Annotated in this window: 58 protein-coding genes (1 of these 58 cut by a window edge); 18 read left to right on the top strand and 40 right to left on the bottom strand. The window is 55.9% G+C overall.

Going from position 1 to position 57,409, the window contains the following annotated elements; all coding sequences use genetic code 11:
- From CHR62_RS05295 to CHR62_RS05280, 4 genes are all read right to left on the bottom strand, one after another.
- Positions 1-215: the start of a MarR family winged helix-turn-helix transcriptional regulator gene (locus CHR62_RS05295; protein WP_123660266.1), read on the bottom strand. 328 nt of this gene lie to the left of the window's left edge; 215 of the gene's 543 nt are visible here — the first part of the coding sequence; its start codon is at positions 213-215; the stop codon falls past the left edge of the window.
- Positions 216-350: 135 nt separating this feature from the next.
- Positions 351-1,502, bottom strand: coding sequence for a DNA polymerase IV (gene dinB / locus CHR62_RS05290; RefSeq protein WP_123660265.1), 1,152 nt, complete (start codon positions 1,500-1,502; stop codon positions 351-353).
- Between the two features lie 12 nt (positions 1,503-1,514).
- The gene (locus CHR62_RS05285) at positions 1,515-3,596 is read right to left on the bottom strand and encodes a TonB-dependent receptor domain-containing protein (protein ID WP_233574884.1); all 2,082 of its coding nucleotides are present in this window, start codon (positions 3,594-3,596) and stop codon (positions 1,515-1,517) included.
- Positions 3,597-3,689: 93 nt separating this feature from the next.
- The gene (locus tag CHR62_RS05280) at positions 3,690-4,394 is read right to left on the bottom strand and encodes a GntR family transcriptional regulator (protein ID WP_093971582.1); all 705 of its coding nucleotides are present in this window, start codon (positions 4,392-4,394) and stop codon (positions 3,690-3,692) included.
- 253 nt (positions 4,395-4,647) lie between these two features.
- Here CHR62_RS05280 and CHR62_RS05275 point away from each other — a divergent pair, with 253 nt between their 5' ends.
- The 7 genes from CHR62_RS05275 (at position 4,648) to fdhA (ending at position 11,448) form a co-directional block, all read left to right on the top strand.
- Positions 4,648-5,631, top strand: coding sequence for a PDR/VanB family oxidoreductase (locus CHR62_RS05275; protein WP_123660264.1), 984 nt, complete (start codon positions 4,648-4,650; stop codon positions 5,629-5,631).
- 10 nt (positions 5,632-5,641) lie between these two features.
- A complete protein-coding gene (locus CHR62_RS05270; RefSeq protein WP_123660263.1) occupies positions 5,642-6,730 on the top strand; it encodes an aromatic ring-hydroxylating dioxygenase subunit alpha in 1,089 nt (362 codons plus the stop codon).
- 18 nt (positions 6,731-6,748) lie between these two features.
- On the top strand, positions 6,749-7,633 hold the full coding sequence (locus CHR62_RS05265) for a gallate dioxygenase (RefSeq protein ID WP_123660262.1): 885 nt from the start codon (positions 6,749-6,751) through the stop codon (positions 7,631-7,633).
- Between the two features lie 10 nt (positions 7,634-7,643).
- Positions 7,644-8,003, top strand: coding sequence for a protocatechuate 3,4-dioxygenase (locus CHR62_RS05260; RefSeq protein ID WP_093971578.1), 360 nt, complete (start codon positions 7,644-7,646; stop codon positions 8,001-8,003).
- 73 nt (positions 8,004-8,076) lie between these two features.
- Entirely contained in the window at positions 8,077-9,153 is a 1,077-nt protein-coding gene (locus tag CHR62_RS05255) for a Rieske 2Fe-2S domain-containing protein (protein WP_123660261.1), read from the top strand.
- Entirely contained in the window at positions 9,150-10,160 is a 1,011-nt protein-coding gene (locus tag CHR62_RS05250; protein WP_123660260.1) for a PDR/VanB family oxidoreductase, read from the top strand. The genes CHR62_RS05255 and CHR62_RS05250 overlap by 4 nt, the downstream gene beginning before the upstream one ends.
- A gap of 79 nt (positions 10,161-10,239) precedes the next feature.
- Complete coding sequence (gene fdhA / locus CHR62_RS05245; RefSeq protein WP_093971575.1) at positions 10,240-11,448, top strand: formaldehyde dehydrogenase, glutathione-independent; 1,209 nt, start codon at positions 10,240-10,242, stop codon at positions 11,446-11,448.
- A 122-nt stretch (positions 11,449-11,570) separates the two neighbouring features.
- On the opposite strand, the gene CHR62_RS05240 is transcribed toward fdhA, so the two are convergent.
- The 13 genes from CHR62_RS05240 to CHR62_RS05180 form a co-directional block, all read right to left on the bottom strand.
- Positions 11,571-12,479: an NAD(P)-dependent oxidoreductase gene (locus CHR62_RS05240; RefSeq protein WP_123660259.1), complete on the bottom strand. Its 909-nt coding sequence runs from the start codon at positions 12,477-12,479 to the stop codon at positions 11,571-11,573.
- A 32-nt stretch (positions 12,480-12,511) separates the two neighbouring features.
- On the bottom strand, positions 12,512-12,952 hold the full coding sequence (locus tag CHR62_RS05235) for a nuclear transport factor 2 family protein (protein WP_093971573.1): 441 nt from the start codon (positions 12,950-12,952) through the stop codon (positions 12,512-12,514).
- An 18-nt stretch (positions 12,953-12,970) separates the two neighbouring features.
- A complete protein-coding gene (locus tag CHR62_RS05230; protein WP_123660258.1) occupies positions 12,971-13,690 on the bottom strand; it encodes an alpha/beta fold hydrolase in 720 nt (239 codons plus the stop codon).
- A gap of 17 nt (positions 13,691-13,707) precedes the next feature.
- Positions 13,708-14,802: a 4-oxalomesaconate tautomerase gene (locus CHR62_RS05225; RefSeq protein WP_123660257.1), complete on the bottom strand. Its 1,095-nt coding sequence runs from the start codon at positions 14,800-14,802 to the stop codon at positions 13,708-13,710.
- Between the two features lie 17 nt (positions 14,803-14,819).
- The gene (locus CHR62_RS05220) at positions 14,820-15,515 is read right to left on the bottom strand and encodes a 4-carboxy-4-hydroxy-2-oxoadipate aldolase/oxaloacetate decarboxylase (protein WP_123660256.1); all 696 of its coding nucleotides are present in this window, start codon (positions 15,513-15,515) and stop codon (positions 14,820-14,822) included.
- Positions 15,512-16,258 carry a PIG-L deacetylase family protein gene (locus CHR62_RS05215; protein ID WP_123660255.1) on the bottom strand — a complete coding sequence of 249 codons (747 nt, stop codon included), beginning with the start codon at positions 16,256-16,258 and terminating at the stop codon, positions 15,512-15,514. Before CHR62_RS05215 ends, CHR62_RS05220 begins: the two co-directional genes overlap by 4 nt.
- 121 nt (positions 16,259-16,379) lie before the next feature.
- On the bottom strand, positions 16,380-17,093 hold the full coding sequence (locus CHR62_RS05210) for an ABC transporter ATP-binding protein (RefSeq protein WP_093971568.1): 714 nt from the start codon (positions 17,091-17,093) through the stop codon (positions 16,380-16,382).
- Entirely contained in the window at positions 17,086-17,838 is a 753-nt protein-coding gene (locus CHR62_RS05205; RefSeq protein ID WP_093971567.1) for an ABC transporter ATP-binding protein, read from the bottom strand. The genes CHR62_RS05210 and CHR62_RS05205 overlap by 8 nt, the downstream gene beginning before the upstream one ends.
- Positions 17,835-18,821 carry a branched-chain amino acid ABC transporter permease gene (locus tag CHR62_RS05200; RefSeq protein WP_093971566.1) on the bottom strand — a complete coding sequence of 329 codons (987 nt, stop codon included), beginning with the start codon at positions 18,819-18,821 and terminating at the stop codon, positions 17,835-17,837. The genes CHR62_RS05205 and CHR62_RS05200 overlap by 4 nt, the downstream gene beginning before the upstream one ends.
- A gap of 12 nt (positions 18,822-18,833) precedes the next feature.
- The gene (locus CHR62_RS05195; protein ID WP_093971565.1) at positions 18,834-19,709 is read right to left on the bottom strand and encodes a branched-chain amino acid ABC transporter permease; all 876 of its coding nucleotides are present in this window, start codon (positions 19,707-19,709) and stop codon (positions 18,834-18,836) included.
- A gap of 57 nt (positions 19,710-19,766) precedes the next feature.
- Positions 19,767-20,963 (bottom strand): ABC transporter substrate-binding protein, encoded by a 1,197-nt coding sequence (locus tag CHR62_RS05190; RefSeq protein WP_233574882.1) that lies wholly within the window; start codon positions 20,961-20,963, stop codon positions 19,767-19,769.
- Positions 20,964-21,068: 105 nt separating this feature from the next.
- The gene (locus tag CHR62_RS05185) at positions 21,069-22,268 is read right to left on the bottom strand and encodes an ABC transporter substrate-binding protein (RefSeq protein WP_123660254.1); all 1,200 of its coding nucleotides are present in this window, start codon (positions 22,266-22,268) and stop codon (positions 21,069-21,071) included.
- Between the two features lie 137 nt (positions 22,269-22,405).
- Complete coding sequence (locus tag CHR62_RS05180) at positions 22,406-23,629, bottom strand: LysR family transcriptional regulator (RefSeq protein ID WP_158609097.1); 1,224 nt, start codon at positions 23,627-23,629, stop codon at positions 22,406-22,408.
- 360 nt (positions 23,630-23,989) lie between these two features.
- Here CHR62_RS05180 and CHR62_RS05175 point away from each other — a divergent pair, with 360 nt between their 5' ends.
- Positions 23,990-24,652, top strand: coding sequence for an ATP-binding cassette domain-containing protein (locus CHR62_RS05175; RefSeq protein ID WP_123660252.1), 663 nt, complete (start codon positions 23,990-23,992; stop codon positions 24,650-24,652).
- Here CHR62_RS05175 and CHR62_RS05170 read toward each other — a convergent pair.
- From CHR62_RS05170 to CHR62_RS05150, 5 genes are all read right to left on the bottom strand, one after another.
- The gene (locus tag CHR62_RS05170; protein WP_123660251.1) at positions 24,649-26,448 is read right to left on the bottom strand and encodes a feruloyl-CoA synthase; all 1,800 of its coding nucleotides are present in this window, start codon (positions 26,446-26,448) and stop codon (positions 24,649-24,651) included. The two genes, CHR62_RS05175 and CHR62_RS05170, sit on opposite strands and share 4 nt — an antisense overlap.
- An 18-nt stretch (positions 26,449-26,466) precedes the next feature.
- Positions 26,467-27,357 (bottom strand): 3-keto-5-aminohexanoate cleavage protein, encoded by an 891-nt coding sequence (locus CHR62_RS05165; protein WP_123660250.1) that lies wholly within the window; start codon positions 27,355-27,357, stop codon positions 26,467-26,469.
- A gap of 150 nt (positions 27,358-27,507) precedes the next feature.
- Positions 27,508-28,371 (bottom strand): intradiol ring-cleavage dioxygenase, encoded by an 864-nt coding sequence (locus tag CHR62_RS05160; RefSeq protein ID WP_123660249.1) that lies wholly within the window; start codon positions 28,369-28,371, stop codon positions 27,508-27,510.
- 110 nt (positions 28,372-28,481) lie between these two features.
- Positions 28,482-29,312 (bottom strand): alpha/beta hydrolase, encoded by an 831-nt coding sequence (locus CHR62_RS05155; protein WP_123660248.1) that lies wholly within the window; start codon positions 29,310-29,312, stop codon positions 28,482-28,484.
- A gap of 2 nt (positions 29,313-29,314) precedes the next feature.
- On the bottom strand, positions 29,315-30,400 hold the full coding sequence (locus tag CHR62_RS05150; RefSeq protein ID WP_158609096.1) for a hypothetical protein: 1,086 nt from the start codon (positions 30,398-30,400) through the stop codon (positions 29,315-29,317).
- 196 nt (positions 30,401-30,596) lie between these two features.
- Here CHR62_RS05150 and CHR62_RS05145 point away from each other — a divergent pair, with 196 nt between their 5' ends.
- Positions 30,597-31,187 (top strand): TetR/AcrR family transcriptional regulator, encoded by a 591-nt coding sequence (locus CHR62_RS05145; protein WP_158609095.1) that lies wholly within the window; start codon positions 30,597-30,599, stop codon positions 31,185-31,187.
- 75 nt (positions 31,188-31,262) lie between these two features.
- Here the strand turns inward: CHR62_RS05145 and gtdA are convergent, their stop codons facing one another.
- Positions 31,263-32,309: a gentisate 1,2-dioxygenase gene (gene gtdA, locus CHR62_RS05140; RefSeq protein WP_123660245.1), complete on the bottom strand. Its 1,047-nt coding sequence runs from the start codon at positions 32,307-32,309 to the stop codon at positions 31,263-31,265.
- A 178-nt stretch (positions 32,310-32,487) separates the two neighbouring features.
- Between gtdA and CHR62_RS05135 the strand changes: the two genes are divergently transcribed.
- From CHR62_RS05135 to CHR62_RS05115, 5 genes are all read left to right on the top strand, one after another.
- Positions 32,488-33,405 (top strand): LysR family transcriptional regulator, encoded by a 918-nt coding sequence (locus CHR62_RS05135; RefSeq protein ID WP_123660244.1) that lies wholly within the window; start codon positions 32,488-32,490, stop codon positions 33,403-33,405.
- Positions 33,406-33,526: 121 nt separating this feature from the next.
- Positions 33,527-34,405: an alpha/beta fold hydrolase gene (locus CHR62_RS05130; RefSeq protein ID WP_158609094.1), complete on the top strand. Its 879-nt coding sequence runs from the start codon at positions 33,527-33,529 to the stop codon at positions 34,403-34,405.
- The gene (locus tag CHR62_RS05125) at positions 34,375-36,015 is read left to right on the top strand and encodes an FAD-dependent monooxygenase (RefSeq protein WP_123660242.1); all 1,641 of its coding nucleotides are present in this window, start codon (positions 34,375-34,377) and stop codon (positions 36,013-36,015) included. The genes CHR62_RS05130 and CHR62_RS05125 overlap by 31 nt, the downstream gene beginning before the upstream one ends.
- Complete coding sequence (locus CHR62_RS05120) at positions 36,012-36,233, top strand: hypothetical protein (protein ID WP_123660241.1); 222 nt, start codon at positions 36,012-36,014, stop codon at positions 36,231-36,233. The genes CHR62_RS05125 and CHR62_RS05120 overlap by 4 nt, the downstream gene beginning before the upstream one ends.
- Before the next feature lie 115 nt (positions 36,234-36,348).
- On the top strand, positions 36,349-38,913 hold the full coding sequence (locus CHR62_RS05115; RefSeq protein WP_123660240.1) for an EAL domain-containing protein: 2,565 nt from the start codon (positions 36,349-36,351) through the stop codon (positions 38,911-38,913).
- 37 nt (positions 38,914-38,950) lie between these two features.
- On the opposite strand, the gene CHR62_RS05110 is transcribed toward CHR62_RS05115, so the two are convergent.
- Positions 38,951-39,199, bottom strand: a complete 249-nt coding sequence (locus tag CHR62_RS05110) for a DUF4148 domain-containing protein (RefSeq protein ID WP_123660239.1) — start codon at positions 39,197-39,199, stop codon at positions 38,951-38,953.
- Positions 39,200-39,423: 224 nt separating this feature from the next.
- Here CHR62_RS05110 and CHR62_RS05105 point away from each other — a divergent pair, with 224 nt between their 5' ends.
- Positions 39,424-40,293, top strand: coding sequence for a LysR family transcriptional regulator (locus CHR62_RS05105; RefSeq protein ID WP_158609093.1), 870 nt, complete (start codon positions 39,424-39,426; stop codon positions 40,291-40,293).
- A gap of 34 nt (positions 40,294-40,327) precedes the next feature.
- Here the strand turns inward: CHR62_RS05105 and CHR62_RS05100 are convergent, their stop codons facing one another.
- On the bottom strand, positions 40,328-40,852 hold the full coding sequence (locus tag CHR62_RS05100; RefSeq protein WP_123660237.1) for a peroxiredoxin: 525 nt from the start codon (positions 40,850-40,852) through the stop codon (positions 40,328-40,330).
- 33 nt (positions 40,853-40,885) lie between these two features.
- Positions 40,886-41,821 (bottom strand): LysR family transcriptional regulator, encoded by a 936-nt coding sequence (locus CHR62_RS05095; RefSeq protein ID WP_123660236.1) that lies wholly within the window; start codon positions 41,819-41,821, stop codon positions 40,886-40,888.
- Positions 41,822-41,925: 104 nt separating this feature from the next.
- On the opposite strand from CHR62_RS05095, the gene CHR62_RS05090 reads away from it, so the two are divergent.
- Positions 41,926-42,981, top strand: coding sequence for an aromatic ring-hydroxylating dioxygenase subunit alpha (locus CHR62_RS05090; protein WP_123660235.1), 1,056 nt, complete (start codon positions 41,926-41,928; stop codon positions 42,979-42,981).
- A 134-nt stretch (positions 42,982-43,115) separates the two neighbouring features.
- The gene (locus tag CHR62_RS05085) at positions 43,116-43,442 is read left to right on the top strand and encodes an antibiotic biosynthesis monooxygenase (RefSeq protein ID WP_123660234.1); all 327 of its coding nucleotides are present in this window, start codon (positions 43,116-43,118) and stop codon (positions 43,440-43,442) included.
- Between the two features lie 202 nt (positions 43,443-43,644).
- Here CHR62_RS05085 and CHR62_RS05080 read toward each other — a convergent pair whose 3' ends face one another.
- Genes CHR62_RS05080 through CHR62_RS05015 form a run of 14 tightly spaced genes read right to left on the bottom strand, consistent with a single transcriptional unit; the run spans position 43,645 to position 55,900 of the window.
- Complete coding sequence (locus tag CHR62_RS05080; protein WP_158609092.1) at positions 43,645-44,376, bottom strand: SDR family NAD(P)-dependent oxidoreductase; 732 nt, start codon at positions 44,374-44,376, stop codon at positions 43,645-43,647.
- Positions 44,377-44,390: 14 nt separating this feature from the next.
- Positions 44,391-45,983 (bottom strand): FAD-dependent monooxygenase, encoded by a 1,593-nt coding sequence (locus CHR62_RS05075; protein WP_233574880.1) that lies wholly within the window; start codon positions 45,981-45,983, stop codon positions 44,391-44,393.
- Positions 45,984-46,017: 34 nt separating this feature from the next.
- Positions 46,018-46,695: a GntR family transcriptional regulator gene (locus tag CHR62_RS05070; protein WP_123660232.1), complete on the bottom strand. Its 678-nt coding sequence runs from the start codon at positions 46,693-46,695 to the stop codon at positions 46,018-46,020.
- Between the two features lie 27 nt (positions 46,696-46,722).
- A complete protein-coding gene (locus CHR62_RS05065) occupies positions 46,723-47,433 on the bottom strand; it encodes an ABC transporter ATP-binding protein (protein WP_158609091.1) in 711 nt (236 codons plus the stop codon).
- Positions 47,426-48,172 (bottom strand): ABC transporter ATP-binding protein, encoded by a 747-nt coding sequence (locus tag CHR62_RS05060; protein ID WP_123660230.1) that lies wholly within the window; start codon positions 48,170-48,172, stop codon positions 47,426-47,428. The genes CHR62_RS05065 and CHR62_RS05060 overlap by 8 nt, the downstream gene beginning before the upstream one ends.
- On the bottom strand, positions 48,169-49,119 hold the full coding sequence (locus tag CHR62_RS05055) for a branched-chain amino acid ABC transporter permease (protein WP_093971538.1): 951 nt from the start codon (positions 49,117-49,119) through the stop codon (positions 48,169-48,171). The genes CHR62_RS05060 and CHR62_RS05055 overlap by 4 nt, the downstream gene beginning before the upstream one ends.
- A complete protein-coding gene (locus CHR62_RS05050; RefSeq protein WP_123660229.1) occupies positions 49,116-49,973 on the bottom strand; it encodes a branched-chain amino acid ABC transporter permease in 858 nt (285 codons plus the stop codon). The genes CHR62_RS05055 and CHR62_RS05050 overlap by 4 nt, the downstream gene beginning before the upstream one ends.
- Positions 49,974-49,988: 15 nt before the next feature.
- Positions 49,989-50,876 carry an amidohydrolase family protein gene (locus CHR62_RS05045; RefSeq protein WP_123660228.1) on the bottom strand — a complete coding sequence of 296 codons (888 nt, stop codon included), beginning with the start codon at positions 50,874-50,876 and terminating at the stop codon, positions 49,989-49,991.
- A gap of 28 nt (positions 50,877-50,904) precedes the next feature.
- Positions 50,905-51,819: a VOC family protein gene (locus tag CHR62_RS05040; RefSeq protein ID WP_158609090.1), complete on the bottom strand. Its 915-nt coding sequence runs from the start codon at positions 51,817-51,819 to the stop codon at positions 50,905-50,907.
- Between the two features lie 8 nt (positions 51,820-51,827).
- Positions 51,828-52,694 carry a fumarylacetoacetate hydrolase family protein gene (locus CHR62_RS05035; RefSeq protein WP_233574877.1) on the bottom strand — a complete coding sequence of 289 codons (867 nt, stop codon included), beginning with the start codon at positions 52,692-52,694 and terminating at the stop codon, positions 51,828-51,830.
- Between the two features lie 44 nt (positions 52,695-52,738).
- Entirely contained in the window at positions 52,739-53,134 is a 396-nt protein-coding gene (locus tag CHR62_RS05030; protein ID WP_123660225.1) for a RidA family protein, read from the bottom strand.
- 57 nt (positions 53,135-53,191) lie between these two features.
- Positions 53,192-54,238, bottom strand: a complete 1,047-nt coding sequence (locus CHR62_RS05025) for an Ldh family oxidoreductase (RefSeq protein WP_123660224.1) — start codon at positions 54,236-54,238, stop codon at positions 53,192-53,194.
- Between the two features lie 7 nt (positions 54,239-54,245).
- Positions 54,246-54,656: a cupin domain-containing protein gene (locus CHR62_RS05020; protein ID WP_123660223.1), complete on the bottom strand. Its 411-nt coding sequence runs from the start codon at positions 54,654-54,656 to the stop codon at positions 54,246-54,248.
- A gap of 11 nt (positions 54,657-54,667) precedes the next feature.
- Positions 54,668-55,900, bottom strand: coding sequence for a penicillin-binding protein activator (locus tag CHR62_RS05015; protein ID WP_123660222.1), 1,233 nt, complete (start codon positions 55,898-55,900; stop codon positions 54,668-54,670).
- A gap of 212 nt (positions 55,901-56,112) precedes the next feature.
- On the opposite strand from CHR62_RS05015, the gene CHR62_RS05010 reads away from it, so the two are divergent.
- On the top strand, positions 56,113-57,018 hold the full coding sequence (locus CHR62_RS05010) for a LysR family transcriptional regulator (protein ID WP_123660221.1): 906 nt from the start codon (positions 56,113-56,115) through the stop codon (positions 57,016-57,018).
- Positions 57,019-57,409: the final 391 nt, after the last annotated feature.

Here is a 57,409-nt window from a genome sequence, read left to right as displayed (position 1 = left end):
ACCGTCAAAATGCCATATTGCACCGGCGTAATACTGCCTTCGGTGCACTCTTCGAAGAACATGGCGTAATGAATCTGGTTTAAGCGACGCACCAAAAAGCCCGGGCGCGACCACAGCCCATGGCTGCTGAAGACTTCAGGGGTAATGTCGTCAGGTAGATCTTCTTTGTGCGATAGCGGGTTTTTAGGCTGTGCGGGCTCGCGTATTTTTTTCATGATAATTGGGTGTTGATGTCTCTTTTGTCAGTATACCGAGCAATTCTAATTCCCACACCTGCCATACGGTTTTTAATGCAAAACCACCACATGCAGACAGGCATGGAACCGCTCCACATTCTGGAGCAAACGCTTTCAGTATAGCGTCAGCTGTCGCGCCGGGCCTGGGCCGGCCAACGATGCGGACGAGTCGTCGACCAGGCTGCTGATGCGCACGCCCAGCAAGCGCAAGCGTCCGTCGAACGTAACACGACGAAGGCATTGGCGCGCTGCGGCATGTATTTCTGTGGGGTCGACCGTATCGTGCGGCAGCGTGATATCGCGCGTCACGGTGCGAAAGTCATCGAACCGCAACTTGATACCCACGGTGCGCCCGCGACACTGTTTACGCATCAGATCATTGGCCACCTGTTCACACAGCCGACGAAACACGTCAGACAGTGTTGCGCGGTCGCGCACCACATGCAAATCGCGATCAAATGTTGTTTCGCGGCTGATGGATTTTGGCCGACTGAAGGTCACCACCGGACGATCATCGCGACCATGTGCAACCTCAACCAGCCATCGTGCGTAGGTCAGGCCAAAATGCGCCTGCAACAAAGCGGGGTCTGCGCCGGCGAGTTGGGCGATCGTGACGATCCCCAGCCCCGCCAGCTTTTCGTTGGCCTTAGGACCAATGCCATTAATTTTCGACACGGGCAACGGCCAGATACGCCCGTCAAGATCATCATGAGTCAAAATCGTCAGGCCGTCGGGCTTGTCCAGCTCGGAACCGATTTTCGACAACAATTTGTTCGGCGAAATGGCAATAGAACAGCTCAAGCCCGTGGCCTCGTACACCGCCGCTTTCAATTGTCGGCCCAGCTGCGCAGCCTCGCCCGGCACGTCCGTCAAATCGATATAAATTTCATCAATGCCACGGTCTTCGATACGCGGCGCAATTTCAGCGACAGCCTGCTTGAACAGACGAGAGTAATGCCGATAGGCCTGGAAATCGGCAGGCAGCAAAATAGCTTCGGGGGCCAACTGAGCCGCCTTCATCATCCCCATGGCCGAGAACACACCTAGCGCACGCGCCTCGTAGGTCGACGTTGTCACCACGCCCCGACCCGCATACTGACGCAATCTGCCGTACTCGCGGCGCCCATCGGCCAGCGTTCGAGGCGCAGGCGTACTGCGCCCCCCGATCACGACGGGCTGACCCCGCAGATCGGGGTAACGCAGCAGTTCTACAGATGCATAGAAGGCATCCATATCGAGATGAGCAATACGACGCGGCGGCGACATGGCACAGGGTGGTTAGTAATCAAGGCGCACCCCCGCCATAATGCTGCGACCCGGCAACGGGGCGGCTTGCGCCAAATACGACGCGTGGTTGAAAGCCTGCACATTCAGCAAGTTTCGTGCGCGCACATAAAGGGTCAGATCAGACTGGCCCACACGCGTATCGTACGATAAACCCAGATTGAGCATGTTATAGCCCGGCGTTTCAGACTCACCCGCGCCAATACGATGCTGGCTGAATACCCGATAGAACGTCGCATCGGCTGTAACAGGCCCCCAGTTTGCCTGGCCCCGCCAACCCAGACGCGCTCCCGGCATACGCGGCAGGTTGCCGTCGCCGCGCAGACGGCCATGCACCAGATCGCCAAACACACCCATGGTCATACGATGACTGACGCGATAATCAATACCGGCCTCAAGCCCGGTAAAACGTGCATCGCGCTGGGTATATTGAATCAAACGAAAGTCTTCGTAGCGATCGAGCGTTCGGGCGTAAATGTAGTCGCGAACTTCATTGTGAAAAACGTTGACATTGAATGTGAGGTCGCCGTCGGTTTTGCGCAAGCCAATATCAATCCCATGCGCCGTTTCTTTATCGAGGTTGGTATCGCCGCGCTCGTAAGTGTTGCTGGCCAAATGGACCCCATCGGCGTACAGTTCTTGTGCCGATGGCATACGCTGAGCGCGTGTTAGCGACACCGACAACGCGTACTGTGGTGCAAATTGCCATGTAGCTGCCGCCGAGAACGACGCGCCAGACGCGCCATAAGCTGGGGCGGTGTTGTCAGGTCGAAGCCGCTGACGATCGTATCGCGCCCCGAGTTCAAAGCGCCAGTTGCCGGTCTCATAGGCTTCAAGCAGCGCCAGCCCTTGCGTTCGGGTCAAGGCCGACGGCATGAAGCGCTCTTCGCCTGAGGTCCGAAAGTCGGACTGCCCGGCCTGGACGGCCACCACCCCTTCCCACCCACCAATCGGCGCATGTGCAACCTCAAGCCTCAGGTCGCGGCCACGATTCTTGTACGTGGCAGCAACCTCGTCGTGCTCAAGCTCGTCGTGCCGGTAATCGGCGAACCCGGCACGCCAGCTAATACGCTCAATTCCGGTGAAGGGCTGGGCGTACTCTCCTCGCAAGTCAATGCGCTGCGACTTGAGATCGACGCGGGGCGGTGCTTCTGCTTCCTCGTGGCCATGGTCATGGTCATGGTCGTCATGATCGTCATGACCGCCGCAATGCAAATGATCGCCGTGCGGATGGCAGTCGTCATAGCCATGACTGTGTCCAGGGATGCCATAACGGCTTCGCGTGCGGGTGACGGCAATCCCGGTGTAACCGCGATCGTGAATCCACGACAGGCCGACGCTGCCGGCCGACGTATCCTGATCCGAGCCCGCCAGACGGTTGGTCTTCCAGTCCGGCACACGATAATCACCGGTACGACGCTTCATGCCCTCGACGTGCACCGCGATTGGGCCATCCCCGCCGGTGACAGAAAATGCGCCTGCCCGTTCGTTCAGCCCTGTCGCACCACGCACATCAACATGCCCTTCCACGCCATTTTCCGGGACGGCTGTCGGTACTTTACCGTCAATCACGTTGACGACCCCGCCAATGGCCCCGCCGCTGTACAGCAACGCACCGGGCCCGCGTATGACTTCGATACGCTCGGAAAGCATGGGGTCGGCCATGACGGCGTGGTCCGGCGACACACCGGATGCATCAAAAACGGCACCCCCATCGGTCAATACCTGCACACGCGGCAGGGTTTGCCCACGTATAACCGGCCGACTGGCACCTGAACCAAACGTATCAGCATGTACCCCGGGCAAGCTTTCCAGTGCTACACCCAAACTGGTCTGATCTGCCATCAGTAGCTGGCGACCCTCAATGACCTCGACTGGCACGGTCGCTGTGTCAGCATCCGGGCGCAGTGGGTTGGCGGTGATCACAACTGGCGCCAACGTGCGAGCGGGCGCCGGGTCGGCCGTCACCGGCGCGGTTTGCAGCGCTTGCGCACAAGCCAGTCCGGGCGGAATGAACATGCCGGCCAACAAAATGGTCCTCAGCCTGGTCGGCACAGGTTTGATGATTTTTCTCATAAGCTCCCCTTTAAAATTGCAATGTTATAACATAACAATTCTAGCAGAGAGTTCGGCCGCAGCTTGCCCACTACAGCGACGGTTGCGGCTTACTTAGACGGCGTCGGAGCGAACCGACATCACGGCACCAAGCTCAGGGTTCAGGGTCTGGCTTTGCTCTTGCGTGTATGCGTGCTCGCGAAAGAGGAACTCGGCACGGTCACCCTGACGGGCTTCGATGGCTTGCACAATTGAATGATGCTGCCGGTGTGCGTAAAACAAAAAGTCGAACATCCGCTCTTTGCTGGTGCTGGAAAACGCGATACTTAGCGGCGCAGTAAACGGCACCACATTGCACCGCTCCGTCAGACTTTCAAGCAACGGCATTTGGGCCGCCTGCATGATCAGGCCATGAAACCGCGCATTCATTTCGGCATAGCGCAATTCATCATCTTCCTGAAGCTGACGATTTGCAAAAATGGCATCGCCTTCAGCCAGACATGCCTTCAGAGCGGCCAACAAAGCCGGTGACGCCCCCCTGTCGGCCACCTGGCGAGCGGCAAACCCTTCAAGTACGGCGCGCAAGCGCAGAGCCTCGATACTGTGCTGGGCAGTAAAGGCGCGCACCGAATAGCCACGCTTGCCGGCAGGCACCAGCAAGCCTTCCTGGGCCAGTGCTGGCAACGCCTGACGCACGGGCGTGCGAGACACCCCCAGCCGCGTGGCCAGCTCGGCTTCCGGCATACGTTCGCCCGGCTTGATATCGCCGTGCAAAATCATTTCCCGAAGACGAACGATTACTGAAGTTTGCTGAGTCATAAGCAGATACACAAAGATTAATCACCGGCCGGAATGAGTGCGATGATAAACGCTCGGTACGGGGATGCACACCTCATTGATGCGTCAAACCGCACATGAATCTCGTTTTATCGACCAAATTGAATCCAATTTGGGATCCAAAAAACATTATTTTTCATTAAAAATAAAATTATTTGCTTTTTTTGGATCCCAAATAGTAAAATTTGAATCCAATATTCGTGAACGACGTTTATACGTTCCCCGGAGACAAGCCGTGCCCCAAAGCAATATCCCCGTCGTGGTCGCAGGCATACGCCAGCTCACCCCTCGCATCCGCGAATACCTGCTGCGTGCGCCCTCGGGTGCGCCGCTGCCCCGCTTCGAACCAGGCGCCCACATCGAGCTGCACACCCAATCGCCCATCAGCGGCCCCATCGTTCGGCACTATTCGCTTATTGGCGGTACGGGCACCTGGGACGACACCCCCGACATCTACCGCATTGCCATACAGCGCGAAGACCGGCAACGCGGGTCGGCCTATATCCACGACCACTTTGTTGTCGGCACCACTCTTCACATTTCGCCTCCAAAAAATCATTTCCCGCTCGATCGGCGCGACGGCAAAACCCTGCTTATTGCGGGCGGCATCGGCATCACGCCCATTCTGTCCATGCTGCGCAGCGTAGTACGTCGCAACAAGCCTTTCGAAATGATTTATGCCGGGCGCAACGCCGCCGACATGGCTTATCGGCAAGATGTCCAGCGTTTGGGCGGGGCCCAGGCCCGAATTCATATCAGTGGCGAATCCAACCAAAATCCGCTCGATTTTCGTAGCGTGCTAGCCGCGCAGCCGGCCCACACCAACGTTTACGTATGCGGCCCCGCACCCATGGTGCACGCGGTTCAGGCCGCGGCCGACGCACTGGGCTGGCCCACCGGTCGGGTGCGCAGTGAACTGTTCTCATCCGGCCCTACGGTTAACGACGTCGCCTTCGATGTCGAATTACGCGCGTCGGGCCGGGTCGTTCACGTCGGTCGCGACGTCAGCATCCTTGATGCGCTTACGCAAGCCGGCGTCAGCGTACTGTCCGACTGCCGACGCGGCGAATGCGGCCTGTGCCCCTTGCCCGTCCTCGACACCGATGGCGAACTGGTCCACCGCGACCGCTATCTCGATCAAGACGAAAAACAATCCGGCGAGACGCTTTGTATTTGCGTTTCCCGCACAACCGGCGCGCGCCTTGTCCTCGACGCCTAGGAGACACTTCATGACTTACACCGACGATATTGCCTTTACATTCGAACGCGGCGCCTATGCCGACCACAACACACCCCTGGTACGCAACGCCTGGTATGTCGCTGGGCTGGCCAAAGAAATCTCCCGCGATATCATCGCGCGCCGCTTTCTGGGTGTCGACGTCGCGTTGTATCGCACCCTGGCCGGCGAACCCATCGCCGTGCGCAACCGCTGCCCGCACCGCTCATTCCCGCTGGCCAAAGGCCGCCTCGAAGGCGACACCCTGGTCTGTGGCTACCATGGCATGGCATTCGACCCATCGGGCCGTTGCACCAACATGCCCTCCATGCCAATCGTGCCGGCCAACGCTAATGTCCGCTCGTTTCCGCTGGCCGAGCGCGGCCCCCTGGTCTGGATCTGGATGGGCAACCCCGACCTGGCCGACGAAAGCCTTATCCCTGACACCTCCTGGCTGAACGACCCGGCCTGGGCCAGCGTGGGCGGTTCGTTTGCCATGGACTGCGACTATGTATCGATGCACGAAAACCTGCTCGATCAAACCCACTTCCCGTTCTTGCACCCGGGTACCGTCGGCACCGCGGCTTACGCCCGGTCCAAACTCAAGGTGCGCCAAGACGGCAATGTCGTCATCATCGACCGATCGCTTAAGAATTCACCGCCCCCGGGCATTTACGGCATTCCGGCAAAAATCATGCACAAAGATGTCGACCGACTGTCCGAAGCACGCTTTGCTTCACCGGCCATTCATACGGCATTTGCCCAGATCATCGATCATGCACCCGACGAGGGCAAACCGTCGGTGTACCGTTTCAACATCACCCACCTGATCACGCCTGAGTCCAACGGTCGTATTCACTACTGGTGGTTCAACTCGCGCGACTTCGCCCACGATGACGCCGAAATCAACCAGTTCATGTACGACGCCTCAACAAAGGCCTACCTCGAAGATGTCGATGCCCTTGAAGCCATCCTCAAGGTAGTCCAAACTGATATCGAACCTCAATTCGACCTTAACTTTGCTCCCGACAAACCCGGCCTGATGATGCGCAGCGTGTTGTACAAGCTGGCGGCCGAAGAAGCCGGGTACGTGTCACTTTAATCGTTACCAGGAACCATCATGGCTAAAATCATTGGCTGCATCGGCACCTCCCACGTCCCCACCATCGCCCTGGCCTACGACCGCGGTCGTCAAGAAGATCCCGCATGGAAGCCGCTGTTTGACGGCTACAAACCCGTAGCCCAATGGCTCGAAGACAAAAAAGCGGATGTCCTGGTCTTCATTTATAACGACCACGCCACCACATTCTTCTTCGACATGTACCCGACATTTGCCTTGGGCGTCGGCGAACGCTTCCCCATTGCCGACGAAGGCGCTGGCCTGCGCAACCTGCCGCAAATCAAGGGCGACGTCGATCTTCAGGCGCATATTGCCGAGTCCCTCGTCAACGACGAGTTCGACCTGACCATCTTCCAGAACAAGCCCATCGACCATGGTTGCGCTTCGCCACTACCACTGCTCTGGAAACACGAGCCCGACTGGCCCGGTGCAATTGTCCCTATTGCGGTCAACGTATTGCAGTACCCCCTGCCTACACCCCGCCGTTGCTACAAACTGGGTCAAGCCATTCGTCGCGCCATCGAGTCCTACCCCAAAGACTTGAATGTCGTCATTGTGGGCACCGGCGGCCTGTCGCACCAGATTCATGGCGAACGCACCGGCTTCAACAACGAAGAATGGGATCTCGAATTCCTCGAGCTGCTGCAGCACAACCCGCAAAAACTGCTAGACATGACCCACGCCGACTATGTCCGACTGGGCGGCGCCGAAAGCGTCGAACAAATCATGTGGCTGGCCATGCGCGGTGCCATGCCCGAAAAAATCAACAAAATCCATCAAAACTACTACCTGGCCACCACCACCGCCATGACTGTCGTTTTGTTTGAAGGCGACGAAGTCAGCGCCAGTGCCGACCAGGCAACCGCTGCCGCTGCCAACGCTTAAGGGGCTCGACATGAATCCACAACTTGAAGGCATTGAAAACATCGAAGGCACCTATGCCTTCGACATCCGTACCTGCAATCGCACCCTGAACGTCAACCGGTTTTTCTGGAACATGATCAAGGCCGAGTGGCGTGAACGCTACCTGAAAGACCCCGAAGGGGTCATGACCGAAGCCGGGCTGAACGACACCGAAAAAGACCTGGTTCGCAAGCAAGACTGGCTGGGTCTGGTGCAGCACGGGGTCAACTTTTTCGTCCTCGAAAAGTTCGCCCGCGTTGCACGCAAATCCAACCTCGAGGTCTACGCGATCATGCGCGGCGAATCGTTCGAAGACTTCATGAAAACCCGCCGCGTACCCGACGCACGCTAGTCGTCGCACGCCAAAGCCCCGGCGCCCGCCGGGGCCGCCCTCTATCAAAACAATTATCTTGCCGGAGACAACCATGTCGGCACGCCCCACCTTTCCCATGAACGCCTGGTATGTGGCCGCCTGGGACGCCGAAGTCGGCCGCAAACTGCTGTCGCGCACCATCTGCAATGAGCCCATGGTGCTGTACCGCCAAACCAACGGCAAAGCCGTAGCCCTGGCCGACGCCTGCTGGCATCGCCTGGTACCGCTTTCATTGGGTACGCTGGTGGGCGACGAAGTCCGCTGCGGTTACCACGGTCTGCAATTCAATGCCGACGGCCGCTGCACACACATGCCCAGCCAGGAAACCATCAATCCGTCAGCCTGTGTACGGTCTTACCCCATCGTCGAGCGGCATCGCTTTATCTGGGTATGGCCTGGCGACCCGGCACTGGCCGACCCGGCACTCATCCCCGACCTGAAATGGATGACCGACGCGCAATGGGCGGGCGATGGCAACATGGTGGAAGTCAAGGCCGACTACCGCCTTGTGCTCGACAACCTGATGGACCTCACCCACGAAACTTACGTACACGCCTCCAGTATCGGCAACGAAGCCCTGGCCGAAGCGCCATTCGATGCCGTACACGGCGAAACCACTGCCACGGTACGTCGCTGGGTACTGAACGAAGAGGCACCGGCCTTTTGGGCGGCTCAATTGGGCAAGCCCGGCCCGGTCGACCGCTGGCAAATCATTCATTTCAAAGCCCCCAGCACCATTGCGCTTGACGTTGGTGTCGCCCCGGCGGGCAGTGGTGCGCCCGAAGGTGATCGCTCTCAAGGCGTCGGTATGTGGGTCATTCATATTCCCACCCCGTCTACCGAACAACACACCTATTACTTCTGGTGTCACATGCGTAATTACCGCATCAACGAGCAACGCGTAACACGCGAAGTTCTGCAAGCGGCCGGCGGCATATTGCACGAAGACGAAACCATTATCGAAGCCCAGCAACAAGCCATGAATCGCCTGCCTGACCGCGAGTTCTACAACCTCAGCATCGACGCCGGTTCGCTGTGGGCGCGCCGCCTGATTGACCAGATGATCGACAAAGAAACCAACGTCGCACCTGCTGGCAAAGTCATTGCACTAAAAGAGGTGCGGGCGTGAACGGTTTGACATGGTTCGACACGCAGGTTGTGCAGGTACGCGACCTGACGCCCACCGTCCGCGAATTTACGCTGCAATTCCCCCAAGCGGTAACCGCAGCCGCAGGCGCGCATATCAACGTCCAGGTCATAGTGGGCAACCTGCCCGAAACCCGCTCTTACTCCATTGTCGATAGCCATACCAACGGGCAAGTCATCATTGCGGTCAAAGCCGTCGATGTCAGTCGGGGCGGCTCGCAATACATGTGGTCGCTCAAATCCGGCACACGTTTGCGCGCCAGCGAACCCGTTTCGCTGTTCGAACCTTCCTGGACTGCGCCCGAAGTATTACTGCTGGCCGGCGGAATCGGCGTTACGCCACTGGTCAGTCACGCCCGCGCACTGGTTCAGCGCCAACGGCCCGTACACATGACTTACCTGGTGCGTAACACGCAAGAGCAGGCCTATGCCGACACCTTACGTACCCTGCTGGGCGATGCCCTTGATATTCACGTCGCAGACACCCACCCGGCACCCGACCTAAATGCCTTGATCGGCGCGCTGCCACCCGACGGCCAACTGGCCATGTGCGGCCCGATCGGCCTGATGGAAGCGGTACGCAGCATTTGGGCTCAACAAGGACGGCCCAGCGCCAATCTTCGATACGAAACTTTTGGCGCCAGCGGACACCACCCCACACAAACGTTTACCGTACATGTACCGCGCTTGGGCATTGACGTAAGCGTGGGCACTGGGCAAACCATGCTAGACGCACTGAATGCCGCCGGTGTCACCACACTGTCAAATTGCCGTCGCGGCGAATGCGGCTTGTGCAGTGTCGATATCATTGCTGCCGATGGCGCCATCGACCATCGCGACGTTTTTTACAGCCCGGCCCAACAAGCCGAACAGCACAAAATGTGTACTTGCGTTTCACGCATTGCCGGCGGCAGTGTCACGATCGAACCCGCCTGGCGCGGCGACCCCGATTGGGGGCGACCCGAAGTATTGCAACGCAAGACGTCATAACCGTGCGGAGTTGCTATTATCAGGAAACCGTACATAACAAGACCCAAAGCTTTACCCCAACCACAAAGGAGCAAGAGACATGTCATCTAATCGAGGCGTTGCCTACGTCGGCCCAGGCAAGGTAGAAGTTCAATCCATCCCGTTCCCCGAGCTCGTCGCCCCCAACGGCAAAAAAGCCGAACACGGGGTCATTCTTAAAGTACTGTCCACCAATATCTGCGGCTCAGACCAGCACATGGTGCGCGGCCGTACCACCGCCCCCACCGGCCTTATTCTGGGCCACGAAATCACCGGCGAAGTGCTCGAAGTCGGCCGTGACGTCGAAACCATGAAAAAGGGCGATATCGTTTCGGTACCTTTTAACGTAGCCTGCGGCCGTTGCCGTACGTGCAAAGAACAAGACACCGGCGTGTGCTTGTCTGTCAACCCGTCACGCGCGGGCGGCGCCTACGGTTACGTCGACATGGGCGGCTGGATCGGCGGCCAAGCCGAGTACGTCATGGTGCCGTATGCCGACTTCAACTTGCTCAAGTTCCCCGATCGTGATCAGGCCATGGAAAAAATTCGCGACCTGACCTGCCTGTCTGATATTTTGCCCACCGGCTTTCACGGCGCGGTAACGGCAGGGGTAGGCCCAGGCAGTACGGTGTATGTGGCCGGCGCTGGCCCGGTCGGGTTATCGGCCGCCGCATCGGCACGCTTGCTGGGCGCTGCGGTCGTTATTGTGGGCGACCTGAACGCCGAACGTCTGGCACATGCCCGTGCCGTCGGCTTTGAAACCGTCGACGTCTCGCTCGACACCCCGCTGGGCGAACAAATTGCCGCTATCCTGGGTACCCCCGAAGTAGACTGCGCCATCGACGCCGTTGGCTTCGAGGCGCGCGGCCACGGCCACAGCGGCTCGCAGGTCGAAGCGCCCGCCACGGTCCTGAACTCGCTCATGAACATCACGCGTGCCGCCGGCAAAATCGGTATTCCCGGCCTCTACGTCACTGAAGACCCCGGCGCCGTCGACGATGCCGCCAAACACGGTTCACTGAGTGTTCGCTTCGGGCTGGGCTGGGCCAAGTCGCACAGCTTCTTCACAGGCCAAACGCCCGTCATGAAGTACAACCGTGCCCTGATGCAAGCCATCTTGTGGGACCGCATCAACATCGCAGAAATCGTCGGTGTGCAGGTGATTTCGCTAGACGATGCACCGCGCGGCTACGAAGCCTTCGATCACGGCGCACCCAAGAAATTCGTCATCGACCCACACAACCAGCTTAAACACCTTCGGGCTGCTTAAGCGCCTCAACCCAATGCCGCAGCGTTATGCCGCGGCATGAAAACAGCCCCGACTTTGGTTTACAAAGCCGGGGCTGTTTTTATACCGACGGTCTCGAGATGGACACAACGGTGGCCTGTCTTTCAATTGCGTAGTTGATCAATAAACGACGGCCAATCGAAGGCCTGATCTTTGGGGTAAGCCACGCCTTTGGCCGCCATCAAATCAACAAAGGCGTCTTGCAGCGTTGCCGTCGCCAACGCCATAACGGGGTCGACTTGCGCGTCGGACAAGGTTTCTGCCACCTCACGCATCTCGGCCGCACGTCGACGGCCATGCTCGGCCACGCGGCTGATTAAATAATGAGGCTGCTTTTCCGTCCAGCCCATGCCCGGAAAGGTTTCGGCGAGCGAAGCCAGCACTTCGTGCTCGGCACCGTAACGACGGGCCGCCGTCAGGCATTCGACCGTCAAGGCCTCAATGCCCTTGATCATGACGCTGCGACACATTTTGATCGCCGACGCCACGCCAACGTCGGCCGACACCGTCCGGGTACGCATGCCCAGGGCATTCAACGCCGTCGATACCGCTTGTGCTTGCGAGCCCCCTAGCAGCATAGGCACATGCAAACCGTAGGGCGGCACGGGCGCCATGACTGCAGCTTCGACATAGGCCGCGCCGGCGCTTTCTATGGCATTACGGTCGTGCGCCTTGGTCGAGGGCGACACCGAGTTGATATCCAGAAAATACTGGCCGGCCCGCATAAGGGGGCCGGCTTGTTCAGCCACCTGCGCCGCCGAACTGGCCGTTACCGCCGACACCACCAGATCAACCGAGGAAACGGCCTGCTCAAGCGATGCAGCGAGTAAAACGCCTGCCGCTTCGGCACGCTGCTCGAGCGATGCCAACGCGTTCGCGTCGTGACACTTGATGTCGTAAGCCGTGACCCACAGGCCCGCCTTGACCAGGCCTTCGCCCAACAAGCCGCCGGCCTCGCCAAAACCAATCAGCCCGATCTTGCGAATCTCGGGCGCGCTTTTGTCATTCGCCATAGCATCCTCCGGCAAGACGATGATCAATGAAGTCAGTCGGTGTACATATGAAAAATTGCGCTGCGCTCGGCAATTTTCCAACCCTCGTCGGTCAGTACAACCTTGTCGATGAATTCGCCTGCAACCTGGCGCGCATTGGCTTTGCGGCCAAAGGCTTCGACCGGCTCGTTGGTAGAGCTGCTCCAGAGCAAAACATAGCTGCTCATGGACGCACTGCCGGGCGTAATGTCGTACACCACAGAATTGGTCACAAAATGACGGGTAATGCGGTCGGCCGGCTTGGCGCGATATGAATCGAGAATGGCCTGACGACCCACTAACGGCGTGCCGCCGGGCCGTGTCAGTTGCGCATCTTCGGTAAACAACTGCGCAAACGATTCGTAGTCTTGCAAGTCGGAGTAATAGGCCGTGCGGGCGGCCAAGTCTTTACATACCGCCTGAATCGCCAGGACGTCTTCAACAGATGAGCTCATGTATACCTCAGATATCAGTTAACGCAACAACCATTGTGCCAGCAAGGCACTGACCGCATCCGGCCGCTCCATGGTCGACATATGCCCGCTGTCTTCGACGGCACTTAAGGTAGCCAGCGATGCGGGAATCATGCCCTGCATGACTTCGTGTCGCGCGTAGGGGCTCCAGGCGTCTTGACGGCCACAAATCAGGCTGGTGGGGCACGACAGCGACGCCAGTACCGGGCCGGCATCGGGGCGACCCAACAGCGCATTAATTTGCGCTTCGAACTCGGCCGGAGTACGGCGCTCGATCATGTCGAGGATATCGTCGAAAAGCGGCGAGTTGACGCGGTCGGGGTGAACCATGCCCGGCGCCCACTGTTTACCCATGGCACGCATACCCTCGGCCTTGGCAATGTCGAGCAAACGCATGCGTTTAGCCCGCTCTTGCTCGCCAGCCTCGCCTGCAGCGATCGGCTCGAACCCAGTATCGAGCAAAGCCAGACGCGAGACGCGCTGGGGCGCCATACGCACCACCTCGAGGGCCACACGCCCGCCCATAGAGTGTCCTGCAAGCGCGAATACCTGGGTGGGCGCATCGCGCAAGACCTTTTCGGCCATGGCGGTAATGGAGTCCAACGACTTGTAGTCGGGCACAAAGGAATCGGCAATGGCCGACAAAGCCCGCTGCTGATGTGTCCAGACGGCCTCATCACACAACAGACCTGGCAATAGCAGTAGTGCTTGTTTGCTCATGGTGAACCTGTATAAATTTACTGGCCGGGGCCCGACCAGATACGCGACGGAATATGTACACGCCCGTCGAAAAGCCAACGTGCCGTGCGAATAAGCGCGGCGCTGACAACGCTAACCTGGCTGCCTTCGCCTTGCAGCGTCAGCTCGACACTTAAATGCCCCGTGGGGTGTTCGATGTCGAGGCACGGATTCGAACCCGAGGGCATCTGCCCCACACCCTGACAAACTGACCCGGGCAAAGCCACTGCGGTAGCGACACTAACCGCCGCCAAGACGCCAATAGAGGCATGACAGCGATGAGGAATAAAACAACGCGTATTGATAGCGCCGCCCTGGGCAGGCTCGGAGACCAGGCACATTTTGGGTACAGTACGCTGAGCCACGTCGCCCAGATTCATCATTGGCCCCGCCTTAAGGCGGATGGCTTCGATACGCTGCTTGAGCTGGACATCTGCGTCGAGGTCGGCGCGCGATTCGCGCCCCGTGCGGCCCAGATCGGCTGCACGCAGCAGCACCATCGGCATACCGTTATCGATACACGTCACCTGAACGCCATCGATGATGTCGCTAACATTACCTGTCGGCAACAGCGCGCCGCAGGTCGAGCCTGCCGTGTCCCGAAACTCAATGGGAATAGGCGCAGCCGTACCCGGCACGCCGTCGATAGCCTGATCGCCGTCGTACTGGACCACGCCATTAGGCGTGGGTACCGACGCAACAGCAATTTGCCCCGTGTTGACCATATGGATGGCCACGCGTGTCACCCCATGCACGGCTTTGACCATGCCGGTTTCGATAGCGTAGGGGCCAACACCCGCCAGAATATTGCCGCAATTCTGGCCAAGGTCGACGCGGGCTTCATTGACGACCACCTGGGCAAACAAGTAGTCGATATCGGCATCGGGGCGCGAAGCAGGCCCGAGAATGGCCACCTTGCTGGTCAGCGGGTCGGCCCCGCCGATACCGTCGATTTGCCGCGCATCGGGCGAACCCATGACGGCAAGCAAAACGCGATCTCGAAGGGCCGTATCAGCTGGCAAATCGGTCGCCAGGAAGTACGCCCCCTTGGACGTACCCCCTCGCATCTGCACGCATGGAATCCTGGTTTGCATACGTTGCCCTGGCGTGCTTAAAGTTCGTCGAGTGAATCGACGTAGCGCAGACCTTTTTCGGCCAAGCGTTCGCGCATGCCGTAGTGGTCAAGCCCCAGCTTTCCGGTCGCCAGCACATCGCGCGTAGCGTTTTCTTTTTCGGTGCGTTGACGCGCGGCCTGGGCCACCTTGGCGGCTTGTGCAACCGGAACCACAACGATTCCATCGTCATCGGCAACAATGACATCACCCGGGTTGACCACCTGCTGAGCGCAAACAACCGGAATATTCACCGACCCGAGGGTTTCTTTAACGGTACCGGCCGCCGAGATAGCTTTAGACCAGACCGGAAAGCCCATTTCTTTAAGCACTGCAACGTCACGGCACCCGGCGTCGATAACCAGACCCAACACGCCTCGCGCCATGGCCGACGTCGCAAGCAGATCACCGAAATAGCCGTCGGTGCACTCGGAAGTGGTGGCCACAACCAGAATATCGCCAGCCTGGCATTGCTCCATCGCGACGTGGATCATCCAATTGTCTGCGGGTGGGGCCAGTACGGTAATGGCCGAACCGGCAATTTGCGCCCCCGACCAGATCGGGCGCATATACGGCGCCAGCAGGCCCAGGCGAGCCTGTGCCTCGTGCACAGTGGCCGATCCGGCCTCACGCAGCATGTCAATATCGGCTTGCGCTGCACGCGTTACTTTACGAACGACAACACCACGATTCATGACAAGTCTCCGACGACGCTGGGGGTAAGACGCATATAACCTTCGGCATATTCAATGTTTCGTGCCGCGGTAATACCAATGTTGCGCTTGGCCTGTACGCCACGCTGCTGTGCAACGCGCGTGTAATAAGCCCACAGGTGTTCCTGGCCCGCCATGCACTCGATCGCCTGGCGCTTTTTGTCCCATACATGGGTGATATCGAGGAAGGTGTTGGGCACCCATTCGCATTGCTCTGTTTGATGCGGCTCGAATGCATAAACCGGCGGTGCGCCCACTACTTTCTGCCCTGGGTTGTGGCCTTCGGCCTGGGCAATGACACGCGCTTCTTGTGCCACGTGCATGGCCAGCGGGTGGTCGAAGTTGTAGGGGTCTTTGGCCGAGTGACTGAGCACAAAGGCGGGTTGAAGTTCGCGATAAATATCGACCAAACGCATCAGGGCCTCGTCGCTGACGCGCAACGGGTAGTCACCCAGATCGAAGAACTCGATTTCGGCGCCAAGAATATCGGCAGCCTTCTGCGCTTCTTCAAGCCGCGCCGCTTTAACTTTTTCGAGGGTCATTTCGCCCTTGCGCCACAACTTGGCCGATTCGCCGCGCTCGCCAAACGACAAGCAAACGATTTTCATGCGATAGCCTTGTTCGACGTGAGCGGCAATAGCACCGCCCGCACGCCAGACAAAGTCGGCCGAATGCGCGCTGACCACCAGGCCAGCCAGTGGTGTGGAGTCTTTAGATGTTGTCATTAGGAATCCCCTTCAAACCTGAACTTGAGTATCTGGGCTAGTGTGCCCAAACCCTCCGGAAACGACCAGTGAGATAAGGCGCACACCGGCGCAATTTACTTATATTGCTATAAATAAAAAATCATTCTTCTTCGGCACCCAGGCCAATCAGCTGTGCCAACTGGTCGGGGTCGTTAAGCAACACGTGGCTTTCCCCTTCCCAACGCGCCTTGCCCCGGTCGAGCACAATTGCGCGTTCGGTCAGTTCAAGCGCCAATTCGGCATGCTGTTCTACCAGCACAATACCCATGCGCGAGCCTTGATGCAGCTTCTGGAAAGCATCAACCAACATATCGACGATGATCGGCGCCAAGCCCTCGAAGGGCTCGTCGAGCAACAGAACACGCGGGTTGCCGATCAGTGCACGCCCGATGGCCAGCATTTGCTGCTCACCGCCCGACAACTGATTGCCCATATTGCGCCGACGCTCGGCCAAGCGCGGGAATAGCTCGTAGATGCGGTCAAGATCCCATTCGCCGGGTTGCTGCGCGACCCGAAGGTTTTCGTGCACGGTCAGCGAAGGGAAAATTTCGCGTTCCTGGGGCACCAGGCCAAGGCCCGCAATGGCACGCTCGTGACTGGGCACCTTGGCAATATCTTTACCCAAATACTGCAAACTGCCCGAATGCTGCGTTGTTAAGCCAAGCACCGTATTGAGCAAGGTGGATTTACCCACACCGTTGCGACCCAGCACACTAATAGCCTCGCCCTCGGAAAGAGCAAGCGACAGCCCTTCGATAACCACGGTTTCACCATAGCCGGCAAACAGGTTATCAATTTTCAACAGTTCAGCCATGATGACGCTCCCCCAGGTATACCGCGCGTACACGTGGGTCGCTACGCACTTCTTTAACAGTTCCTTCGACCAGTACCGCCCCCTCGACCAGCACGGTAATACGCTGGGCAAAACGGAAGACCAGATCCATATCGTGCTCGATGACCAGCACAGCCACATCATCAGGCAGACGCTCGAGCAAATCGAACAAACGCGCCCCTTCAGTTGACGGCACCCCGGCTACGGGCTCGTCGAGCAGAAGCACGGACGGCTTGAGCGCCAGAGCCAACGCGATTTCGATGAGCCGGCGCTGCCCATAGGCCAGATCGGAAATGCTCTTGCCGGCCAGCTCGAGCAGACCGAGCGAATGCAGCAGCGCAGCCGCTTCATCCATCAGTTCGGGCGATTGCGTGATACTGCTGAACAGACGGCCATCGCGCCCCTCGCGGGCCGACAACGCCAAGCCGATGTTCTCGGCAACCGTCAGGCGATTGAACAACGAATTGATTTGAAACGTACGCGCCAGACCCAGCTTCACACGTTTTTCGGGTGACATGCCGGTGATGTCGGTGCCGTTAAGCAATACCCGACCCTTCGACGGTTGAAGCAAGCCGGTAATTTGGTGCACCAGCGTACTTTTGCCCGCACCGTTAGGGCCGATGAGTGCATGACGCACCCCTTTTTCAAGCTTGAGACTAACGTCTTGCGTAACTTTAAGTTGACCGAACTGCTTGCTCAGCCCTTGAAGTTCAAGTGCTGCTGTCATTTTTCGCTCCTTTTGGCGACCATGCGCGCCACAAAGCCGGCCAGGCCATCGGGGGCATAACGTACGATAAGAATCAGGACAACGCCCAGCACCGCCAGCCAGTTGGTGGGGTCGATGGCGGCTGCGCGATCGGACAACACCACAAACAATAAGGCGCCGAACAACGCACCATAAAGACGACCAGTACCGCCCAACGCCAACATCACGACGACGTTGGCCGACAACGTAAACGCCAGGGAATCGAGACCGACGATGCGATTGATTTGTGCCGACAAGCCGCCCGCAATACCTGCGACCGCTGCCGAAATGGTGTACAGCACCCACAAGCGCTTTTCGACGGACACGCCCAACATGCGCATACGGGTCTGGTTTTCGCGAATACCTTGGGCGGTTTGACCAATGGATGAATTCACCAGTTTTTTAAGCAGCGCATACACCAGCACCAGCACAACAAAGGCATATACAAAACCGGTGTAGCCATAAATATCGAACTGGAACATGCCCAGCAACGGGGCGACATCGTAACCCGTCAGGCCATCGTCGCCATTGGTAATGCCTTTGGCAACGTTGGCCAGCTCGTACAGCAAGGTCGCCACGGCCAGGGTAAGCATCAACTGGGTAAGGCCCTGCGTACGCAGCACGGCAAAACCCGACAACAAACCCACGACACCGGCTGCAATGGCGGCCACCAACAACCCGCTGATGGGTTCGGGTGAGAAATGCAATGAATACAAGCCCGCAGCGTAAGCGCCCACGCCAAAGAAGGCCGCGTGCCCTAGGGACTCGACCCCACCGTACCCCTGCGCCAGGTCTAACGACAGCGCAAAGATGGCCATAATGACCACGAACGCAGCCAGCGCCAGGTAGTACTCGCCAAATAACAGCGTTAATGCAGCGGCCACCACCAGCGCGGCGTCGGCCAAGTTATAGCGTTGCCGACGAAATGCCCCAACGACCAGATTTGCATCAGATTGTTTGTTCATGATGTGCCCCCCTTAGCCTGCACGACCAACCAGACCCTGCGGGCGGGCCAACAAAATAGCCAATACAGCAAGGTAAATAATGAAACCGCCCAACGCGGGGATGTAATAACGACCCATCGTATCGATCAGGCCAAGCAACAGCGCCGAATACAGCGACCCCTTCAGGCTGCCCAAGCCGCCAACGGCAACCACGATCAGGACCAACACCAGGTATTTCAGGCCGTAGTAGGGCTCGAGCGGGAGCATTTGTGTGCCAACAGCACCACCCAGCGCCGCCAAGCCGCAGCCGATCGCAAACGTTACCGAGAACACCAGCGGCACATTAATGCCCACGCAACGCGCCATGCGCGGGTTATCGACCGCCGCACGCAAACGCGCACCGAACGTGGTGTATTCAAGGCACAGCCAAAGCGCACCAGCCACCGCCACACTTAAGCCCAGCACGAACAAGCGATACACCGAAATATTGAGCGAGCCCAACGACCACTGCCCCAACAAGACGTCAGGCAGCGCAATGCTTTGAATTTGCGGGCCGGCAAGGTTTTTGACCAGCGCCGTAATGACGAAGGTCATACCAATAGTCATGAGCAACTGTCCGAGCGGATCGCACTTGTACACCCACTGGTACAAGGTACGCTCGAGGATCAGACTCAGTGCCATGGTGGCGAGAACGCCGACCGGCAGCGCCACAAAAAAATTCATGTCAGCTGAGCGCATCAGCCACAAGGTAATAAACCCGCCAATCATGGCGAACGCGGAGTGCGTAAGGTTAACGACCCGCATCACCCCAAGCGTAATCGTGAGGCCGACCGAGATGAGAAACAGCATCATCCCGTAGGACACCCCGTCGATGGTCAGGGTAAGAAATGTAGATAGCGCATTTGGCATGGGACAACTCGTATAAACGTGGGGCGACTAGACGAGCCGCCCCTTTGACAACAGGAATTACTTGGCCTTTCTGGCGTGCCAAGGCTCTACGACAGCCTCGAAGGTTTGAAAAGGCACATTACCCAAAACGCCATCGACCTTTTCGATACGGCGCATATAGACGTTTTGCACTATTTCACGCGTATCTGCGTCGATCTTTACTGGCCCGCGCGGACTTTCCCACGCATAGCCTTTAATTGCAGCCACGGCCTTATCACCATCTTTCTCACCATTTGTCGCTTTAATCATTTGGGCGATCAAATGCATACCATCGTAAACAGCCAACGACCCCAAACTAGGTATTGCGTCGGCGCCAAACTTGGCTTTGTACTTTTGAACAAACGCCTTGTTTGCTGCATTATCAAGATAAGGCGTGTAATGCTGGGCGGTCACCATGCCAATCGCAACATCACCAATTGCCGGCAAATCAGATTCCATGGTTTCGTTGGTCGCCATCAGCGCAATGCCCTGCTTGTTCAAGCCACGTTCATAAAATGCCTTGATAAAGCCTGCCGACATAGGGCCAACGGGCATGAACATAAATACGTGTTTAACGCCGGCATCTTGAATGCGTTGCAAATAGGTAGAAAAGTCGGTCGTACCCAATGGGACACGAATTTCTTCAACAACCTCGCCCCCCATATCTTTAAAGCCAACCGCATATGCTTCAAGCGCATCGTGCCCGGGCGCAAAATCGGCGCCGATCGTTACAACCTTACGGGCGCCTTGTTCGTACGCCCACTTTGTCAACGGCATATTCAACTGCCACTGGGTAAAGCCTGCGCGAACAAAATACGGCGATTTATCAGTAACGCTGGATGTGCCTGTATTACCCATGACATAAGGCGTCTTGGTCTGGTTGACGATATCTGCGGTACCCATGATGGTGGGCGTAAATGCCCCACCCAAAAGATACTGAACCTTGTCACGGATAACCAGCTCTTGTGCAAGCTGCCGGGCACGTTGGGCGCTGGTGCCGCCCTCGTCACGCTTGACGACCGTAATCGTGTGATCGCCTACTTTACCGCCCGTTTCAGACAGAAATAGCTCAACGCCGCGGTCAAATTCTTGCCCCCACCAAGCGTACGTACCCGAATACTGGCTAAGCAAACCAACCTTGATTTCTGCTGCTTGAGCTGCACCAACCGCCAACATTGAAAACGCCGCGAACGACACAGCACCCCGCGCCATACGCGCGGCAAAACGTACACCCATGATGTCCCCCTTGAGGAAAGATTTGCCACCTGAAACCAGCGGCTATTTTGATAGGCGCGGCCCCGGTGATATTGGAGCCGCGCCGTGTACTACGTAATTTTGGCTTTACTTGGGATTGCGCGCGTGCCAGGGCTCGGCAACGGCTTCGTAGGTGTGGACAGGAACGTTACCCAGCAAACCGCCGTCAACTTTCTGAACTTTGCGAATGTAGATGTTTTGTGTAATTTCGCGTGTGTTCGGATCGATGGTGACGGGGCCACGAGGGCTCTTCCAGGAATAACCCTTGATGGATGCCATGGCAGCGTCACCGTCTTTTTTACCGTCGGTTGCCTTGATCATGTGCGCAATAACTTGCATGGCGTCGTAAGCACCCATGGAAGCCAGGCTAGGGATTGCATCGGGGCCGAATTTTGCTTTGTATTTTTCTACAAACGCTTTGTTTTCAGGGTTGTCGAGGTAAGGCGAATAGTGCAACGAAGTGACAATACCCTGAGCCGAATCACCGATAGCCGGCAAGTCGGACTCTTGCGTTTCGGCGCCAGCATACAACTGCACGCCAGCTTTACCTAAACCACGGTCTTGGAAGGCCTTGATGAAGCTAGCCGACATAGGGCCTACAGGCATGAACATGAAGACGTGCTTGGTACCCGAATCGGAGATGCGCTGCAGGTAGGTAGAGAAGTCGGTGGTACCGAGCGGCACTTTGATGAGGTCGGTAACTTTGCCGCCCAACTCGGTAAAGCTGGTATCAAACGCCTGAGCAATGTCTGTACCCGGCGCGTAGTCGGCAATAACCGTAACGGCTTCGCGAGCACCCTGTTCGTAGGCCCACTTCATCAGGGGAACGGCGTATGTCCAGGACGTATAGCCCACACGCGCAAAGTAGGGCGTTTTATTGGTCATGCTGGACGTTGCGCCGTTAACAAAAACGTAAGGCGTTTTGGTTTGGTCGACGATGTCGGAGGTGCCCATGACGGTAGGCGTAAACACACCGCCGGTCAGGTATTGCACTTTGTCGCGAACGATAAGCTCTTGTGCCAGTTGACGGGCGCGCTGCGGGTTTGCGCCGCCTTCGTCACGCTTGACCACGGTAATCGTGTGATTCCCGACTTTACCGCCGGTTTCGGCCATGAACATTTCGACACCACGGTCGTATTCTTGACCCCACCAGGAATAAGTGCCCGAATACTGACTCAGCAAGCCAACCTTGATTTCGTCGGCCAGAACCGGTGCTGCGAGCAGGCTGCCGGCCACTGCACAGGCCGCGGCGCCCACTTTAAAACGCTTACCAATAAAAGAATACATGGCGCATCTCCGTATATAGTTATAGATCTGTGTGACTTCCAAAACACTTTGGAATGGTCACTATCATCGCACCACACGGTTTGCGCCACCAATGCCAATCGGCACCCTACCTAGGCGTTCTGGTTATACGCCAGCCACTATACCAACGAGGCGGCCAACCTGCCAAGCTCATGAATAAACGACTTCATGGTGATATTGGGGTCGGCGTCGGCGCGCATGGTCAAGCCAATATAACGAGTCGTTTCTTTGACCGGAACGGGCAAGACACTGAACGCGCCGGCAGATATCCCGTGAAACATTTGCCGGCGCGACAGCAAGGCCAATCGGTCGCTGTCTTGCAATAACGCCTGCAGCACAATGGCGCTGTTCACTTCGAGCACGGTTGATGGCGGCTGGACGCCAACCGCGTGAAAGGCGCGTTCGAAAGCATCGCGTGCCGGCGTACCGTGCAACGGCGCAATCCAGGACTCGCCCACCAGTTGGTCAAGGCCCGCGATGGTAAGCCCCTCAAGTGGGTGGCCCTTGCGGACAACCACCGACAAGGTGTCTTCGAACAAAGGTGTTTGAATAACATCTGCCCCCGGCGCCTGTGGGCGTAACGCCCCCACCAGCACATCGATGTCAGCATGACGCAGCTGATACATCAGGCCGTCGTACGTGCCATCAACAATACTGACGCTCAAATCTTTGTATTGCGCCAACACGCGGTCAACGGCACGCGGCACCAGCGCCCCCGACGACAGCGGCAACGAGCCGATCACCAGACGCCCACGCATGCGTCCCTGAAACGCAGCCAGGTCTTCAGAAGCTTGCCGGAACTCGTCGAGCGCCAGCTTGGCCCGCTGCAAAACGACTTCGCCGCTTTCGGTTAGCCGTACGCCCCGAGCAGAACGGTGGAACAGACGAACCCCCAGCATGTGTTCGAGCTGACGCAAGGTTTGATTAACGGCTGGCTGACTAACCTGCAGACGACCGGCGGTGGCCGTCTCACTGCGCACCTCACAAAACACAATATACGTTTGCAAATGACGGTAGCCGCAAGTACCGGCAAACCGCCCGGCGGGGACGTGAGGCGGGTCTTGTTCCGCCAAACTCAAGGCTTCGTGCTCGCCCTGACGCAATTGCGCAAAAGCACGTTCGGCGCGGTGCGCCAGCAACTGGCCGATAGTCGTCGGCAACATGCCACGCGCGGTTCTGTCGAAAATAGGGACGCCCACGGCGGTTTCAAGCTCGCGGATGGCGCGCGCAATAGCCGACTGCGACAACGGGAGAATGGTCGCCGCCTGCGACGTACTGCCTGTTTTGCACACCGCAAGTACAGCGCGAAACTGACGCAGATGCTCTGCCAGCGACATAGGCATGAATCGACCTCCGGGAAGAATCGCCATTTTAACGCGCTGCCCCGCTTCGGAGCAGCGCGCAATGCGACCGCACCACAATGGCGCACCCTGCACCTAGGGTTGACCCTAAACAATGGCACGCTTTTTGCTAAATAGCTTTATATACCGCGCCTGCGGCCACGACATGTAAAAGGTGCCCGATGGACAACAACTACCGCTTCACCGCAAAAATGCTTGCCCTGAGCCCATGGCAAACTTTCCGATACGCCATTTTCCCGGCGTGGTTGCGCGTGCCTTTTCGACTGATAAGACGGCGCTGAGCCCATTGCTTGCGCCGCCACACCCACCAGGCAACCGAAACACGCTTTACACCACGTCACTATGCATAACCCAAAGTTCATTTCACTGGAACAGGTCTGCACCGACAGCGCAGAAGCCGCAGGGTTGTCGCTGCTGAATGTCGACGTCACCGTGTCACAAGGCACTACCCTCGTAGTGCATGGACCACCCAACAAAGGCAAGTCGGGCTTTTTATTACTGATCGCAGGTCTGATCGAGCCCGGACGCGGCGGGGTGATTTGTAACGGCAAAGAGGTGACAGGCCCTGGACCAGAACGGGCACTCGTGCCTCAGTGGCCCGCCCTGCTGCCCTGGCTGACCGCCTACCAGAATGTCTTTTTGGCAGTGAACCGGGCCCACGGAAGACATAAATCGCGTGATGAACTGCATGTCGATACCGCCATTGCCTTGCAACGCATGCAATTAGGAAATGTAATGCACACGCGGGCAAGTCGGCTAACGCAAGACCAGCAACAGCGTGTGTCGATTGCCCGGGCACTGGTAGTACGTCCGCGCGTGCTGCTACTTGACGAACCCTTCGCCACGCTTGAAACGGCCACCCTGGCCTGGCTGCCGGCCACGCTGGAACATCTGATTCAGGAGCACCATATAACGACTGTCGTCACGCACAAAGACAACCCATTTCCGTATCTGCGCCCCAGCCAGTACTTCGAGGTGGGTGTCGCGGCCTGCCAGCCTGCCTAATCGGCATAAAGCGCCTCGACAGCCTGAGCGCGGTTGGCCAGTACATTCGCCTGGTTCAGCGAGCCCTTATCGGTGATTTCACGAGCTTGGGCAGAGGGTGGCTGAGTAGCCAGCACATAAGCGGCAATGTACATGGCACTGCCTGGGTTGCGCTGGTTGTAACGACTCACCCCCGCCTGCACAAATGACGCCACATCGACATGCTGGGCCAGCGCTTCGTAGTTTAGGGTGGCATCGCCCACCAAACGACGCGCCGCCGCCAGGTCGATAAAAACCAATGCACGGACATCGGTGCGGCCAGACCCCGCAATGACGACATCGGCCACCACCGGCAATAGCTCACCCAACAACAACCCACGTAAGCGCCCTACCGAGACCCAGGTACCGCTTTGCAACTTGAAGTCTTCGGCAATCCGCCCCTCAAAAACAATGCCCTGGGCCGGATCGGCGTCGTCCACCAGCCTTGCCGCATCGCCCGAGCGGAAATAGCCTTCATCATCAAAAACCGATGACGTTAAATCAGGGCGCGCCAGATAACCTGGAAACACATTAGGCCCTTTGACGCGCAGCTCGTAACGGTCATCGACACGCGCGAACTTGATGTCGCAACCCGGCACCGGCAAACCAATATTGTCGGCACGCCTGGAATCGAAAAACACCCCCGTCGCCAGCGGCGCAGTTTCGGTGGCGCCCCATGCGGTAACCAAAGGCACGCGGTGACCACGCACCTTGGCAGCCAGGTCTTCAAGGTCAGACCACGTTTTTTGCGGCATGCCCGCGCCGGCATAGAAAATCAGGTCAAGCCGGTTGAAGAAGCTTTGGCATAACACGTCGTCGTGCGTCATGCGGTTAACCAGTTGATGAAAGGCCAAAGGCACATTGAAGTGAATCGTCGGCGAGACTTCGCGCAGGTTACTGACGGTACGTTCAAACAAAGCGCCGGCGGGCTTGCCGGCATCGATATACAGCGTACCGCCATGGCTCAAGGCCAGAAAAAACACTTCGTTGCCGCCAAAGGTGTGATGCCAGGGCAACCAGTCAACCAGCACAGGTTTGCGCTGCTGCACAAACGGGAAGATCTGCGCCAACTGCTGCTGGTTGGCGCACAACATACGCTGTGTATTGATGACCCCTTTGGGCACACCGGTTGAGCCCGAGGTAAACAAAATTTTGGCGACATCGTCCGGGGCAATGCTTGCGTTGCGCACGTCAACACTGTCTGCCGGCGTAGCCAGCACCTCGTCAAGTGCTACCGCCCCCGTAGGCGCCCCGGGAGCAATCACAATAACGTCTTCGGTGCACGCCTTGAGCAACGCTGCACCGTACCGGGACAGGTTGTCGGTATAAATCACAGCGGGCTTAAGTGCCGCAAAGCACGCCAGCAATTTATCGAATGCCGCGTCGACTGAAGCATATGCCGGAGACACCGGCGCTACCGGAACGCCAGCATACAGCGCCCCCAGCAAAATATTGGCGGTGTCGATGCTGTTCTCGGCCACCACAGCCAATGGGGCGTGCGGCCCGCACCCCGCGTTAATTAAGTACTGCCCAACCGCCCGCGCGCGCGCCAGGGTTTGAGCATAAGACTGCCGCTCCCAACCCGCTTCGGGCGCATCAAGATTACCGGCGCGCTGCGCCAGCAAGGTCTCGTCGGGCGTACGTTCGGCCCAATACAACAAGGCATCGGTAATGCAACGGCCATACGGCTGCAAAGGGTGGGCATTGCGCAAAATAAAACTGCCGTCAGGCAATACTTGCCGGACGGCAGCAACGGCGCAGAAAGTATCTGTGCTCATCACAAGTGGGTTGACCGTTTACTTGCGACGGGGCAGTCCCATGATCTGGCGAGCCTCGTCCGGCGTGGCCGGCTCGTAACCCATTTCGCGAACCAGGCGAACGATGCGCTCGACCAATTGCACGTTGGTCGCCAGCTTACCCTGCTCGTAATAAAGGTTGTCTTCAAGGCCAACCCGCACATGGCCACCCAGCAATAACGACTGCATGGCGGCCGGCAACTGTGCCGGGCCGATGGCGCTGACGTTGAAAATCGCGCCTTTAGGCAGATGGTCGACCAGCAACTGCATGATTTTAGGCGTATAGGGCAAGCCCCCTTGGAACGCCGCCACGCCCAACACCATATTGATGAAATAGGGCTCTTCATCGACGTCTTTGAGAATTTTGCCCACTTCCAGCAAGTCGGACAGCGCAAAGACTTCCCATTCGGGCTTGATGCCGCGCGCCTTCATTTTGTCGGCCAGCTCGCGAACCCGCTTGGGTGTGGTGGGGACCAGAATTTCTTTGTCGCCAAACGTGGCGCAAATGGTTTGCGCGTCGAGCGTGCACATTTCCACGCCCTCGCCTTCCATACCTTTCAGGCGCTCTTCGAACTTGATTTCCCAGAGCCCGTTATTAAGCTGGTGAATCATGTCGCCGTTAATGCCGCCGCCGGTCGAGTTGTTCAGGATGATGTTGCACTTGTCTCGAATACGGCGATTGATCTCGGTATAAACCGCTGGGTCGCAGGTGGCTTCCTGATCGCTCGCACGACGGGCATGAACCGCCACCACACTGGCCCCTGCGTTATAGCAATCGTAGACGTCGGCAGCGATCTCTTCGGGGGTTGTCGGCAATGCAGGGTTTTGTTTTTTGCTGGCCATACCGCCCGTAGGGGCGACCGTCACCACGATCTTGGGTTTATTGCTCATGAATCCTCCTTTTGTTTTAAAGCCGCTGCACGGCCCGAATTATCTGCAAACGACAATAACGCAGTTTTATCGATGCAGTCTACAAACCGCGCGGGCATCCGGATAATGCTGTCTGACTATACTTTTTATGCAAAAACCGTATAACGCGACTTAGGCTTGCGGATTCAGGACAAAGTCGTAAGAGACGGTGTAGTACGGCTCATTCATGGTCGTGCCATTGGGTGCAGTACCCGGTTCGTGCCGATCCCAATCCACCACAAGGGTTGAACGCACGCCAAACACCGCGTCCGACTCGAGGTAGTCGCTGGTCTCGTTAAAAATGTGCGTAATCAGGCGTTCATAGCCCGGGGCGGTAATCATGAAATGCAAATGTGCGGGGCGCCACGGATGACGGTCGAGTGCGTCGAGCATTTTCCCAACCGGGCCGTCGTGCGGGATAGGATACGGCACCGCCAAAATCGACCGAAAATCGAAGCTGCCGTCATCACGCGTACGCAAGCGTCCACGAGCCTGGTGTTCGTGCACCTCGGGCCGCTGCACATCGTAAAAGCCCTCATCATCAGACTGCCAGACCGCAAGCTCTGCGCCCGCAATCGGTGCGCCATCAAGGCCCTTGACCGTGCCCGAAACAAAACAAGGCACGCCTTTTGCCCCGTTGGAGATATCGTCGCCGTGGTTATACACCGGAGACCCCTCGACGTAGAACGGGCCAAACACCGTCGCTTCGGTGCACCCCTTAGGCTTACGGTTGTTCTGTGCCGTGACCAGCGTCGACAACCCCAAGGTGTCGGACAACAAGATGAATTCCTGGCGCTTGTCGTCGCAAATTTGCCCCACTTGCGTCAAGAACTGCACCGCTTGAAACCACTCGGCCTCGGTCAGTTTGACCTCGCGCGCAAAATCGTGAAGGTGACTGACCAGACAGTCCATGATCTCGCGCAAGCGCGGGTCTGCCTTGGGGCCCGTCATTTGCTTTACAGCCGTCGTAATCGTGAATTCGTCGATATCGCGCATGGTCTCCTGCCTCGGTGAAGTAATTTGGTAAGGTTAGCTTACCGTATTATGCGCATTTTTTGTCAAACTCCGCATAGCGTTCGTCTTACGCCCCTTAAGAAAGGAGCAGATTATGTCAAAAGCCGCCCAGACCATACGTCGACAGCGTTGACCCACACCCCGTCAATATCACCTGCGGCGTAACTGGCCGTAAAGTGGTTGCAGCCAGGCAATTCCAGCGTATCCACAATGTTGCCTTGTTCCGCCAGCGCTGCTTTCATTTCCAAAGCTTGTCGCTTCAAGTGTGGAAAATCATTGTCACCCCACGTCAACAAGAACGGCGGCAAGCCCTGATCGACCAAGTACAGGGGCGAGGCACGTTGATCCAAACCGGCTTCAAGCGGCCCCAAGAACCGCGGCCGAACAGCCATACCCGAGTTATCACCAAAGTAGTAGACCCCCGAAACGGGCACACAACCACGTATCCGTGTACGACAGGGGACGCCAGCCGCCGTCGCCTCAGTAACCCCTAGCATGGCGGCGTAATGCCCACCGGCAGAATGTCCCCCTACAAATATCTTGCTGGCGTCGCCGCCATATGCGTTCACGTTGGACCATAGCCAATCAAGCGCCTGGGCACAATCATTAAAGCCCGTCGGAAAGGTATGCACAGGCGCTAGGCGATAACCTGCCGTAACAAAGGTAATTCCTTTGGCGTTTAGGGCGGGTGCCATGAACGACATCCACTCTTTATAGCCGTTGGTCCAGCCGCCCCCATGAAAGAACAACAGTACACGCCCATCGGGCTTATCGGCAGGAAACAAGGCAAGGCTTTGGTACGGGTCGGGCCCATAATTGAACTCCAGAGGCGTTAGCCCCTGAGCACGCTCGATCAGGTACGCGTGATACGCCGCAGCGTTTTCATTCAAGGGCTCCTGGGCCGGGTAAAGTGCAATGTCCATCGTTATCGAGCCTCGCGCGGCACAATCATTTTCGGATCGACCAAACGGCCTGCGTCTACAACGCGTACCCCGTCAAGGTCGATGGAGCAATCTCGCATCGGCAAATCGTAGTGGCCTCGCGTTTTTCGCTTGCCGCCGCCTTGCGTGTTGGGCCCGGTAGAAAACAGGAAATTCCCCGGAAAACACCGCGCAGCTGCCCGACTGCGTTCTGGCGAGTCACCGTACAAAGCCAATGCGTCCCAACGGCATTGAGGGTTCATCCCCCAGCCTAGGTGGGAAATAGCATAGGGGTCCATATCGGCCTCATGTTCTTTGCCGTCGGCCAACCACTCGCGCATCAAGGTGGCATCCAGCCCGCCTTCTATCGAACGAATATGTCCCTCTTCAATTTCGATGACGATCTGATCCTGAACATAGCGACAGTAGGGCAAGATCACAATATCGCCTGGCTGAACAACCACTCGTCCGGTCGCGCTGCCCTCATTCGGAAACGTATGAATTAGCCCGACGCCCCAATGGTCGAAACGGCCAGGCTCATCGGCGTAGCCGTACTGACTCATCACCGGATACTCGCCGCACGCGTAGGTCAGGTCTGTACCCGCCTTGCTCGTGACGTGCACGCGTCGGGTCTTTTCATATATGCGATGCGCATGCATCACCGCGTCTTTGAGCCCCGCAGGTGCCTGCAACGCATACAGATCGTCGGGCGCATCGATGATCATCTGTACCCGCACACCGGCATGCATGACTTCACGCAGCCATGCGGCAAAAAGCGGCACATGAAAAATCAGAATCATGTCGCATGCCTTCAGCGCCTCCAGCGTGCCCTTGCATTTTCCAATCGTGGGTACACCCACATTGGTCCAGCCCGGAATCATATTGACCTTCATTTCGTAAATATCGGCGCCCAGCATGTCGGCCGCTGCGAATGCCGCCTCGATATACTCGGTACGCGTGCCCAAGTCGCTCACAATAGCCACGGTTTGACCCGGCCCGACTTTGCACAATTCAAACTGCTTTTTGAACAAACCCGGCAGTTTGGCCGGATTGAGTGTTTGGGTACGAATGTCGGCAGCAATCATGGACATGCTCCTGAAAAATGGAGAAAGATGAGAATGCGCCAAAAACCCAGCGCCATGCACCCCATCAAAAACGAACGTCTTTCGTTTTTATAATAAGGTTAAGTCTGTCCGCATAAAAATCGTGGTTTACCCTCGCCCGATCGCACACGGTCTCCGTTATGTTCAAACATGCTAAAAATTAGCCTTCAAGCAAGGGGGCATTTTGGTACAGGTCAAGAAAACAGAGGTAGAACAAGCCATCACGGCAGCAGCCCGCGCATTATTCAAAACGCACGGGTACGCTGGCACCAAAATCCCGCAAATTGCGAAAGCAGCCGGCATGTCGGCCGCCAACATCTATGTTTATTTCGACGGTAAGGCCGACATTCTGCTGTCGGTATATGACGCTTGGTTTGCCAACCAACTTGAGGCACTGAAAGCCCGAATAGACCAGTGCGCAAGCTCCGAGCTTGCACTCAGAACCCTTTTTGTTGCCATGTGGCAAGAATTGCCCGCTGCCGACAACGGATTTTGCAGCGTGCTGATCGAAGCGCTGTCGGATCGCTCGATACAAGACAAGTATTCGCCCAGGCTACGCAACACCATTGAAGCCAGCTTGAAAAGGCTGCTGACACAATGCCTGCCTGCCGCGTCAACCGCAACCCACCAAACCGTCACCACGTTGCTCATCATGGCCTTCGACGGCTACGCACTCAACTTCCACCTTAAGAATGGACAAACTGCGCGCGACGAAGATATTGACACCCTCTGCCGACTGTTCTTGAGCTGCGACGACGCAAGCCCAAAAAAATAGCCCCCTGCAAAACAGAGGGCTTTGGAGTGCGCAGCGATGAGCGCACCCAAAAAATCAGACGCAATAGCAGCCGAATTAGCCGATTTTCTCACGCCACAGGTCAAGCGCCTGCTGCACGGGGCGATCGGAGAAACTGAAAACGACCGCGTCATCGCCATCAATCTCGAAGTGGTAAGGCATCCACGATGGCACAACAAAGACGTCTTTCGGTCCAAAGGTCAGGGTTTGATCGCCCACAACACAACGACCTGTGCCTTCGACGACGGCATACACGGTCGAATCGGTTGAACGATAAGCCTTGCCCTTGAAGCCTGCCGGCATCAATTGCATAAAGGTACCAATCGTGGGCATGGCCCAGTCGCCGGTGACTGGGTTGGTGTATTGCAGCTTGAACGCCCAGCATTCGTGCATGGGGCTCTGACGCTTCATGGTGTAAAGCGCTTCTCGCGTACGGTCGTAGGGGTACCAGAACAGCGGCGAGGTTTTTGAGCGCGACTTGTACTCAACCGGCTTCATGGTGTTGCCGAACTCAGCCAGATTGATCGTACCGTCAGTACCCGTATGCTGGCTGTCTTCTGCGCCACGCTCCATGAACTGCGCATCGAACAATTCAACAATAGGCACATCAAGACCGTCAAGCCAAACCATAGGCTCAGACGACGGATTACCGTGATCGTGGAACGACCATGAGGGCGTAATGACAAAGTCGCCCACGTTCATGGTGACTTTCTCGCCATCAACGGCGGTATAGGCGCCACTACCATTCAAAATAAAACGCAAAGCCGACTGCGAATGGCGATGGGCAGGCGCCACTTCGCCCGGCAAAATCAGTTGCAAGCCGGCATAAAGACTGTGCGTGATACGGATCTGACCACGCAAACCCGGGTTTTCAAGCACCAGCACACGGCGCTCGGCCTCTTTGGCGGTAATCAATTCACCGGCCTTTTCCAGCCAGGGGCGACACACGTCCCATTTCCACAAATGCGGCACACAGGGTGTGATTGGTTCGGGCGTCACCACACTGTGCAGCACTTCCCACAAAGGGGTCATGCTTTCGCGGTCGATTTGCTTGTAATAGTGCTCGCGCTCGCTAGAGACGCGGGAAGTAGCTTCTGCTGTCATTGAAGTCTCCGGTTTCGTTCATTGCGGCATCGGAAGCGACGACGCGATGAAACCAGTGTGCGACAACACCATTGCGGACGCAATATTTCAGCCATAATAGCCATTATTGTTGTTTTAAATAATAACCGCCAAGCAGCTACTTTAAGCATCACTTATTCGAATAACGAATAGATTAATCATGACGCGACTCGACCTGCACGATCTCTTGCTGCTTAAAGAAGTGTTTACCGCACGCAGTATCAGCGCGGCCGTCAACCAGGTCGGTCTAAGCCAGCCCGCCATCAGCGTACGCCTGGGTCATTTGCGCCGCCACTTTGGCGACCCCCTGTTTGTCAGGACATCGGGCGGGATGATGCCCACCCCGTTTCTGGAAAGCCTGCTGCCGCATATCGACCAGGCCGTCTTGTTGCTGAACACGCAAGGCAACCCATACCGCTCCTTCGACCCGGGAGAGTCAACCCGCCGCTTTCGACTGGGGCTCAGTCATATCGGGCAACTGGTCATGCTGCCCGAACTCATGGGCACGCTTCGCGACATTGCCCCCGCAATCAAAATCGACGCGTTAGATCTGGACGAGCTCACGGCAAACCTGCTGGAGTCGGGCAAGCTAGACTTGGCCATCGGCTACGCCACCGACCTGCAAACCGGGTTTTATCAGCAGCGCCTGTTTACCGAAAGCTATGTGTGCATCGTGCGCACGGCTCACCCGCGCATCGCCGGCTCGCTGACGCGGTCACAATATCTGGAAGAGGCGCATCTGGCGCTCGACGCCCCCGGCACGGGTCATACCCGGCTTGAAAAGACGCTGTTTGAACAAGGCATTGAGCGCAATGTAACCTTACGCGTACCCTCTTACCTGGGCCTCGAGGCCCTTATTACCGCCACTGACCTGCTGGCCATCGTACCGGGCCGCCTGGGTCGCACCCTGGCGCAACAAGGCAAAGTGCAGGCTCTGGAACTACCCTTCAAGATTGCACCCTACGAAATCCGCCAATACTGGCACGAACGCTATCACCAAGACGCCGGCAACTCCTGGTTAAGACGACATATTTTCGAACACCTGAGCAACCTGCCAGAAACCTTTCCCCACGTCTAAGACGCGCCGATGATCGCGCCCGTTATGCGCAATTCGTTTAACTGATAAAACGAATTTGCATGGTTTACATAGTTAGCAAGGCACTTAGAATGACCGCAAAGCCATGTGTCAGTGTCTGCCTATGCCTATACATCACCATACCATTTCGTCATCGCCCAGGTTAGCCATTTCCGTTGCGGGCGAAGGGCCGCTTGTCATTCTCGTACATGGTCTGGGGGGCGATCGCAACACCTGGGCCCATCAACTCGAAGCGCTGCAGCACAAATACACCGCCGTCAGCGTCGACCTTCGCGGTTACGGTGACAGCGAAGATCCGCCCTTGCCCATCCAGTTCAAGGCAGATTTCTGCGCCGACCTGCTGGCGGTGATTGATTACTTCAATGTCCCGCGCGCACACCTGGTGGGTTTGTCCATGGGCGGCCGGGTGTGTCGCACCGCCGCGTTGCAAATGCCCGACCGGGTCGCTTCTTTAACACTGGCCAATACCAGCCCCGGGTTCGACCACATGACCGCCACCCAGCTCGAGGCCTTCGTCGAAGCGCGATCGGGCGCTTTGACACAAAACGGCCTGCCCCCCGACTTCGGGCGCCAACAGGCACTGGCCATGATGGCACCAGGCGCGCCGCTATCGGCCATCAACGTCATGGCTCAGGCGGTCGACCGACTACGCGTGCCCAACTACCTAAGCACGCTGCGCGCCTCGACGCTGCAAGACCGAGGCGACCGCCTGGAAGACATTACATGCCCGGTACATATCATTACCAGCGACCAAGACACCGTCTACCCTGCCGGCGTTACGACGGCATTGTGCCAACGCATCCCTCACGCCCTGCACACCGAAATCATCGGTGCCGGCCATATCAGCAACCTTGAGCAGCCCGACGCCTTCAACGCGGCACTGATGCGTTTCTTGGACAGCCTACCGCGTGAGAACGACGCGCATCCAACCCTAGCCCCCCAGGAGACCCCATGTATTTCAATTGGGAAGAATTCCCTCTAATCACGCCTGAACAAATTGCCGCAACCGGTAAAACCCGTAGCCCCGTAGTTGTTATCGGCGCAGGCCCGGTCGGCCTGGCGATTGCCCTGGGGTTATCGCAGCACAACGTCCCTTGCATAGTTCTAGAGCGGCGCACGACGATTTCAAAGGGCAGCCGGGCTCTGGCCATGACCCGTCGCAGCCTGCAAATTCTTGACCATTTAGGCGTGGGCAAAGCCGTTATGGATATCGCCATGCCGTGGGGCGAAGGCTGGACCTACTACGGCAAGGAGATGGTGCACTACATGAACATTGCGCCCCCGCCCAACGAGAAGCATGGTCAAACCAACCTGCAACAATGCTGGATGGAGCAGTTGCTGCTTGAGCAAATCGCCAAAACCCCGCTGGTAGAGGTACGTTTCGGGCACGAAGTTGTTGCCCTGACACCCGAAGATACCCAAGTCGTACTGGACGTAAACACCGCTGCGGGCAACTACACCCTGTCGGCCGACTACCTGGTTGCCGCAGACGGCCCTCGGGGCACCACCCGGCGCCAATTGGGGCTTGATTACGAAGGAACGTCATACACCCAGCAATTTGTCATCAACGACATTATTTGCCAATTGCCTATTCCGGCCGGCCGGCGGCTGTACTTCAACCCGCCTTATCTGCCCGGCAAGGCCGTGCTCATGCACGGCGCCCCCTTCAATATGTGGCGGCTCGATTTCCAGTTGCTTGATGGCCAGGATGCCGACGAAGAAATGCAACCTGAAAAAGTCCACGCCCGAATCAAGGCCCACTTCGAATTAATGGGTCTGGATAACATCGACTATGAACTGATCCTGACGTCGATCTATCGCACCAACGCACTTAGCCTGCCCACCTATAACAAACAACGCGTGCTGTTTGCCGGCGATGCCGCACACCAGGTGCCCATTTTTGGGGGGCGCGGCGTGAATCACGGCTACGCCGACGCCCACAATCTGGCCTGGAAACTGGCCCGCGTCGTGAAGGGACAATCGGCCCCCCAGCTGCTGGACACCTATACCCAGGAAAGGCGCGGTGCCATCCTGGATACGTTAGCCGAGCTGACCAAGACCACCTTGTTCATTACCACGCCGTCACCCGGCATCTCGCTGATGCGCGACGCGGTCTTGTCCCTGTCTATCACCGAGAAATTCCTGAATAACCTGTTTGACCCCTACGCCTCGCCGCCTTACGAATACACCGACAGCCCTCTGAACGCTGCTCCGGCCAAAGACCCTGCGTTTACATCGCGGGCCGATGTCGGCGCCATTCCACCCGACGGCATCGCCACTAAAAACGGTGATCGGCTTTATGACCTGTTAGGCCCCTGCTTTACGGTACTGGTGTTTTCCGACACGGCCAACGATCCCGCAATACTGGCGCTCGAAAGATCCGTGCATGCCTCTGATACCGACGCGCGGTTCCAGGTCCTCCCTGCACAATGCCAAATTGCCGACCTGTTCGACGCCAAACCCGACACCGTCTACTTGTTGCGCCCAGACCAGCGCGTCGCAGGCCGTTGGCGGCACATTACCCCCGAAGCGCTGGCTGCTGCACTAGACCACGCCGCCTTAAGCACAGCCCAATTTCAAGAGGCCCCATGAATACTCCACACCACGGCACGTCGTTCAGCGAACGCGACTTCGAACAACTGGCCACATCAATTGACCAGATCGACCCGGCGCAGCGCGAAGTGTTTTTGGCCAAACTGGTCATTTTGCTGGTCGCCAGTCACCCCGAGCCCGATATCCTGTCTAGCGTCATCCCGCGCGCAAAAGCGCACCTCAATGTCCCCTTGGCCGCAGAGGTCTCCCCAGACTAAACAAAACCGCGCTAATATCAAGGTTAAGTCAGGTACACACACTGGCATTACGCCAATCGCCGACCCAAGGTATGCTACACACCGGCGTTAACACACCTTACCTGGCTTATCCCTGATGCCCGACACCCCCTTACCGCTAGGCGTATTTCAGCGTTTCCTGAACACGTTGCATATCAACTATCAGGATCCCATGCGCAAAGCATTGGGCTGGCTGTTGCTGCTGGCGGTGGTGCAATTTGTCTCGGTGGTGTGGCCCGAAACCCCCGGCTTCAACGGCATCCCCCATTACCTCGAACTACATACGCTCATGGAGATCATCTCCATTATCGTATCGGCCATGGTTTTTGCCGTCGCCTGGAGCACCCGCATACAGGGGTTCTCGGCCAGCTTTACCGTACTGGCTGCCATCTTTTTAGCCGTCGCCGTTCTCGATTTTGCCCATACTCTGTCGTATGCAGGCATGCCCGATTATTTTTCACCCAACCTGGGCGACAAACACATTAATTTTTGGATGGCGGCCCGTTTGCTGGCCGCAGTTGGGCTATTGATCATCTCACTGCGGCCCTGGAAAACGCCACTGACGACGCGTCAAAAATACACCGTGCTGGCTGGCATGCTCACCCTTGTCCTTGGCTGGCAGTGGCTGGTCATCCAATATCCAAACCACATGCCCCAATGGTTTGTTGCCGGGCAGGGGCTTACCGCCCTCAAAATCAACACCGAATACCTGATCATCGCGCTTAATTTTTTGGCTGCCGCAATTTTATGGCAGCGCATGCGGGCGCCCCAGCCGTTTCACGTGGTCGCACTATTTGGTGCGGTTTGCGTGCTGGCCATGAGCGAACTCTTCTTTACGCTTTACAGCACCATGCACGGGGCCTACAACGCACTGGGGCACATTTACAAAGTCATTGCTTATGTACTGATTTACCGCGCCTTCGTCGTCGAAGCCATCGAACGCCCCTACAAAGACCTTGAAATTGCGCAAAAAACGCTCAAACAAGAAGAGGTCCGCTTTCGGCGAGCCGTCGAGGCGGCGCCTAACGCCATGCTCATGGTCGACGATACGCAAACCATCGTCCTGAGCAATACCCGCAGCGATGCCATGTTCCGTTTCAATACAGGCCAGTTGGTTGGAAAAAAGCTCGACATGCTTATCCCCGACAGCATGAGACATGCGCACCATGGACACATCCACAGTTATTTAGCTGCGCCGACCGATCGGCCCATGGGGAAAGACCGTTTCTTGTATGCCAAGCGATACGACGGCGAACTGTTCAGGGTTGAGGTGGGCTTAACCCCCCTTACCATCGACGGGCGCACTTTTGTGCTGGCCTCGATTGTTGATATTACGTCCCGGCTCGAAGCCGAGGCCCGCATCGAAAAGCTGATTTACTACGACACGTTAACCGACCTGCCCAACCGTCAACTGCTCAAAGACCGTGCCAATCAACTCATTACCGCAGCACGCCAAAGCCACAACCTTATTGCACTGGTCTACATAGACCTTGACCGCTTCAAAAACATCAACGAAACCCTCGGCCACACGGTAGGCGACCAGCTCTTGGTTGATGTGGCCCGACGCCTGGCCAGAACGGCAGGCGACGAAGCGACGGTTGCGCGCGTTGTCGGCGACGAGTTCGCCATTGTCGCTTCGCTGCCGCACGCCGAAGATGCTGCGCGCCTGGCACGATTATTGCTAACCAATATTTCGAGACCCTACAAAATTGGTGAGCACCATCTGACGCTGACGCCGTCAATTGGTATCGCCCTGTATCCCGACGACGGCGCAGACTTCGACACGCTCATGAAAAGCGCCGACATGGCCATGCAGCTGGTCAAACTGGAAGGACGCAACGACTTCCATTTCTTTGCCAAAGAAATGCAACAACGCACGTCGCGCATGCTCAACCTTGAAAGCGCTTTGCTTTCAGCGATTGATAATGAACAACTGCAACTGGTATATCAACCACAAGTACGGATTTCCGATCGCAAGGTAATTGGCGTCGAGGCCTTGCTGCGCTGGCATCACCCTGAATTTGGCAAGGTCTCGCCTGCCGAATTCATGCCCATTGCCGAAAACAGCGGCCAAATTATCGCCATTGGTGCCTGGGTACTAAAAACTGCGACAGCGCAACTTAAACAATGGTTGGCCCAGGGCTATGCGCCCATGATCATGTCGGTCAACCTGTCAGCCATTCAGTTTCGCCACCCCAACCTTATCGGCCTGGTCGACGACATTCTGGCAAAAACAGAGCTGCCCCCCGAATACCTGGAGCTAGAACTGACCGAAAGTGCAGCCATGCTTAACCCCGACCACGCCATACACATCATGCAAACCCTGCACCGGCGCGGGATAAGGCTATCTATCGACGACTTCGGCACTGGATATTCGTCACTCAGTTACCTTAAAAAATTCAACATCTACAAGCTGAAAATAGACCAGTCTTTTGTGCGCGACATTGCCACCGATGGTGATGACCGCGCGATTGTTTCGGCCATTATTCAAATGGCAAACAGCCTGGGCTTTCACACCATTGCGGAAGGGGTGGAAACCCAGGCTCAACTTGATTACCTACGCACCCAAGGCTGCGACGAAATTCAAGGTTATCTGTACAGCAAGCCGCTACCCGCCGAGGCCCTGGGCGAATGGCTGATCGCGGCTCGCACCGAAACCTGAGGGTTAGCCCACCTTCGGGTTTCGGCGCCCGCCCGGCTTATTTACCGCGCTGTTGACGCAACTCCTGGTATTTCGCCATACGGTCGCGGTACGCATCGCTGAATACATCTTGCGACAGCGCATAAACACTGGCCTCATCAAAGCCCGCCTGACGCCAATCAGCAAGGTCCTGTCGCGTTTGCTCGGCAATCGAGCCCGCTTTTGCGTCATCAGCATAGGCCGGCGCCACAACGCCACCAGCCAGAACGCCCAAAGACAGAGCTACTGCGGTCAATTTAGTTTTCATCATTTTTCCTTTCGTCAACGTAGAAGATATGACAGTGCAATAACGCACTGACAAGATGTTGTGTGCACGGCTCGAATACAGCCCAGCACGGCATCAAACTTCCTGTAAATGAATTCTAAAATGGCAGAAACTTGGTAATAACCCCCTAAAATACAATATTCAATTCCACTTTTCGGAATCAACCCTTTTGACGGAGCGTAACATTGGCCGACAACGTGAATGATTTGCGTCTTTTTACAGATATCGTCCAGGCAGGGGCCATTACCCGGGCGGCCATCATGTTGAACAGCTCCCCACCTGCCGTGAGCCGTCGCTTAACCGCCCTTGAAAAACGCCTGGGTGTACGCCTCATAGAACGCCACGCCCGTCGGTTCCAGCTGACCGAAGCCGGGAAAGCGTTTTATGTTCGGGCTCAACGCATATTGGCCGAAATCCAGGACGCCGAAGCCGAAGCCAGCAGCCATGCACAGCGCCTGAAAGGCCGTTTGAGAATCGGTGCCATGTTTCAAGGGGGACAACGTAGCCTGGCCCCCGAGATCGCCCGTTTCGCCATGCGTTACCCCGAGCTTCAGGTCGAGCTGGTCGTATCCGACGAACCTTTAGATGTCTTCACCGACGATCTGGACATTCTGTTTCAACCCGAACAGCCCAACCAGCCCAATATCGTTGCGCGCAAGGTCACCGAGGGCCGACTGATCATCTGCGCCTCTCCTGACTACCTAAAGCGTAAAGGACGCCCGATGTCGGCCGCCGATTTAGCCCATCACGATTGCTTATGCCTGGCGCAAGGCCATACCGTGCAAAACCGCTGGCGCGTAACCTGCGAAGGGTCTGACCATGACGTCGAAGTCACCCCGCGGCTGGTCTGCAACAGCGGCGAGACGCTTTATGAATGGATATTGGCAGGCCATGGCATCGGGCTGCAGCTTGAATGGAATGCCCGCAAAGACCTGGAAGCCGGCCGACTTGAAGAATGCCTGGACAGCCAATGGATATTGCCCTGGTATGCGGTATACCCGCACCGGGGGTACCACCCCCCAAAAATAAAGGCTTTTCTTGACTACATGAAGGAGCGCATGGGCCAACATATCTGAGTTAAAACAGCGCCCAAAACTAAGGTTCAAGGCGCTATTTACGGTCTACACCCAGCTCAGACAACGTGCGCACCATATCTTCGGCCGATGTCTCGGGCTGGACATCTGCGTCGATTTTCAGAATGCGCCCGTCTTTACCAATATAGAACGTGTGACGGCGAGCCACGCCCAGCAGGCCCAACACGTCGTAAGACCGGGCGACTTGCTTGCTTTCATCGCTAAGCAAGGGGAAATCGGCCCCTGTTTCTTTAGCAAAACCTTCATTCTCGATAAGCGGGTCAACGCTCGCCATAAAGTAGGTCACGTCGAACTGGCGAATTTGGTCACCGTTCTCTGCCAAAGACTTGCACTCGATGGTGCACCCATAGGTATAGGCCTTGGGAAACCAAGCCAGCACCACCGCCTGCTTGCCGCGGTAATCAGACAACTGGTAGGTTTTGCCGTCGGACGCAGGCAGACGAAAGTCAGGCGCCATGTCGCCAACCTCAAGGGCGGCGGTAGTATTGGAAAAAAACGCAAAAACCAGTAAAAACAACGACTTCTTGATGCATGAATACATAACAAGCTCCTAGGTGGCTTGTTGATCATAACGTCAAGAAATCGTCTTGTGGGGACGAGGCGGTCGCGCAAACGCCTCGTAAATCAGCCCTCGCAACCAACAGTTCGGCTCATCCCTATGGAAGCGGGCATGCCAATGCTGCTTGATCTCGAACAGTGGTGAACCCACCGGCGACTCCTGGACAACAACGTCACCCGCACGGGCCAGTGCAGCCGCGCACGAACGGGGCACGGTAGCAATCAGGTCCGTGTCACGCAGCACGTGAGGGATACTCATAAAGTGCGGAATGACCAGCTTGACCGGACGCTTCACGCCGTGCCCCGCCAGATACCGCTCGAACACCTCTTCGCTGCGCCCTTCTGACTTGACCACCAGATGATCCGCCTCCACAAAAGCGGCCGGGTCAAAAGGCCGGGTCGTCAGCGGGTGGTCCTTGCGCATTACGCATACAAAGTTATCGCTGTACAAGAACTGCTGATAATAGTTCGCCTTTTTAAAATCAGGGTAATAGCCCACGCTTAAATCGACATCGCCCGACAGCAGTGCCGCTTCGTGCGCCAGCGGAGGCAATGAAATGGCCTGCACACTGATGTTAGGTGCAATCGCGCGAAGTTGCCGGGTTAAATAAGGCAAGAACACAATCTCGCCGATGTCAGACATACTCAACGTAAAGCTGCGCTGCGCCGAGGCTGGGTCGAAGCGGGGCGCCCCCAACAAATCGTTGTCCACCATATCCAGTATTTGGCGCACGGTGTCGGCCATTTGCTGCGCCAACGGTGTAGGTGTCATCCCACCAGGGCTGCGCACAAACAACTCATCTTGCGTTAGCGCGCGTAACTTATTCAGGGCAAAACTTACGCTTGGCTGGCTAAGCCCCAGGTTTACCCCCGCCTGTGTTACATGACGCGTCTGCATCAGTGCGTCGAACACACGCAGCATCGGCAAATCGATTTGTTTCGGATCTATCATCTAATTTCTAAATAATTATAATTATTTGATTTGATTGACTAATAATAGCTCAAAATCCCATACTCCTTTCACAACAACTAGGTCTGTTCTGAAAGGAGACATGCATGTTTATTCGAAATATTTGGTACATCGCTGGATGGGCCAAAGATATTGGCACCACCCCTATCGCTCGCCGCATTTGCAATGAACCCATCGTGCTGTTTCGCACGCCAAAAGGGCAGGTCGGCGCGCTGATCGACCGATGCTGCCATCGTGGCGTACCACTATCATTGGGGACGGTTATCGAGGCCGGTATCGAGTGCGGCTACCACGGTCTTGTAATGGACTGCTCTGGCACCTGCGTACATATCCCCGGGCAAAAAAACATCCCCGCCAGCACCAAAATTCGCAGTTACCCGGTAGTCGAGAAAGACGAACTAATCTGGATCTGGATGGGCGACCCCAAGCTGGCCGACCCCAGCCAGATTCTGGATTACCCCGTTCATAACGACTACAAGAACTGGCCTCACAAACACGGTTTCTATCGCATCAAAGGCAACTATCAGTTGCTCGTCGACAACCTAATGGACCTGACCCACCTGGGATACGTGCATAAGACAACCATTGGCGGCGACCCTAACACCCACGTCTCTGCCCAAATGGAAACTCGGGAAACGTCTCGCGGCGTCAAAGTAATTCGTCACATGCCCAACTGTCTGCCGCCGCCCACTTACCGAAAAGGCGTACCTTTTGCCGGCCACGTCGACCGATGGCAAGAGTTTGAATTTGTACCGCCAGCCACCGTATTGCAATGGAGCGGTGCGGCAGACGCGGGCAAAGGTGCGCTGACCGACGAAAACCAACGTGACGGCGGATTTTCCATCCGTGTTTTCCACGGCGTCACCCCGGAAACTGAAAGCACCTGCTTGTATTTCTGGTCTACCGCCAACGGCTACCGACAAGATGACCCGCAGGCCACCGAAGACCTTTACAACGATGTTTCAACAGCCTTCCGCGAAGACCAGGTCATGATCGAAGCCCAACAAAAAATGCTGGAAGAAACCGGCGAAGCCGACCTCGTATCCATCATCCACGACCGCGGCCGCATCCAGATGCGACGCATTGTCGACCGGCTGATTGAACACGAGAACCTACAGGAAAGCGCTGCGGCATCCGCCTGAGGTAAGGCGGCGGTGTCGGGTTAAGCCTCGAAACAACGGGGGGCGGGAGACCTCCCTCATGGCAACCGGCGGTCATCACCTCATCGAAGGCATAATAACTTTCACTCCGCACTGTACTTAAAGAGGGGAAGCCCGTGATTACCGTCATCTTCGAAGTATGGCCAACAGAAAACAAGGCCGATCAGTATTTAGATATTGCCGCATCACTTCGACAAGACCTGGAAAAAATCGACGGATTCATCTCCATCGAACGCTTCGAAAGCCTGACCACAAAAGGCAAGTACCTGTCGCTTTCGTTTTGGAGAGATGAAGAGGCCGTACGCACATGGCGCAATCAAGACAAGCATCGCATGGCCCAAAACATGGGCCGTAATGGCATATTTGCCAACTATCGCCTGCGCGTTGCCTCGGTGCTACGCGACTATGGCATGCACGAGCGAGCGCAAGTGCCGAAAGATTGATTGTGATGTGACAGTGGGCATTTCGGCGCAATTTAACCGCCCATTTCCCTATTTTGACCTCTCATTTAGCCAAAAGTAAAAAGCGGTCACGTTCCCCGAAACGTCCACCCACACTCAAGGCAGTCGAAGGGGTAATGTACTTGATCACCGTTACTTAACAGCGCCCCCTCCAACGCCCAAGCATCAGAAAACATACTAAAAATCATTCTGCACGAGGGACAAGACGACGCTCGAAAACATTTCCAGAAACTGTCTTGGCACTGTCAGAAATCAGGAACATCAGACTGGGCACCACCTCGTCCGGCGCCGAAACGCCCAACGACTTTTCGTACATCGCCAGTTCGTCGTCTGTTGCCGACTTAAGAAATACTGGAGTGGCTACCAAGCCGGGCGATACCGCATTGATCCGGACACCGAAGGCACGTAGCTCAAGTGCTGCCGACTTAACCAACCCAATAATGCCTGCTTTAGTGGAAGCATAAGCCGCAGCGCCCGGCCAACCAGCTGAAGCCAGCCCCGACGTAAAAGCAACAATCGCACCGCTACGCTGGCGCTTCATAATCGGAAATAGAGCCCGTAACAGGTAAAACACACCCGTAAGATTCACATCGAGATGACGTTGCCACTCAGCGTTCGAAAGCTCATCGATCAAAGTGCGTTTTTGGATGGCGCTGGTCAGCACCGCTGCGTCGATACGACCATACTGTTTTTGCCAGTCCTGAATTGCTGAATCGACCGCACCCGAATCAGCAATATCAACACTACGAGTATCAATATTCCCACCAGCCAAAGTAGACAAGCCTTCGGAGTCTATGTCCATCGCCAATACCTGTGCTCCCACTGCTGCGCAGGCCAGTGCCGTTTCTCGACCAATACCAGACGCGGCTCCCACCACAAGCACAACATGTCCGGAAAAATCATAAATTGCTTTCAATGCAAAAATCCTTCTCAAACCGGCATACGGCCAGTAATTTCACGATAAATTCTGGCGGCCTGCTCTGGATCACCATCAATTGGCACAATCGCCGCAATGTGTTCATCAGGGCGCACTAATACCAGCGTATTCAGGGCCACCCCCATCCGCTTGGCCAAGGCATTGCCCGGGTCAAGTAAACTGCGATCACGCAGACCGGAGTCAAGCGGCGCGTCATAGCGCGAGACCTGATAATGCTGCAACGCTGGTGACCTAGCCTGAGGTATGGCCGGCCGGCGACGGGCGTCGCAAAAATAGAGGGCCGTAAATTTGCCCGAACACACATCATGGATCCGGGTCTGCTCACCCTGCGGTGTATGCACCAAGTAATCGGGCAAGCGGTCACCAGCAATAGAAGCAGGCCGTTCCGCACGGGCCACCATCGACCAATTTGTGGTGCCGACAACATCAAGCTTGACCCCAAGCATGGTGCGCGTATAGGCGTTTTGCCAATTACTATCTGACATGGCCGCAGTCCCATCACTGCGCTTCTCCATTGAACGGCGTGCAGCCTCGGCCATTTCCCCAGAACCATGAATAGCGAGAGGTTTCTGCTCGCGCTCATAACCATCTAGGATGGATTCGTCGGCCCAGCCCCGCAAAAACCATGTCAGGCGCCACGGCAGATTCGATGCGTCTAGTACGCCAGTGTTCAAGCCCAAAGCCCACATCGGCGTGATCAGGTGTGCTGCGTCACCCATGAGAAAAACCCTATTGCTTCTCCACTGAGTCGCAACCCTGTGATGGACACGATAAGTGACCTTGTTGATAACCTTGACGCTATCTACTTGACCAATGAACCGCAAGGATTTCTCTTTTAGCTCCTCTTCAGTTGGCTCTTCGACCCCTTCCTTCAGGGGATATAGAAAGCGCCAGCAATGCGGATGACGCACCAAAATCATCCACTCTTCCGGATCGGCAAAGTAAGACAAGTAGGGGTAGTCGCGCGGGTTTGCGGTATCCAAATCGACCTCAAGATCGACCAGCGAATACTTGACGGGTAACGAATGACCATCGACCTGAATACCCATCAATTCGCGCACCGTCGAGCGCCCGCCATCGCAAGCCAGCACAAAGGCAGCTTGAGTCTTGAGAACGCCATCCGCATTCCGGATGGTCAGCTCAACACAATCCCCTTTGTCCTCGTACCCTTCAAGACGATGCCCCATTTTGGTTTCGATCAAGCCCGAGCGCTTGATCTCTTCGGACAAGATCGGCTCAAGATGATGCTGCGGCATGTTGATTACAAACGGATAACGGGTCTCTTCAGACAAGGCATCCAGAAACACAGGGAAGGTAGACTTCTGGGTGCGACGATCGATTTCGCCAATTTCTTCAACTCGCAACGACTTGGATAGCACATTACGAACAGCACCATAACGATGCAGAACCTCGAGTGTACGCGTCAGAATCGTACCCGCCTTGGTATCGAGCGAAAGCGAAGTGTCATCTTCGTAAATTACGGCGGGGATACCATAATGGGCTAAACCCAACGCCGTGATCATACCCACCGGACCCGACCCAATAATTGCCACGGGCTGTTGTTGTGCCTTACCTGCGATCATCATTACACCCTTTATAAATATCGACCTCGGCGATGCTTTACACCGAGGCTTTGAGAATCCGTTTTTGCAGAGACATCAAGTGAGCGCGCATTGCCTCTCGGGCCGCTTGAGCATCTTGCTTAATAATCGCCTCAAGAATTGCCTCGTGCTCGCGTTGAGTGACAACCAAACCATCGTCTGGCATCACGCGCAAATGCCACATCATGTTCGACCGGTCGTGCAGTGGTCGCTGCGCATCGGCTAAAAACTTATTGCCTGCTGCCAGGGCGATCAGCGAATGAAATGCGTGATCTATTTGACTGAACTCATCGCGCTTCGTCTGGCTGGTAAGAGCCTTGGACCGCTCAAGCAAGCCGCGCAACTCCTCTATTTGCTCGGGAGTAACACGCTGCGCAGCAAGTGCGACTACTTCAGGCTCCATGGTCAAACGTGCTTCGATCAGCTCGAGAATATCGTGCAACGAGTCAAAGCGAACAACCAAACCTTTGCGAGGAATGACCTCGATGAGGCCCTCAATGCGCAGCCGCTGAATCGCCTGGTGAACGGGCATACGTCCAAACCCGGTCATTGCACAAAGTGCAGCCTCATTGAGAAACAAACCCGGACGTAACTCTAGAGACAATATCTTGTCTTTTATGAGCGTATATGCCTGCTCCGTCAACGACGGTGCCTTGCGAGCTCGGGTCTTTTCTGAAGGTACTTTCTTTGTCGCCATGAATATATGCTCGTAGTGATAAGCAACCTACACACCGAGGAACTGCGACCGAATTTCGGGGGATGCCTTCAGCTGCTCCGGGGTGCTGGTGTGGACAATCTGTCCTTTGCTCATAATGTTGATCTGATCGGACAGTTTCATGGCCAAGCCATAATTCTGTTCGACAAGCAATATAGCAATCCCCTCGTCCCGTAGTGTTTGCAACACTTCGGCAACTTGGTTCACCAGCAATGGCGACAAACCCTCAGAAGGCTCATCAAGCAGCAACACTTTAGGGTTACCCACCAGCGCGCGCCCTATGGCCACCATGCTTTGTTCTCCGCCAGACAACATGTTGCCAAGATTGCTCAAACGCTCGCCAATGCGAGGAAAGTACTCAATGACCCGATGCATACTCCAGCCTGGCTCTCCGCCTTCGGTGGCGCGCGCCCCAACCAACAAGTGCTCTCGAACCGTCAAAGTCGGGAACAGCCGCCGACCCTGAGGAACCAACCCAACTCGATGCTGAGCAATTTCATGCGCCGGAAGATTAGTGAGATCCCGCTGCCCCATGACAACTCTTCCTGTGCGGATGTGACAGTGGCCTGCTATAGCGCGTATCAGCGTCGTTTTACCTACTCCGTTCTTGCCAAGGACCGTGCAAATCCTGCCCGGCTGCAATGTCAGCGACACACCGTGCAAAACCGTACTGGCGCCATAACCCGCAGTAACGCCAGTCACAGAGAAAAATTCAGACATGCTCAGCCCCAAAATAAATTTCGGCCACCATCGGATCATTTCGAATTTCGTCCGGCGTACCCGAAGTAGCCAGCCCCCCTTGCTGCATGACCAGGACCCGATCAGCCAATCGCAATGCCATCTCCACGTCATGCTCAATCAGCATGACGGTAATGTCGCGGGGAAAGCGAGCAACCATTTCTTCGACTTTTGCCGTCTCGGCCACAGATAACCCAGCCGCAGGTTCGTCAAGCAACAGCAGACGAGGTTTACGCGCCAAGGCAAGGACCAGCTCAACTTGACGTTGCTCGCCATAGGACAGACTCATAGTTAACGTATCGGCCTTCTCTACAACGCCCCACTCATCCAACAACGCCAGAGCGCGGCTACGGATCCCCCTGGATGACACTAGGGGACGAACCATATTGAAACGCCCCGGCTCGCCAGCCTGAATGGCCAACATGGCGCTTTCGAGTACGGTCAAACGTGGAAACAATGTTGTGATCTGGAAAGTACGCCCCAACCCCATAGCGACTCGCTGTGAAACGCCCTGATCGGCCAGGTCTTTACCAAACATCTGTAACGACCCTTCGGTGGGTAAAAACAGCCCTGTGATGACATTGAACAGGGTCGTTTTGCCAGCGCCGTTGGGCCCAAAAATAACTAGGCGCTCTCCGACCGGCACGGAAAACGAAAGCCTATCAATTGCCTTGAGACCACCAAAACGTAGTGTGAGACTCCGAATATCAAGTGCATTCATGATGCACCCTCCTTTTTACGCATGGCGAACAAACCCACCACGCCATTAGGCGCAAATAAAGTCACTAACACGTAGATCAGACCTAGAATAAGTACCCAGCGATCGGTGATCCCACTGATGTAGTTTTCAAGACCGATAATGATGAACGCCCCCAACACTGGCCCATAAAGTGTGCCCGCACCGCCAAGAATGACCATAATGAGAACCATGGCCGAATAGGCAACACTAAGGTAACTAGGACCAACAAAGCCGTTCTGCCAGGCCATGAGGGCGCCCGCCAACCCTGCCAGGCCACCGGAGAGAACACAAGCAAGGTATTTATAGGCCCAGACGGGATAGCCCAAGACCAGCATACGACGCTCGTTTTCGCGTACCCCTAGCAAGGCGCGGCCAAACGAGGAGGCGACAAACAACCCAGTCAGAGCCAAGACGACCGTGAACACGGCAAGCACAAAATAGTAATACCCTGAGCTAGTCGACAAATCCCACAAAAAGATAGATACGGGTCTGGATATGCCAGGAATACCGTCGTCAGCCCCTGTAAAACTCTTCCAGCTATACGCTACACCCCACAAAACTTGCGCCAACGCCAACGTGATCATTAATAGATACGCCCCTTTTGCACGCAAGGTCAGCAGTCCAAACACCGCCGCTGTAACCGTCGCCAGAAGCACTGCAGCTAACAGCTGTAACCAAAGGCTATCAACGCCAGAAGTCGACATTTTTGCCACGACATAAGCGCCCACACCAAAAAATGCCGCGTGTCCGAGCGACGCCATGCCGCCATAGCCCAGAATGATGTTGAGACTTACCGCAAACAAGGCAAACGCCATCATCTTCACAACCACGCCCTGGACATAAGAGCCAGCAAAAAGAGGCACAACTACTAACGCCAGCAAGACCAAGAGCGGTAGGGCTGAATTCCGAAAATCAAACGTATTCATCATGCTTTACCACCCATCAGCCCATTGGGCCGGAAAATAAGTATCAGCGCCATCGGAACGAACAAGGTGAACAAGGCAAACTCGGGGATTAACGTTTTGCCCAGACTGTCAAGCATGCCCACGATAATGGCGCCTACAAAAGCCCCTTTAAGGCTACCTAAGCCGCCAATAATGACCACTACAAAAGCCAACAGCAGCACCTCAAGCTCGAGACCGACGTGAACCCCCAGAATAGGCCCTCCAACAATGCCACCGAAAGCGGCTAAGGCAGCACCAATCGCAAAAGTCGCCGTAGATAGCAAAGAGACATTAATACCGGTACTCTGCGCAATCTCAGCATCGTCAATAGCGGCCCGGATCAATGCACCGACGCGCGTATTTGACTGGACATACCACAGCAAAGCACCGATAGCGACACCCACAACAATCATAAATACCCGATAAGCAGGAAAGTAGTAGTCAGCCACTTGGATCGGACCAGCAAGCCATTCGGGCCGTGGTAACGTCTGAGGTGTGCCGCCCCAAATCCAGAGTGCTAGATCGCCAATAATCAGCATGAGACCAAATGTCATCAAGGCCTGCGGGAGCTCATCGTGAGGAATACGACGCAGCAAAACACGTTCAATAAAAATGCCAATGAGCGTCACGACCCCGATCCCTGCCAGCAAAGCAAGCCAGAAGCTAGCCGTATGACCATAAACAGCAATAGCGACCCAAACACCAAAGGCGTAAAACACGCCATGTGCCAAGTTAAGAATGCGCATGACCCCAAAAATAAGGGCAAGGCCGGCCGACAACAAGAAAAGCAACATCCCGAACGACAATCCGTTCAGTAACTGATAGAGCCAAAAATCCATGGGTGCCTCGAAAGTTCAGTGAACGCCGGGATCTTTCAATCCCATTGGAAATGGCCAGTCAGAGCCATAAAGAATGTGGTCGGCACCGAACGTTTCGCGCGCCAGCGTTAGAGCAGCCTCACTGTGGGCGATACCGTCGACATAGAAACGACGCGCTGCCTTCGAGGGAGCTTCTAGTTTGTCGACATCAACACCTGGACGGCGAGTCAAGAAGCCTCGCTCGAGACGACCGCATAAGCACGGAAAAACGCCACCAGCGTGAGCTAAACAAAACCGGACGCCGCTAAAGCGACGCGGCACATCGGCCATAACCAAATGCGAAGCCGCAACGCCGGTTTCGTAGGGATTACCAACTAAATTTTCGAGGTAAAAGGGTGCCAGACGAGAATCACCGCAAGTACCTGGATGAATGAAGACAAAACTTTCTTGACGATGCAAAAAGCCCCATAGCGGCTCATACTCAGGCCGTGAGTAAACGATATCAGGGTGGCCGCCTGCGGCCAGCGCCACACCATGAAAGCCGCCGGCTGCATAACGAGCCATCAGAGTCTCGAGCAATGCCACATGCTCTAAGGGCATATAGAACAAGGCATCAAGGCGACCTGGATACTGCGCGCAAGTCATCTGCATCGCGTCGTTTACATAAGTCACCCATTGCAAGGCGTGGTCCTGATCTAGGCCCTGGCGGTATAGCGGTGGGGGAATTGACACCAGCGACCGCTGGATATTATTCAGATCCATCCAACGCACCAAGCGCTCTGGATAGAATAAATCTTTCATCCCTATCACGTGGCCATCAAGCACCAGGCGACTGTCCGCCCCGCTCCACTCGACCCCTGGTAATCCCACCAAGCCCGGCCCGTGGATCGGAGCCAGGTGGGCATGAACATCGATCTCTATCATAGGTCAACCCTTTTTTGATTCGATGTCCCTAGCGGGGCTCATGATTTGCGTTCATTTCATTGGTCCAGAACTCAGGTGCCCAAGCCGGCCAGATGTAAGGCAAGTCTTGCCAGTCTTTCGTGACCCAAGCATCACTAATCTTGTCCATGTCGGCGTAATACTCTACCCAGCTACCCCAAGGATCACGGACATAAAAAAAGAGATTCGAAGCCAACGCGTGTCGACCCAGACCAAAACCATCGGTGTAACCGGCCTTGTGCATTTGCAATGCACCAAAGCCAATATCATCAAACGAATTAACCTGAAAACTACTGTGCTGAAAACCCCGATGAGTACCATTGATCAGCCCAAAACAATGGTGATCACGAATACCGCGGCCCCCTGCCATAAACGCAACTTTACCGACTGCACGATCACTGGTCATTAGTCCAAGCGTGCGCTCAAACCACGCCTGCGCTTTATCGAAATCAGGCGTAAAAATCAGTAAATGCCCCAGACGGTTAGGCTTGATATCGCGATTCAATTCCCGCCATAAATGGCGGTCAAGGCGACCGGGAGTCACCAAATCTTTAACCGGCTCGACTCGTGGCGCCTGAATCGGCGTCAGATTAATCCATGTTCCCCACGGATCTTGGAACCACAGACCAGGACGAATCTCGCCGAACGGCGGCGTGACAGGTGTAGAACCCTCTTGCTTCAAGTGATCGAAGAACCGGGGCAAATCTGCTTCAAGTACCGCAAAGGACAAGTGGTGCAACCGCTTTTGGGCACCTCCCTTCAAAATGACAATGTCGGGAGAAGGATTCTTTGGTGTGCGAAGCTCAAGCGTCTGCCCTGTATGCTGAACACCTAATCCAAAACTGCTATAGAACCGCTCCGCCACATCAAGCTCGGGAACCTCAAGGCCATAGCCTGCCAAATATTGAACATAGGGATTACTCATAACCACCCTCATTGACGATAGGATTTAAGATCAACGTCGGCCAGTTTATTAACCAGCTCACCCAGCCCGGTCGCCCGCACAATAACCGTATCGCCCGCCTTGATAAAGACGGGTGGCGTGCGTGCGTTGCCAATGCCACTGGGTGTGCCGGTAAGCAAAACATCACCAGCGTATAGCGTCATGCCCATCGACAGCTCGGCTATCAACTCACCAATAGAAAAGGCCATTTCGTGGGCACCCGCGCGTTGCATGGTCTCCCCATTCAATTCGCATTCAAGAACAACCGTGCTCAGATCGATGTCGTCGCGCAAGGTTATCCACGGGCCCAAAGGCATAGTCTGATCAACGCTCTTACCCTTAAACCACTGGCCACCATGACGTCGCTGTAAATCGCGCTGCGACACATCGTTGGCCAAGCAATAACCGAATACGTGCGACATAGCGCTTTCTTGCGGGATACTGCGACCGGTCTTACCTATAATGACTACGATCTCAGCTTCGTAGTCCCATTTAGCAGAAACTCGAGCGTCATAGGCAATATCTTGATAGGGGCCTATAACGACATCGGGCGCCTTAGTAAAAAATGTCGGCGCATCAGGCTTGGGAACGTCCTGCCCTTCACGCTTGCCCTCACTTTCGTAAAAGTGGTCCCAATAATTCCAGCCCGTACACAGCACATCGCGCCGAAACCGCCTAATGGGCGCAAGGACGGTCACATCCGATAAAGAAACCTGTTCTGCTCGCGCATCAGCAGCAACGGCACGCACAGAGGCTAGGCCCTCGTCCCCCAGCTCGATCAGACCAACCAAATCAGGAGAGGGCTCGGGCATCAATCTAAGCGTGCCGCCCCCATCCCAAAGAGCGACACGATCCACGCCTCTATGAACTACAGTCCCCAACTTAAACCTTGTCACGGCCATTACTCCGGGATAACCGCAATCGCACTAATTTCAATGAGGTACTCTGGTTTGACCATTTTGGTAACTTCAACCATGGTCGAAGCAGGCAGGGGCTCTTTAAAAAATTCCATGCGAACTTTATGAATGGCATCAAAATATTCGATATTGCGCACATAAACGTCAACGCGACAAATATCCTCAAGCGTGCCGCCAGCCGCTTCAACAGCTCCCTTCAAGTTTTCACATACCTGACGCGTCTGAACCTCAATGTTGCCCACGCCGGCAATCGTGCCGTCTTTAGCACGGGCTGTCATACCCGAGATAAACACCAAACGGCCCCTTGCCTCGATGGCGGTTGCCTGAGAAAAGTGACCATTAGGTTTCGCCAAAGCGGGGGAAGTAATTTGCTGTTTCATTTTGAGTCCTTCAATACAGTCCATCTACGTTGCCATGAAAATAAGGGGCAACGATCCTTAGAAAACAAAAGCGACGTCGTTTGCCTGGGCCAACTCCCTGAGCCGCGTCACCAAATCAGCCGACAGACAGCACTGATCGTTGTGCTGCGCGCGTCTACTGCGCTCAAGATCACCTGGGGCATATACACGCTCGATACCGGGGGCTTTTTCGGAGTGACGAATTACATTGGCCAAGTTGTCCACTTGCTGACCGATGCCACGTCCACCATTCAGACGTGAGGCGTCAATCGCGATAAAAGTGTGCGCACAGTTATAAGGCTCAGCCGGATCGCCGAACAACGGCTTAACTTGCGACGCAATGCCACCACCCGACAACGCGCCACATAGCAGTTCGATGGCCACCGCCAGACCAAACCCCTTAGGCCCGGCAGCTGGAAGCAACATGCCCTTGATAGCCTCGGCCGGCGACTGGGTGTCTTTACCGCTCGCGTCCGTTGCCCACCCCAGCGGAATCGATTCACCCTTGATGTCAGCCATGCGAATTTTTCCCATCGCCGATGCGCTCATCGCCATGTCAACAATAACTGGCAAGCCTTGTTGACTAGGAAAAGCCATACACAAGGGGTTATTGCCAACCAAGGGTTTCGCCCCGCCAGGGGCTGGCATGAGCGGCCGGGTATTTGAAAACGCCATACCAACCATACCTTGGGCTGCCATTTGACGAGCCCAGTAAGCCCCAGCCCCAAAATGACCAGCTTCGCGCACCGTAACGGTAGCCATGCCATGAACACGGGCGCGCTCAATGGCAATGCCAACTGCTGCCTGGGCAGATACTTGACCCGGCGCGTGATTAGCAGTCATCACAACCAGCCCTCCGAGATCGTCAACAATCTCAGCGCTAGCGGAAAGCCGCATGCTACCTGCCTTCACCCGATCAACATACATAGGCAACAGCATGACACCATGCGAACTCACTCCCTCAAGGTCGGCACCGACAAGACTGTCGGCGATAACCAGCGCGTCAGCATCGGTTGCACCTTGCTTTACAAACAAGGCTTTGACGAAGGCCCTCAGCGCCGAAGCCGAGATAGTTTCAGTTGACATTTACACCTCAGTTTGCGTCGGCCGCGTTGGTATACCAGTCGGGTACCTGCGGATAATGCGGGCCGTCATAGATTTCAATAACGACAGTGTCTTCATGAGCAATCGTCGGCCCGTGCACATTGCCTTTCGGATTGCAGTAGAACGAGCCTGCGACCAAAGTGACACCCGTCGACGTGTATTCGTAGCGGCCGCTCAGACAAAACATGAACTGATTAGACGCATGGCTGTGAGGTTTGGGAATGCTCGTACCCTTTTCGAATTTGATCAACGCAATCGACGCGCCGGTCTCCTCATTTCTCCACAACATTTTTTCGTACAAGCCTGGCAGCGACTTAGCCCTCCACTCCATATCTGCCGATTGCAGCAAAATTTCATCAAGGCTAGGTGCACCTTCGGGTATGTTATTAAGCTCTCCCATTACGACTCTCCTCAGTTGTTCTCGGGCTTGACGTCGCGATTAACGTCGATGATTTCAAAGTTGGGCTTTCCAGCCTTGTCGACGACCTTGACAAAGTAGTAGTCCATATAAGGAAAGCGGGTTTGCGGATCAAAGCGGAAATTACCCTGAGGGGTTTTGAGATCGACCTTATTCAAACCTGCGACCAAGGATGCCGGATCCGTTTTCCCGGCAGATGACGTCACTGCGGACTCAATGATCTGCCCAATCGTGTACCCTAAGGCTTCGTAGTAACCAATTGGCGTCTTTCCATATTCTTTCTTAAAGTCTTCAATAAATTGACGGTTTTCAGGAATATCGAGCTCTGGCAAGTAATGGGTTACCGCCACTGCCCCGTATGCCGCACTTCCCATGGCGGGCAGCAACATGCCGTCAACGGTACTGATGACGCCGATCAAGGGCAATCGATCACGTTGGCCGTACTCGTGTCGCGCTTTAACTAATTTGATGGCATCCGCACCAAGCGTTGCCGCAAATACGCTATCTGCCTTGGGTGCGCCCGTAATAAAGGGCCCCCAGTCAGCAGTTCCCAAAGGAACATAGACCTCACGCTCAATTTTTCCGCCCGCTTTCTGAAACCCATCGATAAAACCTTCAGAGACGCGCTCACCGTAGGCAAACTTCGAGCTGATTACGACTGCAGTCTTATAGCCAAGCTTGTTGACTGCGTACTGACCCATTTGACGCCCAAGTTGTACGGCATTCCACCCGGGCACAAAGGAGTTAGGATGTTTTGCATTTTCTGGTATCTGCCCCACCATAGCCAATTGAGGAATTCCTGACTTGCCCACGTACTCCTGGGTAGCAGCAACAACGTGCCCCAAAAACGGCCCAACCACCATGTCGACCTTATCGCGCTCCACCAGCTTTTGCATCTTGGTCACGCCAGCACCGGGATCGCCGCCATCGTCTTCGACGATCAGCTCGACCTGACGGTCACCAATCTGATAACCAATTTGCTTGAGTTTGAGTTTCAGGCCATCGAGCTCGCCTTTATTGATATCGGCAGCACCGCCAGTAAATGAACCCAGCACGCCAATTTTTAGCGGTGCCGTCGGCTGTGCTTGTGCCTGCGCTGCAGGCATAGCCACGCAGAGGGCCAGCGTTGCCATGGACTGGAGCCATTTACGCCGTGTTGAAGATTTTGCAACTTTAGACATGCCAGATCCCCTTGAAGATGAACAGATAGGCACCACAGCCTCCATGGCGCAATCGGATAATTTCGCAAGAGCCTGTTATCATCTCTTGTGATATATCACTAACTATATCTTATGGAATATAGCAAGTCAACAACCCTCAGCTAAAGGTAAACCCCAAAGCAAAAAACAACAGAGGCTCCGCTAGAATCGGACAAGACTCAGCTAATTTGACGACAAACCAAATATCAAACTTATGCAGTACGCAAGGCCACACAGAAATGAAACTCGGAGAAAGCGGTCTCAAGTATCTTTATGAGTCATACCGGCGAGGCACCATGCGTGCGGCCAGCGAACACTTCAACATGGCCCCATCGTCAATCAGCCGGCAAATCAATCGCCTTGAAGCAGAAATGGGCCTACCCCTCATTGAACGGGGGCGACATACCGTCAAACTTACACCAGCGGGGCAAATGCTCATTGACTACTACCGCGACCAACTCGGACACCATGAAGCTCTGATGTCAGCGATGGATGACCTTCGGGGACTAAGACGCGGCAATGTAACGGTGGCCATTGGCCAAGGCCTACTAGGGGACGCTATCGTCCTGGCTATTCGACGGTTTTTGAAGCAATACCCCGGACTGCGCATCAATCTGAAAGATGCCGCAACCGCTGAAGCACTTAACATGGTCCGTGAAGACGAGGCTCACTTCGGCATACTGCTCGAACCAAACCCCGAGCCTTCGTTGCAAACCAGACGCACTATTACCCAACCAGTGCGCGCTATAGTGCCAGGCAATCACCCGTTGGCGCGACACGCAAAAGTGTCAGTTGCAGACCTACTTCAAACCGATTTGATCTTGCCTACACACACTTTCAGAACACGCCAGATTTTTGAGAAAATCGCTCGAGAACAAAATTTTGAACTCGATCCTATAGTCACCTCATCGTCGATACAACTGGTACGAAGTCTGGTACTTGCAGGGGCCGGCGTTGCGGTATTGCCCGAAACTGTTGTCAAGTCAGAACTACAGTCGGGGCTGCTGACCGCACTGCCGATCACCGAAAAAGCGTTCAACGAAAGCGAAATTCATCTTGTCTATCGTCGCGGGCGAAAGCTGCCAAAAATCGCTACCGTACTGATGCAGTTGATTGAGCAAGAGATTCAGAATTGCGCCGCATAAACTAAAAATTCAGACGCCCTGCAATGCCTCAAAAAGATCTGACGGAGCATAATGCGAGTCAGAAATCACAACACCAGCGTCAAACACAGCGTCTTGAAGTGCCGCAGACAGCGCATGTAGCGGCCCCCCTCCCCCCTCCCCCATGCCCTTAGCGCCGTTGTAAGTAAACGGCGACGGGGACTCGTAATTGCCGTACTTTATTTTGGGCATATTCATGATAGTGATAGGGCAATAATCACTAAATGTACTAGTTAAGGAAGGTCTGAAGAACTCGATTTCAAACATCCAAAAATCGACCTCATGACCAAAGTATTCAAAAATGGTTAAAAACTGCTCAAATCATCGCCACTTTCGGGTTGTTTGCACCCCGATCAGGCCCGTTTTCGGGCCT

Source organism: Pusillimonas sp. NJUB218, from assembly GCF_003788685.1.
In the GTDB taxonomy this organism is placed as follows: domain Bacteria; phylum Pseudomonadota; class Gammaproteobacteria; order Burkholderiales; family Burkholderiaceae_B; genus Neopusillimonas.
Note: the sequence above shows the minus strand (reverse complement) of the source record. Positions and strands in the feature narration are given on the sequence as shown.

Coding starts and splice junctions, on each gene's coding strand:
- CHR62_RS05100 (WP_123660237.1), bottom strand. CDS start 40,852: ATGTATTCATGCATCAAGAAGTCGTTGTTTTTACTGGTTTTTGCGTTT.
- CHR62_RS05230 (WP_123660258.1), bottom strand. CDS start 13,690: ATGAGCAAACAAGCACTACTGCTATTGCCAGGTCTGTTGTGTGATGAG.
- CHR62_RS05190 (WP_233574882.1), bottom strand. CDS start 20,963: ATGGGTGTACGTTTTGCCGCGCGTATGGCGCGGGGTGCTGTGTCGTTC.
- CHR62_RS05235 (WP_093971573.1), bottom strand. CDS start 12,952: ATGAGCTCATCTGTTGAAGACGTCCTGGCGATTCAGGCGGTATGTAAA.
- CHR62_RS05205 (WP_093971567.1), bottom strand. CDS start 17,838: ATGACAGCAGCACTTGAACTTCAAGGGCTGAGCAAGCAGTTCGGTCAA.
- CHR62_RS05130 (WP_158609094.1), top strand. CDS start 33,527: ATGCCTATACATCACCATACCATTTCGTCATCGCCCAGGTTAGCCATT.
- CHR62_RS05135 (WP_123660244.1), top strand. CDS start 32,488: ATGACGCGACTCGACCTGCACGATCTCTTGCTGCTTAAAGAAGTGTTT.
- CHR62_RS05160 (WP_123660249.1), bottom strand. CDS start 28,371: ATGCGCGATATCGACGAATTCACGATTACGACGGCTGTAAAGCAAATG.
- CHR62_RS05225 (WP_123660257.1), bottom strand. CDS start 14,802: ATGCAAACCAGGATTCCATGCGTGCAGATGCGAGGGGGTACGTCCAAG.
- CHR62_RS05045 (WP_123660228.1), bottom strand. CDS start 50,876: ATGATAGAGATCGATGTTCATGCCCACCTGGCTCCGATCCACGGGCCG.
- CHR62_RS05040 (WP_158609090.1), bottom strand. CDS start 51,819: ATGAGTAATCCCTATGTTCAATATTTGGCAGGCTATGGCCTTGAGGTT.
- CHR62_RS05240 (WP_123660259.1), bottom strand. CDS start 12,479: ATGGCGAATGACAAAAGCGCGCCCGAGATTCGCAAGATCGGGCTGATT.
- CHR62_RS05195 (WP_093971565.1), bottom strand. CDS start 19,709: ATGCCAAATGCGCTATCTACATTTCTTACCCTGACCATCGACGGGGTG.
- CHR62_RS05165 (WP_123660250.1), bottom strand. CDS start 27,357: ATGAGCAATAAACCCAAGATCGTGGTGACGGTCGCCCCTACGGGCGGT.
- CHR62_RS05210 (WP_093971568.1), bottom strand. CDS start 17,093: ATGGCTGAACTGTTGAAAATTGATAACCTGTTTGCCGGCTATGGTGAA.
- CHR62_RS05125 (WP_123660242.1), top strand. CDS start 34,375: ATGTATTTCAATTGGGAAGAATTCCCTCTAATCACGCCTGAACAAATT.
- CHR62_RS05180 (WP_158609097.1), bottom strand. CDS start 23,629: ATGCCTATGTCGCTGGCAGAGCATCTGCGTCAGTTTCGCGCTGTACTT.
- CHR62_RS05155 (WP_123660248.1), bottom strand. CDS start 29,312: ATGGACATTGCACTTTACCCGGCCCAGGAGCCCTTGAATGAAAACGCT.
- CHR62_RS05220 (WP_123660256.1), bottom strand. CDS start 15,515: ATGAATCGTGGTGTTGTCGTTCGTAAAGTAACGCGTGCAGCGCAAGCC.
- CHR62_RS05030 (WP_123660225.1), bottom strand. CDS start 53,134: ATGAAACAGCAAATTACTTCCCCCGCTTTGGCGAAACCTAATGGTCAC.
- CHR62_RS05200 (WP_093971566.1), bottom strand. CDS start 18,821: ATGAACAAACAATCTGATGCAAATCTGGTCGTTGGGGCATTTCGTCGG.
- CHR62_RS05015 (WP_123660222.1), bottom strand. CDS start 55,900: ATGGAGGCTGTGGTGCCTATCTGTTCATCTTCAAGGGGATCTGGCATG.
- CHR62_RS05060 (WP_123660230.1), bottom strand. CDS start 48,172: ATGAATGCACTTGATATTCGGAGTCTCACACTACGTTTTGGTGGTCTC.
- CHR62_RS05285 (WP_233574884.1), bottom strand. CDS start 3,596: ATGAGAAAAATCATCAAACCTGTGCCGACCAGGCTGAGGACCATTTTG.
- CHR62_RS05255 (WP_123660261.1), top strand. CDS start 8,077: ATGTCGGCACGCCCCACCTTTCCCATGAACGCCTGGTATGTGGCCGCC.
- CHR62_RS05090 (WP_123660235.1), top strand. CDS start 41,926: ATGTTTATTCGAAATATTTGGTACATCGCTGGATGGGCCAAAGATATT.
- CHR62_RS05050 (WP_123660229.1), bottom strand. CDS start 49,973: ATGGATTTTTGGCTCTATCAGTTACTGAACGGATTGTCGTTCGGGATG.
- CHR62_RS05075 (WP_233574880.1), bottom strand. CDS start 45,983: ATGATGATCGCAGGTAAGGCACAACAACAGCCCGTGGCAATTATTGGG.
- CHR62_RS05055 (WP_093971538.1), bottom strand. CDS start 49,119: ATGATGAATACGTTTGATTTTCGGAATTCAGCCCTACCGCTCTTGGTC.
- CHR62_RS05110 (WP_123660239.1), bottom strand. CDS start 39,199: ATGAAAACTAAATTGACCGCAGTAGCTCTGTCTTTGGGCGTTCTGGCT.
- CHR62_RS05115 (WP_123660240.1), top strand. CDS start 36,349: ATGCCCGACACCCCCTTACCGCTAGGCGTATTTCAGCGTTTCCTGAAC.
- CHR62_RS05270 (WP_123660263.1), top strand. CDS start 5,642: ATGACTTACACCGACGATATTGCCTTTACATTCGAACGCGGCGCCTAT.
- CHR62_RS05175 (WP_123660252.1), top strand. CDS start 23,990: ATGCATAACCCAAAGTTCATTTCACTGGAACAGGTCTGCACCGACAGC.
- CHR62_RS05280 (WP_093971582.1), bottom strand. CDS start 4,394: ATGACTCAGCAAACTTCAGTAATCGTTCGTCTTCGGGAAATGATTTTG.
- CHR62_RS05065 (WP_158609091.1), bottom strand. CDS start 47,433: ATGTCTGAATTTTTCTCTGTGACTGGCGTTACTGCGGGTTATGGCGCC.
- CHR62_RS05010 (WP_123660221.1), top strand. CDS start 56,113: ATGAAACTCGGAGAAAGCGGTCTCAAGTATCTTTATGAGTCATACCGG.
- CHR62_RS05095 (WP_123660236.1), bottom strand. CDS start 41,821: ATGATAGATCCGAAACAAATCGATTTGCCGATGCTGCGTGTGTTCGAC.
- CHR62_RS05215 (WP_123660255.1), bottom strand. CDS start 16,258: ATGACAACATCTAAAGACTCCACACCACTGGCTGGCCTGGTGGTCAGC.
- CHR62_RS05260 (WP_093971578.1), top strand. CDS start 7,644: ATGAATCCACAACTTGAAGGCATTGAAAACATCGAAGGCACCTATGCC.
- CHR62_RS05185 (WP_123660254.1), bottom strand. CDS start 22,268: ATGTATTCTTTTATTGGTAAGCGTTTTAAAGTGGGCGCCGCGGCCTGT.
- CHR62_RS05070 (WP_123660232.1), bottom strand. CDS start 46,695: ATGGCGACAAAGAAAGTACCTTCAGAAAAGACCCGAGCTCGCAAGGCA.
- CHR62_RS05150 (WP_158609096.1), bottom strand. CDS start 30,400: ATGTCCATGATTGCTGCCGACATTCGTACCCAAACACTCAATCCGGCC.
- CHR62_RS05025 (WP_123660224.1), bottom strand. CDS start 54,238: ATGTCAACTGAAACTATCTCGGCTTCGGCGCTGAGGGCCTTCGTCAAA.
- CHR62_RS05170 (WP_123660251.1), bottom strand. CDS start 26,448: ATGAGCACAGATACTTTCTGCGCCGTTGCTGCCGTCCGGCAAGTATTG.
- fdhA (WP_093971575.1), top strand. CDS start 10,240: ATGTCATCTAATCGAGGCGTTGCCTACGTCGGCCCAGGCAAGGTAGAA.
- CHR62_RS05120 (WP_123660241.1), top strand. CDS start 36,012: ATGAATACTCCACACCACGGCACGTCGTTCAGCGAACGCGACTTCGAA.
- gtdA (WP_123660245.1), bottom strand. CDS start 32,309: ATGACAGCAGAAGCTACTTCCCGCGTCTCTAGCGAGCGCGAGCACTAT.
- CHR62_RS05265 (WP_123660262.1), top strand. CDS start 6,749: ATGGCTAAAATCATTGGCTGCATCGGCACCTCCCACGTCCCCACCATC.
- CHR62_RS05020 (WP_123660223.1), bottom strand. CDS start 54,656: ATGGGAGAGCTTAATAACATACCCGAAGGTGCACCTAGCCTTGATGAA.
- dinB (WP_123660265.1), bottom strand. CDS start 1,502: ATGTCGCCGCCGCGTCGTATTGCTCATCTCGATATGGATGCCTTCTAT.